At 71.7% G+C, this 56041-nt stretch carries 51 protein-coding genes and 1 riboswitch (1 of these 52 cut by a window edge); of the genes, 16 read left to right on the top strand and 35 right to left on the bottom strand.

Annotation, left to right across the window (positions count from 1 at the left end):
* Positions 1-144: the final stretch of a hypothetical protein gene (locus ACFO6V_RS22760; protein WP_377139821.1), read on the top strand. 624 nt of this gene lie to the left of the window's left edge; the window shows 144 of its 768 coding nt (coding positions 625-768); its start codon lies off the left edge, out of view; its stop codon occupies positions 142-144.
* Positions 145-268: 124 nt separating this feature from the next.
* Here ACFO6V_RS22760 and ACFO6V_RS22755 read toward each other — a convergent pair whose 3' ends face one another.
* The 5 genes from ACFO6V_RS22755 to dnaK all read right to left on the bottom strand — a co-directional run bounded on the left by ACFO6V_RS22755 (position 269) and on the right by dnaK (position 4937).
* Positions 269-589: a DUF1540 domain-containing protein gene (locus ACFO6V_RS22755; RefSeq protein ID WP_377139819.1), complete on the bottom strand. Its 321-nt coding sequence runs from the start codon at positions 587-589 to the stop codon at positions 269-271.
* A 162-nt stretch (positions 590-751) separates the two neighbouring features.
* Positions 752-1204 (bottom strand): heat shock protein transcriptional repressor HspR, encoded by a 453-nt coding sequence (locus tag ACFO6V_RS22750; RefSeq protein ID WP_377139816.1) that lies wholly within the window; start codon positions 1202-1204, stop codon positions 752-754.
* A 91-nt stretch (positions 1205-1295) separates the two neighbouring features.
* Entirely contained in the window at positions 1296-2312 is a 1017-nt protein-coding gene (locus ACFO6V_RS22745) for a DnaJ C-terminal domain-containing protein (protein ID WP_377139813.1), read from the bottom strand.
* A 76-nt stretch (positions 2313-2388) separates the two neighbouring features.
* A complete protein-coding gene (grpE, locus tag ACFO6V_RS22740; RefSeq protein ID WP_377139810.1) occupies positions 2389-3078 on the bottom strand; it encodes a nucleotide exchange factor GrpE in 690 nt (229 codons plus the stop codon).
* On the bottom strand, positions 3075-4937 hold the full coding sequence (gene dnaK, locus ACFO6V_RS22735) for a molecular chaperone DnaK (RefSeq protein WP_377139808.1): 1863 nt from the start codon (positions 4935-4937) through the stop codon (positions 3075-3077). Before dnaK ends, grpE begins: the two co-directional genes overlap by 4 nt.
* A gap of 206 nt (positions 4938-5143) precedes the next feature.
* Here dnaK and ACFO6V_RS22730 point away from each other — a divergent pair, with 206 nt between their 5' ends.
* Both ACFO6V_RS22730 and ACFO6V_RS22725 read left to right on the top strand, forming a co-directional pair.
* Entirely contained in the window at positions 5144-5689 is a 546-nt protein-coding gene (locus tag ACFO6V_RS22730) for a GNAT family N-acetyltransferase (RefSeq protein ID WP_377139805.1), read from the top strand.
* Between the two features lie 192 nt (positions 5690-5881).
* A complete protein-coding gene (locus tag ACFO6V_RS22725; protein ID WP_026366117.1) occupies positions 5882-6154 on the top strand; it encodes a hypothetical protein in 273 nt (90 codons plus the stop codon).
* 1 nt (position 6155) lies between these two features.
* On the opposite strand, the gene ACFO6V_RS22720 is transcribed toward ACFO6V_RS22725, so the two are convergent.
* The 10 genes from ACFO6V_RS22720 to ACFO6V_RS22675 all read right to left on the bottom strand — a co-directional run bounded on the left by ACFO6V_RS22720 (position 6156) and on the right by ACFO6V_RS22675 (position 21736).
* Positions 6156-7304 (bottom strand): dipeptidase, encoded by a 1149-nt coding sequence (locus ACFO6V_RS22720; protein ID WP_377139802.1) that lies wholly within the window; start codon positions 7302-7304, stop codon positions 6156-6158.
* Between the two features lie 32 nt (positions 7305-7336).
* Entirely contained in the window at positions 7337-8824 is a 1488-nt protein-coding gene (locus ACFO6V_RS22715; protein WP_377139799.1) for a hypothetical protein, read from the bottom strand.
* Between the two features lie 234 nt (positions 8825-9058).
* The gene (locus tag ACFO6V_RS22710; RefSeq protein WP_377139796.1) at positions 9059-10513 is read right to left on the bottom strand and encodes a hypothetical protein; all 1455 of its coding nucleotides are present in this window, start codon (positions 10511-10513) and stop codon (positions 9059-9061) included.
* Positions 10514-10683: 170 nt separating this feature from the next.
* Positions 10684-12153 carry a hypothetical protein gene (locus ACFO6V_RS22705; RefSeq protein WP_377139793.1) on the bottom strand — a complete coding sequence of 490 codons (1470 nt, stop codon included), beginning with the start codon at positions 12151-12153 and terminating at the stop codon, positions 10684-10686.
* Between the two features lie 200 nt (positions 12154-12353).
* The gene (locus ACFO6V_RS22700) at positions 12354-15437 is read right to left on the bottom strand and encodes a S8 family serine peptidase (RefSeq protein ID WP_377139791.1); all 3084 of its coding nucleotides are present in this window, start codon (positions 15435-15437) and stop codon (positions 12354-12356) included.
* Positions 15438-15575: 138 nt separating this feature from the next.
* Positions 15576-15932, bottom strand: coding sequence for an RNA-binding S4 domain-containing protein (locus ACFO6V_RS22695; RefSeq protein WP_377139789.1), 357 nt, complete (start codon positions 15930-15932; stop codon positions 15576-15578).
* A 95-nt stretch (positions 15933-16027) separates the two neighbouring features.
* Positions 16028-18481: a beta-xylosidase/alpha-l-arabinosidase gene (locus tag ACFO6V_RS22690; RefSeq protein ID WP_377139786.1), complete on the bottom strand. Its 2454-nt coding sequence runs from the start codon at positions 18479-18481 to the stop codon at positions 16028-16030.
* A 62-nt stretch (positions 18482-18543) separates the two neighbouring features.
* The gene (locus ACFO6V_RS22685) at positions 18544-19419 is read right to left on the bottom strand and encodes a carbohydrate ABC transporter permease (RefSeq protein ID WP_377139783.1); all 876 of its coding nucleotides are present in this window, start codon (positions 19417-19419) and stop codon (positions 18544-18546) included.
* On the bottom strand, positions 19419-20441 hold the full coding sequence (locus ACFO6V_RS22680) for a carbohydrate ABC transporter permease (RefSeq protein ID WP_377139780.1): 1023 nt from the start codon (positions 20439-20441) through the stop codon (positions 19419-19421). The genes ACFO6V_RS22685 and ACFO6V_RS22680 overlap by 1 nt, the downstream gene beginning before the upstream one ends.
* Before the next feature lie 8 nt (positions 20442-20449).
* Positions 20450-21736: an extracellular solute-binding protein gene (locus tag ACFO6V_RS22675; RefSeq protein WP_465264125.1), complete on the bottom strand. Its 1287-nt coding sequence runs from the start codon at positions 21734-21736 to the stop codon at positions 20450-20452.
* 232 nt (positions 21737-21968) lie between these two features.
* Between ACFO6V_RS22675 and ACFO6V_RS22670 the strand changes: the two genes are divergently transcribed.
* Entirely contained in the window at positions 21969-23030 is a 1062-nt protein-coding gene (locus tag ACFO6V_RS22670; RefSeq protein ID WP_377139775.1) for a LacI family DNA-binding transcriptional regulator, read from the top strand.
* A gap of 37 nt (positions 23031-23067) precedes the next feature.
* Positions 23068-24204 carry a GNAT family N-acetyltransferase gene (locus ACFO6V_RS22665; protein WP_377139772.1) on the top strand — a complete coding sequence of 379 codons (1137 nt, stop codon included), beginning with the start codon at positions 23068-23070 and terminating at the stop codon, positions 24202-24204.
* Positions 24205-24266: 62 nt separating this feature from the next.
* Here ACFO6V_RS22665 and ACFO6V_RS22660 read toward each other — a convergent pair whose 3' ends face one another.
* Complete coding sequence (locus ACFO6V_RS22660; protein ID WP_377139769.1) at positions 24267-26729, bottom strand: glycoside hydrolase family 3 C-terminal domain-containing protein; 2463 nt, start codon at positions 26727-26729, stop codon at positions 24267-24269.
* A gap of 63 nt (positions 26730-26792) precedes the next feature.
* Between ACFO6V_RS22660 and ACFO6V_RS22655 the strand changes: the two genes are divergently transcribed.
* Positions 26793-27917 (top strand): GNAT family N-acetyltransferase, encoded by a 1125-nt coding sequence (locus ACFO6V_RS22655; RefSeq protein WP_377139766.1) that lies wholly within the window; start codon positions 26793-26795, stop codon positions 27915-27917.
* Here the strand turns inward: ACFO6V_RS22655 and ACFO6V_RS22650 are convergent, their stop codons facing one another.
* The 7 genes from ACFO6V_RS22650 to ACFO6V_RS22620 all read right to left on the bottom strand — a co-directional run bounded on the left by ACFO6V_RS22650 (position 27918) and on the right by ACFO6V_RS22620 (position 36108).
* Complete coding sequence (locus tag ACFO6V_RS22650) at positions 27918-29411, bottom strand: M81 family metallopeptidase (protein ID WP_377139763.1); 1494 nt, start codon at positions 29409-29411, stop codon at positions 27918-27920.
* A gap of 121 nt (positions 29412-29532) precedes the next feature.
* The gene (locus tag ACFO6V_RS22645) at positions 29533-29973 is read right to left on the bottom strand and encodes a hypothetical protein (RefSeq protein WP_377139761.1); all 441 of its coding nucleotides are present in this window, start codon (positions 29971-29973) and stop codon (positions 29533-29535) included.
* Between the two features lie 138 nt (positions 29974-30111).
* Complete coding sequence (locus tag ACFO6V_RS22640) at positions 30112-30777, bottom strand: response regulator transcription factor (RefSeq protein WP_377139758.1); 666 nt, start codon at positions 30775-30777, stop codon at positions 30112-30114.
* Positions 30774-32345, bottom strand: coding sequence for a sensor histidine kinase (locus tag ACFO6V_RS22635; protein WP_377139755.1), 1572 nt, complete (start codon positions 32343-32345; stop codon positions 30774-30776). Before ACFO6V_RS22635 ends, ACFO6V_RS22640 begins: the two co-directional genes overlap by 4 nt.
* Positions 32255-33508, bottom strand: coding sequence for a phosphotransferase (locus ACFO6V_RS22630; protein ID WP_377139752.1), 1254 nt, complete (start codon positions 33506-33508; stop codon positions 32255-32257). Before ACFO6V_RS22630 ends, ACFO6V_RS22635 begins: the two co-directional genes overlap by 91 nt.
* A 150-nt stretch (positions 33509-33658) precedes the next feature.
* Positions 33659-35347: a glucose-6-phosphate isomerase gene (pgi, locus tag ACFO6V_RS22625; RefSeq protein ID WP_377139749.1), complete on the bottom strand. Its 1689-nt coding sequence runs from the start codon at positions 35345-35347 to the stop codon at positions 33659-33661.
* Positions 35344-36108 (bottom strand): copper homeostasis protein CutC, encoded by a 765-nt coding sequence (locus tag ACFO6V_RS22620; RefSeq protein WP_377139746.1) that lies wholly within the window; start codon positions 36106-36108, stop codon positions 35344-35346. Before ACFO6V_RS22620 ends, pgi begins: the two co-directional genes overlap by 4 nt.
* Before the next feature lie 74 nt (positions 36109-36182).
* Between ACFO6V_RS22620 and ACFO6V_RS22615 the strand changes: the two genes are divergently transcribed.
* The gene (locus ACFO6V_RS22615) at positions 36183-37367 is read left to right on the top strand and encodes a PrsW family intramembrane metalloprotease (RefSeq protein ID WP_377139743.1); all 1185 of its coding nucleotides are present in this window, start codon (positions 36183-36185) and stop codon (positions 37365-37367) included.
* 62 nt (positions 37368-37429) lie between these two features.
* Here ACFO6V_RS22615 and ACFO6V_RS22610 read toward each other — a convergent pair whose 3' ends face one another.
* Positions 37430-38539 (bottom strand): M20 family metallopeptidase, encoded by a 1110-nt coding sequence (locus ACFO6V_RS22610; protein WP_377139740.1) that lies wholly within the window; start codon positions 38537-38539, stop codon positions 37430-37432.
* 25 nt (positions 38540-38564) lie between these two features.
* On the bottom strand, positions 38565-38918 hold the full coding sequence (locus ACFO6V_RS22605; protein ID WP_377139737.1) for a DoxX family protein: 354 nt from the start codon (positions 38916-38918) through the stop codon (positions 38565-38567).
* Positions 38919-39041: 123 nt separating this feature from the next.
* Here ACFO6V_RS22605 and ACFO6V_RS22600 point away from each other — a divergent pair, with 123 nt between their 5' ends.
* On the top strand, positions 39042-39446 hold the full coding sequence (locus ACFO6V_RS22600) for a winged helix-turn-helix transcriptional regulator (protein ID WP_377139735.1): 405 nt from the start codon (positions 39042-39044) through the stop codon (positions 39444-39446).
* Positions 39447-39524: 78 nt separating this feature from the next.
* Here the strand turns inward: ACFO6V_RS22600 and ACFO6V_RS22595 are convergent, their stop codons facing one another.
* The 5 genes from ACFO6V_RS22595 to ACFO6V_RS22575 all read right to left on the bottom strand — a co-directional run bounded on the left by ACFO6V_RS22595 (position 39525) and on the right by ACFO6V_RS22575 (position 45514).
* Positions 39525-41366, bottom strand: coding sequence for a CocE/NonD family hydrolase (locus ACFO6V_RS22595; protein WP_377139732.1), 1842 nt, complete (start codon positions 41364-41366; stop codon positions 39525-39527).
* An 84-nt stretch (positions 41367-41450) separates the two neighbouring features.
* Positions 41451-41873 carry a DUF6069 family protein gene (locus ACFO6V_RS22590; RefSeq protein ID WP_377139730.1) on the bottom strand — a complete coding sequence of 141 codons (423 nt, stop codon included), beginning with the start codon at positions 41871-41873 and terminating at the stop codon, positions 41451-41453.
* Positions 41874-42021: 148 nt separating this feature from the next.
* A complete protein-coding gene (locus tag ACFO6V_RS22585) occupies positions 42022-42774 on the bottom strand; it encodes an ABC transporter ATP-binding protein (RefSeq protein WP_377139728.1) in 753 nt (250 codons plus the stop codon).
* Positions 42774-44468 (bottom strand): ABC transporter permease, encoded by a 1695-nt coding sequence (locus ACFO6V_RS22580; protein ID WP_377139725.1) that lies wholly within the window; start codon positions 44466-44468, stop codon positions 42774-42776. The genes ACFO6V_RS22585 and ACFO6V_RS22580 overlap by 1 nt, the downstream gene beginning before the upstream one ends.
* Positions 44444-45514 carry a thiamine ABC transporter substrate-binding protein gene (locus ACFO6V_RS22575; protein ID WP_377139722.1) on the bottom strand — a complete coding sequence of 357 codons (1071 nt, stop codon included), beginning with the start codon at positions 45512-45514 and terminating at the stop codon, positions 44444-44446. The genes ACFO6V_RS22580 and ACFO6V_RS22575 overlap by 25 nt, the downstream gene beginning before the upstream one ends.
* Positions 45509-45613: riboswitch (TPP riboswitch) on the bottom strand. (Overlaps the previous gene by 6 nt.)
* Before the next feature lie 37 nt (positions 45614-45650).
* On the opposite strand from ACFO6V_RS22575, the gene ACFO6V_RS22570 reads away from it, so the two are divergent.
* Positions 45651-45932 carry a DUF4235 domain-containing protein gene (locus ACFO6V_RS22570; RefSeq protein WP_116677200.1) on the top strand — a complete coding sequence of 94 codons (282 nt, stop codon included), beginning with the start codon at positions 45651-45653 and terminating at the stop codon, positions 45930-45932.
* A 68-nt stretch (positions 45933-46000) separates the two neighbouring features.
* Here ACFO6V_RS22570 and ACFO6V_RS22565 read toward each other — a convergent pair whose 3' ends face one another.
* Positions 46001-46804 carry a PAS and ANTAR domain-containing protein gene (locus ACFO6V_RS22565; protein ID WP_377139720.1) on the bottom strand — a complete coding sequence of 268 codons (804 nt, stop codon included), beginning with the start codon at positions 46802-46804 and terminating at the stop codon, positions 46001-46003.
* A 182-nt stretch (positions 46805-46986) separates the two neighbouring features.
* On the opposite strand from ACFO6V_RS22565, the gene ACFO6V_RS22560 reads away from it, so the two are divergent.
* The 3 genes from ACFO6V_RS22560 to ACFO6V_RS22550 all read left to right on the top strand — a co-directional run bounded on the left by ACFO6V_RS22560 (position 46987) and on the right by ACFO6V_RS22550 (position 49204).
* On the top strand, positions 46987-48414 hold the full coding sequence (locus ACFO6V_RS22560; protein ID WP_377139718.1) for an FAD-dependent oxidoreductase: 1428 nt from the start codon (positions 46987-46989) through the stop codon (positions 48412-48414).
* Positions 48415-48497: 83 nt separating this feature from the next.
* Positions 48498-48968: a cyclic pyranopterin monophosphate synthase MoaC gene (gene moaC, locus ACFO6V_RS22555; RefSeq protein ID WP_377139716.1), complete on the top strand. Its 471-nt coding sequence runs from the start codon at positions 48498-48500 to the stop codon at positions 48966-48968.
* Complete coding sequence (locus ACFO6V_RS22550) at positions 48965-49204, top strand: MoaD/ThiS family protein (protein ID WP_377139713.1); 240 nt, start codon at positions 48965-48967, stop codon at positions 49202-49204. The genes moaC and ACFO6V_RS22550 overlap by 4 nt, the downstream gene beginning before the upstream one ends.
* Positions 49205-49230: 26 nt before the next feature.
* Here ACFO6V_RS22550 and ACFO6V_RS22545 read toward each other — a convergent pair whose 3' ends face one another.
* The 3 genes from ACFO6V_RS22545 to ACFO6V_RS22535 form a co-directional block, all read right to left on the bottom strand.
* Positions 49231-49728: a MogA/MoaB family molybdenum cofactor biosynthesis protein gene (locus ACFO6V_RS22545; protein ID WP_377139710.1), complete on the bottom strand. Its 498-nt coding sequence runs from the start codon at positions 49726-49728 to the stop codon at positions 49231-49233.
* On the bottom strand, positions 49725-50657 hold the full coding sequence (locus ACFO6V_RS22540; protein WP_377139708.1) for a sulfite exporter TauE/SafE family protein: 933 nt from the start codon (positions 50655-50657) through the stop codon (positions 49725-49727). The genes ACFO6V_RS22545 and ACFO6V_RS22540 overlap by 4 nt, the downstream gene beginning before the upstream one ends.
* 185 nt (positions 50658-50842) lie before the next feature.
* A complete protein-coding gene (locus ACFO6V_RS22535; protein WP_357510062.1) occupies positions 50843-51301 on the bottom strand; it encodes an RrF2 family transcriptional regulator in 459 nt (152 codons plus the stop codon).
* A gap of 111 nt (positions 51302-51412) precedes the next feature.
* Between ACFO6V_RS22535 and ACFO6V_RS22530 the strand changes: the two genes are divergently transcribed.
* Genes ACFO6V_RS22530 through ACFO6V_RS22515 form a run of 4 tightly spaced genes read left to right on the top strand, consistent with a single transcriptional unit; the run spans position 51413 to position 54487 of the window.
* Positions 51413-51823 (top strand): TOBE domain-containing protein, encoded by a 411-nt coding sequence (locus tag ACFO6V_RS22530; RefSeq protein WP_377139705.1) that lies wholly within the window; start codon positions 51413-51415, stop codon positions 51821-51823.
* Positions 51820-52644, top strand: a complete 825-nt coding sequence (modA, locus tag ACFO6V_RS22525) for a molybdate ABC transporter substrate-binding protein (RefSeq protein ID WP_377139702.1) — start codon at positions 51820-51822, stop codon at positions 52642-52644. Before ACFO6V_RS22530 ends, modA begins: the two co-directional genes overlap by 4 nt.
* Complete coding sequence (locus ACFO6V_RS22520) at positions 52641-53408, top strand: ABC transporter permease (RefSeq protein WP_377139700.1); 768 nt, start codon at positions 52641-52643, stop codon at positions 53406-53408. The genes modA and ACFO6V_RS22520 overlap by 4 nt, the downstream gene beginning before the upstream one ends.
* A complete protein-coding gene (locus tag ACFO6V_RS22515) occupies positions 53405-54487 on the top strand; it encodes a sulfate/molybdate ABC transporter ATP-binding protein (RefSeq protein WP_377139697.1) in 1083 nt (360 codons plus the stop codon). Before ACFO6V_RS22520 ends, ACFO6V_RS22515 begins: the two co-directional genes overlap by 4 nt.
* 29 nt (positions 54488-54516) lie before the next feature.
* Here ACFO6V_RS22515 and ACFO6V_RS22510 read toward each other — a convergent pair whose 3' ends face one another.
* Positions 54517-55773: an AGE family epimerase/isomerase gene (locus ACFO6V_RS22510; RefSeq protein WP_377139694.1), complete on the bottom strand. Its 1257-nt coding sequence runs from the start codon at positions 55771-55773 to the stop codon at positions 54517-54519.
* Positions 55774-56041: the final 268 nt, after the last annotated feature.

Raw genomic sequence — 56041 nt, 5'->3', positions numbered from 1 at the left:
CAGTCGCTGCGCCGCGTGGTCGAGCGCAACGCAGAGGTGCTCGGTCTCACCACAGAGGTGCGCAGGCCGACCCGCGTCTGGGTGGAGCGCCTGCCGGGGACGCACGACGACGCGCTGCTCCTCCTGGACCACCTGGCTCGCTGAGCCACCGGACCGCGGACGTCGAACCGCGGACGCCGAACGAAAAGCGAGAGCGCCCGCTCACCGTCGAGCGGGCGCTCTGTCTTGTCACGCTTTGTTCTGTCCCTGCCTCGTTCCGGCGCCGGCGCTACAGAACCGGTCCGCGCTCCTGGAAGGTGAGGCAGTCGGCGTGCCCGGGCTGCTCTGGCCCGGCACCCACGCGGATGGACGCGGCGCCGCACTCCAGGTGGTCGTTGTGCACGCACTCGCCGCGCTGGCAGGCGCCGACGTGCGCGATGACCTTGTCGAGGCCTCCCTTGGTGCTCAGCGGGATGAACGTCGCACAGGAGGCGTCACCTTCGTGACCTGCGATGGTGACCGCGCCGGCGTGGCAGCCGTGGTCGTGGTTGTAGCCGCAGCCGTCGATCGAGCACTCGGCGACCTCGGGCATTTCCATCAGCGTGCTCATGACTCACTCCTCGCTGGTCCGCACTTGAACATCCGGAATAGCTCGATCATATTCCGGAAATGCAGAACGCGTAGAGCAAGGAATGCCTTACCTATCTTTTTCGGCGCATTCTCGATTAACGAAAGAATTGCGTTACCGAAATTGATGGGCGGTCGGTAGTGCTCAGCCCTCGCGCCGGGGCGACGGCCGCCAGAGCACCACTGCTCCCCCGCCGACGCCGCGGTGCTCGAGGTCGATCCGCGTCGCCGCGCTCCGGACCCGCTGGCCACGCTGCACGACGACGACGTCGCCGGCGGCCGGACCCGCAGCGAACACGCGGCCCTCCTCCTGGACCCGCATCAGCAGGTCACCGAGGCGTTCCTCCAGGACCGAGACGTGCTCCTCGAGGGCGAGGATGCGCTTGATCCCGGCCAGGTTGATGCCCTCGACCTGCGCGAGCCGCTGTACCTGCAGAAGACGCGCCACGTCCCGGCGCGAGTAGCGGCGGCCACGTCCGCGAGTGCGCCGGGGTACCACCAGGCCGAGCCGGTCGTACTGGCGCAGCGTCTGCGGGTGCATACCCGCCAGCTCCGCTGCCTTGGAGACGGTGAGCACGGGTGCGTCGTCGTCGAGCATGTGCCCCTCCCTCTCTCGTTCGCTCGGAACTGCGTGCGGGCAGGTTAACCGACCGCGGCGCGGTGGGGACCGTGCCCCACCGCGCTTGCGGTCATTCCATCGCCCGCTCGGCCAACCCGGCGCGCACGTCCTCGCCGTCGCTCTCCGCGGCGAACGTCTCGATCGCCTGCTTGGCCTTCTTGCTGAGTTTCTGCGGCACGACCACCTGGACACTGACGAGCAGGTCACCGTTCGCGGCCGCCGTGTGCACGCCGCGTCCCTTGAGGCGCAGCGACCGTCCCGACGGGGTTCCCGCGGGCACCTTCAGCCGCACGGTAGAGCCGTCGAGGGTCGGCACCTCCAGCGTGGTCCCGAGTGCGGCCTCGGCGAACGTGACGGGCACGGTCATGCGCAGGTCGAGCCCGTCCAGCGTCCAGACAGGATGAGGCGCCACGTGCACCGTGACCACCAGGTCGCCCGCGGGGCCACCGGCGACGCCCGGCTTGCCCTTGCCGCGCAGCCGGATCTTCTTGCCGTCGTTGATCCCTGCCGGAATCCGGGTGGTGATGGTGCGGCCGTTGACGTCCAGCTCGGCGGTAGCGCCCTCCACTGCCGCACGGAACGGCAGCGTGACCTGCGCGACGACGTCGGCCCCCTTGGTCGGCGCGCCGAACCCCGTCGGGCCGGCCGAACCGTAGGCGGACCGGCCCCCGGCGCCGAACATCGATCCGAGGATGTCCTCGAAGCCCGGGGCGGCGCCACCGCCCTGCGAATAGCGGACCCGCGGTCCACCCCGGCCGGCGGGACCCTGCCCACCGCCGAACATGGCACCCATGATGTCCTCGAAGCCGCCCGCGCCGGCACCGCCGGGCCCGGCGGAGAACCGCGCACCACCGGCCATCGCGCGCACCGCGTCGTACTGCCTGCGCTGCTCCGGGTCGGACAGGACCGCGTAGGCCTCGCCGATCTCCTTGAACTTGGTCTCTGCGGCCGCGTTGCCCTGGTTCTGGTCGGGGTGGTGCTGGCGCGCCAGCTTGCGGTAGGCCTTCTTGATGGCCGCGTCGTCGGCGTCCTTGGGTACGCCCAGCACGGCGTAGAAGTCCTTCTCCATCCAGTCCTGACCGGTCATGGCACCTCCTTCCGCGTCGATAGGGGTGGTCGAGCTCGCCGAGACCTCGGTCTCGGCGAGCTCGACCACCGAGAAGTCACTCCGGTCCGACGACGCCCACGCGTGCCGCCCGGACCACCTTCTCGCCGATCTTGTACCCGGGCTCCACCACGAGGTTCACCGTGGAGGCCGTCGCGTCAGCGTCGGTCGAGTGCATGAGCGCCTCGTGCAGGTTGGGGTCGAACTCCTCCCCCACCTTGCCGAACCGCTCGACGCCGAACTTCTGCAGGCTCTGGTCGAGCTTCTCCGCGATCGCCGCCATGGTTCCGCTCAGCTCGCCGTGCTGCTTCGCGCGCTCGACGTCGTCGAGCACGGGCAGCAGGGCGGCCAGCACGTCCTGCACGCCCCGGTTCCGCGCGGCCTCCTGGTCGCGCAGCGCCCGGTTGCGGTAGTTCGTGAAGCTGGCCCGCTCGCGCTGCAGCGCGTCCAGGTGCTCCGCGGCCTCGGCCTTCGCCTTGAGGACCTCGGAGGCCTCGGCGGCCTCGCCGGACGGCTCGAAGTCGAGTCCTTCCAGCGGGTCGACAGACTCGCCCACCGGGGTGGACCCCTCCGCCGAGGCGGGCACGTCCGCCGGCGTGGACTCGTCCGACTGCTCGTCGGACGTGCCCGGCTCGGCCGGACGGCTCTGCTCGCCGGAGTTGTTCACCTTGCGCTTGTCCGTGAAGTGGAAGGGGTGCTCCTCCGAGCCCTCGGGCTCAGGGGTTCCCTGCGGGTTCTCTTCGGTCACTTGCGCTCTTCCTCGTCGTCCACGATCTCGGCGTCGACGACGTCCTCGTCAGCGGCGGACCGGTCGTTCGCCTGCGGTGCGCCGTCGGCGCTCTGCGGCGCCGCCTGCTCGGACGCGTACAGCGCCTCGCCGATCTTCTGCGAGGAGGCGCCGAGCTTCTCGTACGACGTCTTGACGGCCTCGGCGTCCTCACCCTCGAGCGCGGACTTGACCGCGGCGATGTCCGCCTCGACCTCGGTGACGACCTCTGCGGGGAGCTTGTCGCGGTTGTCCGCGATCTGCTTCTCCATGGAGTACGCGAAGGCCTCGGCCTGGTTGCGGGTGTCCGCCTCCTCGCGACGCTTCTTGTCCTCCTCGGCGTGCAGCTCCGCGTCCTTGACCATGCGGTCGATGTCGTCCTTGGGCAGGGCCGAACCGCCGGTGATCTTCATCGACTGCTCCATGCCCGTGCCGCGGTCCTTGGCGGACACGTGCACGATGCCGTTGGCGTCGATGTCGAACGTGACCTCGATCTGCGGCACGCCACGCGGGGCGGGCGCGATACCGGTGAGCTCGAAGACACCCAGCGGCTTGTTGTCGCGCGTGAACTCACGCTCGCCCTGGAACACCTGGATCGCCACGGACGGCTGGTTGTCGTCGGCGGTCGAGAAGACCTCGCTGCGCTTGGTCGGGATGGCCGTGTTGCGCTCGATGAGCTTGGTCATCACGCCACCCTTGGTCTCGATACCGAGGGACAGCGGGGTGACGTCGATCAGGAGGACGTCCTTGCGGTCACCGGTGATGACGCCGGCCTGCAGGGCGGCGCCGACGGCGACGACCTCGTCCGGGTTGACGCCCTTGTTGGGCTCGCGGCCACCGGTGAGCTCCTTGATGACCTCGCTCACGGCGGGCATGCGGGTGGAGCCACCCACGAGCACGACGTGGTCGATGTCCGAGACGGAGATGCCCGCGTCGCGGATCACGGCGTGGAACGGCGCCTTGGTCCGGTCGATGAGGTCCTGCGTCATCTGCTGGAACTGAGCGCGCGTGAGCTTCTCGTCCAGGTGGATGGGGCCGTTCTCGCTCATCGACAGGTACTGCATCGAGATGTTGGTGCTCGTCGAGGACGAGAGCTCCTTCTTGGCCTGCTCAGAAGCCTCGCGGAGCCGCTGCAGCGCGATCTTGTCCTTCGACAGGTCGACGCCGGAGGAGTTCTTCACCTGCTTGATGAGGTACTCCACGACGCGCTGGTCCCAGTCGTCGCCGCCGAGGCGGTTGTCACCCGAGGTGGCGCGCACCTGGATGGTCGAGAAGTCGTCCTCGTCCTTGCCCACCTCGAGCAGGGAGACGTCGAACGTGCCGCCGCCAAGGTCGAAGACGAGGATGAGCTCGTCCTCCTTGCCCTTGTCCAGGCCGTAGGCGAGGGCGGCCGCGGTGGGCTCGTTGACGATGCGCTTGACGTCGAGGCCCGCGATCTGGCCCGCGTCCTTCGTGGCCTGGCGCTCGGCGTCGTTGAAGTACGCCGGGACCGTGATCACGGCCTCCGTGACGGGCTCGCCGAGGTACTCCTCGGCGTCGCGCTTGAGCTTGCCCAGGATGCGGGCCGAGATCTCCTGCGGCGTGTACTTCTTGTCGTCGATGCTCACCGTCCAGTCGGTGCCCATGTGGCGCTTGACCGACGAGATGGTGCGGTCGACGTTGGTGACCGCCTGACGCTTGGCTACCTCACCGACCAGCACCTCGCCGGTCTTGGAGAACGCGACCACCGACGGGGTGGTCCGCGAGCCCTCCGCGTTGGCGATGACGGTGGGCTCTCCACCCTCGAGGACGGTCACCACCGAGTTGGTGGTGCCGAGGTCGATACCTACTGAGCGTGCCATGTGACTGCCTTCCTCCGACAGATTGAGTCTTCTGCACTCAACTTAAGCCGGAGCTCGCGTGGAAGCAAGCCCGCGACCGCAAAGTTGAGTCCACTTCACTCAACCTCGTTCGGAGCCGGAAAGTTCCCGGTGCTGGGCCTCCGTGCGCAGAACCCCGCTGGCCTGCACAGACGTCGCCCCAGAAGACTCAGGATTATCGTGGCGCCATGCCCTTCGAGATCGCCCTGACCGACGACGTCACACTCCGAGAACTGACCAAGGACGACGCAGCGGCGATCGCCGGCGCCTACGGACGCAACCGGGAGCACCTCGCCCCCTGGGACCCCGCCCGCCCCGAGGCGTTCTTCACGGAGGAGTGGCACGAGGAGCACCTCCGGGCGCTGGTGCTGGAGAGCTCCACCGGCCGGGCCCTGTACACGGTGTTCGAGGTGGACGGCGAGATCGTGGGCAGGCTGAACCTCACCGACGTCGTGCGCGGTGCCTTCGAGAACGGGCACGTCGGCTACTGGCTGGACCCCCGGTTCACCGGCCGGGGCCTGATGACGCGCGCCATCGAGGCGCTGGTGGAGCACGCCCGGGACGAGCTGGGCCTGCACCGCCTGCAGGCCGCGACGCTCCCCCACAACGAGGCGTCCCAGGCCGTGCTGACCCGTGCCGGCTTCGAGCGGATCGGCTTCGCGCCGGGGTATCTGAAGATCGCCGGGCAGTGGCAGGACCACGTCCTCTTCCAGCTGCTCCTGCACGCGAACTGACTGCCACGCGGTGCGACACGCCGTCGTCGGCCCTGTTTCGCCCCTGTCAACAGGCGCGACGCCCTGACCTGCGGTACACAAGGGTGCACGACCGAGGCCACAGGGGTGGGGGCAGCGGACGCGTACCCCGCGGGCCTGCCCGCGGGGGTGCCTGATGCCCGGGACCCCGGGCCTCTACGGGGGGAGACCACCATGGCAAGCATCCACGGAAGCTCGTTGTCGATAGCGCTCCTGACAGCCTTGCTCGATCCCGAGGAGGACGGTCTCAGGTCACCGCACGTCCAGGACCTCCTGCAGGAGGCTCTCGAGACCCGCGAGGACGCGCGCGACGTGATCGTCGCGCTGCTCGCCTCGTCCGGCTCGATGCTGCGGCAGATCAGCTACCACAACGAGCAGGAGCCGCTCGAGTCCCTGCAGAAGGTGGCTCTGGGCTTCCAGCGCAAGGTCGTGCAGCTGCCGAGCTGAGTCAGCGCGCGGTCCGCGCCGCCACCGACTCGGCGTCCCGCAGCAGGCGGAGCGCGTTACCGCTGGTCAGCTTGCCAAGGTCGGCATCGGACCAGCCGTTGTCCGCGAGCGCCGAGAGCAGGCGGGGGTAGCCCGTCACGTCCTCCAGCCCTTCGGGGAGGGTGGGGGTCCCGTCGTAGTCGCCGCCGAGTCCCACGTGGTCCACGCCGGCGACCTCGCGGACGTGCTCGACGTGCGCAACGACGTCGGCCAGCGTGGTGCGGGGCTGCGGGTGCCGGGACCGCCACTCGGCGATGAACGGCTCGAAGGCCCCGAGGTCGGTGTTCTTGATGCCCTGGGCCGCTGCTGCCTCCGCGCCGGTCGCCCGCCACTCGGCGACGGCGGGTGACACGAACTGCGGCACGAACGTGACCATGCAGACGCCGCCGTTGGTCGCGAGGGTGGCCAGGACGTCGTCGGGCACGTTGCGGGGGACGTCGCAGACGGCGCGGGCGCTGGAGTGGCTGAACACGACCGGGGCCGAGGTGACTCGCAGGGCGTGGCGCATGGTGCCGGCGGAGGTGTGCGAGAGGTCCACGAGCATGCCGAGGCGGTTCATCTCGCGCACGACGTCCTCGCCGAACGGGGAGAGCCCGCCCAGCACCTCGTCGTCGGTGGCCGAGTCGGCCCAGGGCACGTTGTCGTTGTGCGTGAGGGTCATGTAGCGCACCCCCAGCGCGTGGAGCATACGCAGGACGGCGAGGGACTCGTCGATGGAGTGCCCGCCCTCCGCGCCCATGAGCGAGGCGATCCGACCGTCCGCCCACGCCTGCTCGACGTCGGCGGCGGTCAGGGCGAGCCGGAGCGTGTCCGGGTACCGCTCGACCATGCGGTGCACGCAGTCGATCTGTTCGAGCGTCGCCGTGACCGCTGCCCCGCCCTGGAGCTGGGCGGGCACGTAGACGGACCAGAACTGGGCGCCGACGCCGCCCTCGCGCAGCCGCGGCAGGTCGGTGTGGGTGGTGGTGAGCCGCTGCGCGATGTCTACGGCGGAGAGGTCGTAGGCCGACTGTTCGCGCAGCTCCCACGGGAGGTCGTTGTGACCGTCCCAGACGGGGCGCTTCCCGAGGAGGGCGGCGATGCGGTCGGCGGTGGTCTCGGCCGTTGTCATGGGGCGACGCTACCGCGCGCCCCGGCGACGGGTCAGTCGATCCACTGCCAGCTGCAGCCGGCGGTGGCGAACCCGGACAGGTGCCCGGAGCCGCTCAGGCGGATGCTCGTGGGCTCCGTCACCACGCCGCGGCCGACCACGGCGGGTTCGCCGTAGAAGCCCTCGTAGAGGATGTAGGTGCACGCTTCGCCGGCCACGACCGGACCGGTCGTGGAGTACGTGCCGGGCTCGAGGTGGTCGCCCAGGACGTAGACGCCGTGCGCGGCCGTCGAGTGGCTCGTCCTGACCATCCCCGGGTAGTACTTGATCCAGACGCCGCACTGGTGGTTCGTGTACACGGTGTAGTCGATGGGAAGAACCGTGAACATGCGCTGGCCCGATCCCACGTCCTGGGCGAGCTCGGTCCCGTCACGTCGCAGGCGCGCCCAGGCGCACTCGCTGGCGGGGCCTGCCTGCGCGATGTACGTGGTCGGGACCACGCCGGTCGGCTCCTCCCCCACGTAGATCGGCTCGCCGAGATCGTCGGCCTGCCACCGCACGGCCGATGCCAGCACCTCGGCGGTCGCCGCGCTGCGCCGCACCGCGGTGCCCCAGCCCGCCCGGTAGGCGCGCGCGATCACGGTGATCTTCTTCTTGTAGTCGGTGCCCTTCAGCGTGTACTTCGACGTCGTGGCCCCGGAGAGCGGCCGTCCGTCGGCGTACCACTGGAACGAGAACGACGTCGGCGTGGGCGACCAGGTGCCGCGGATCGCCGTGAGCGTGGAGCCCACGCGCACGGTGCCGGAGATCGCCGGGTTCGGAGACCGCGAGTACGCGCCCCCGACCCGCACCTCCGCGGACGGCGGGACCAGCCTTCCCAGGAACCCGGGCTTCGTCAGGTACATCCGGACCGAGAGGAGGTGGCCTCTCCACTCGGGCCTGACGGTCAGCGTGGTCCGCGTCGCGCCCCGGATGCGCTCCCCGTCGAGCCACCACCGGTACTCGACGGAGTCGGGCTCGGGCACCGCCGTCGGCCGGAAGACGGTCAGCGTGGCACCGGGCGTCGCGACGCCGAGGATCCTCGGGGGCGCTTGGGAGAACCTCCCGTATTCGACGGGCTCCGACGGCCCGCTGGTCCGGCTCACCGAGGTATAGCCCTCCCGGGAACCATCGAGCCGGACGGTGAGCCTCTTGCGGACCTGCGCCGCGGTCGGGGAAAAGACGAACCCGGTCGCGCCGCTGATCGGCACGTCGTCCGCGTACCACTGGTAGGTGAAAGTGGTGCCGGAGGTCCATGTGCCCGCGTGCGCCTTGAGCGTCCCGCCCACCCGGACCCAGTCGGTGTTCGTCGGGTTGATTCTCGGGGTGGACGACTCCAGGGGGACGTCGGAGATCTCACGGGTCGCCGTGGCCGCGGTGGTCGGGCCGCCGCCGTCGGCATTCCCGTCGGGCGCGGCGACGGCGACCGCAGGTGTCACAAGGAGTGTCAGAGCGGCGGCCGAGGCCAGGACTCTGGAGAGGCGTCGTACGCGTGGGTGCATGACTACTCCCGGGGGCTGGTGCGCCCAGGGTGCCCAGGCGCGCTGGGCCTGCATCTGGCAGGACTCTTCTCAAGAAAGTAGCCCTCCCAGCCGCTCAAGTTCCCCGGAATCACCCGGGGTGTTCGGCGTGACACCAGCTGCAGTGGTCACGAGGGCGGCGCTACCGCGCCCCGCGAACGACAGCGCGCCGGGCGCACGGGGTCTCCCCCGCGTGCCCGGCGCTCTGGCGACGGCTCAGCCGATCCGCTTCCAGCTGCAGCCGGCCGTCTCGAAACCGACTGCGGCCGACGGCATCGTGACGGTCGTGGCCTCCGTGATGGTGCCCTGGCCGATCACCGCGTCCTGGCCGTAGAAGCCCTTGTAGAAGGTGTACGCGCACGACGTGCCGGCGACAGCCGGACCGGAGGTGGAGTACACACCGCGCTCGAGGTGATCGCCGAGGGCGTAGACGCCGTTATCGGCCGTCTCGTCGCTCGGTGTCACCATCTCGGGGTAGTACCTGAGCCAGACGCCGCAGCTCTCGCTCGCGAAGGCGGTGTCATCGGTGTCGATCACCTTGAACAAGCGCTGGCCCGATCCGACGCTGGAGCCGAGCACCTCGGTGGCAGACCGGCGCTCCCAGGTGCATTCGGCCGAGCGCGCCTGCGCGATGTAGATCGTCGCGAGCACGCCGTCCGGCCCCACCGGCCGGGCCTGCTCGTCGTCGCCCACCCACCGCCTGGCCGGGGCCAGCACCTCGCTGGTCGCCGCGCTACGCCGCAGCACCGTGCCGTAGCCCGCCCGGTAGGAGCGCACGGTCACGGAGAGCTTCTTGCCGTAGTCCCTGGGCTTCGGCGTGTACGACGAACTCGTGCCCCCGGCGATCCGATGACCGTCCGCGTACCACTGGAACGAGAACGACGTCGGCGTGGGCGACCAGGTGCCGCGCGTGGCCTTGATCGTGGAGCCCACGCGCGGGGTGCCGGAGATCGTCGGGTTCGGGGACCTCGTGTACGCGCCCCCGACCCGCGCAGCCGGGGACGTGACTCTATAGACGGTGTAACCGGCCTTGTCGACCTCCGCGCTGACCGTGATCTCGTGGCCCCTCCAGGCGGACCTCATGGTCAGCTCGCTCCGGTTCGCGCCCCTGATGGAACGCCCGTCGAGCCGCCACCGGTAGTGGACGTTGACGGTCGAGGGAACGGACGCGGGCCCGACCGCGGTCAGCGTGGCGCCGGGCGTCGCGCTGCCGACGATCACCGGCAGCCCCACGGAGATGAGCCCCGGATAGATGAGGGTCGAGCTCGCGCTGGTCCGGCTCACCGGGGTGTAGCCCTCCCGGGAGCCGTCGAGCCGGACAGTGAGCCTCGTCCCACGGTGCTCCCAGGTCGGCACGAAGGTGAAGCCCGTCGCGCCGCTGATCGCCTCGCCGTCCGCGAACCACTGATAGGTGAACTGGGTACCCGACGTCCACGAGCCCGCAAGTGCTCGCAGGGTGGAACCCACCCGGAGGGGGAGGGCGGTGCCGCTGATCGTCGGTATCGACGACTCCAGGGGGACGTCGGCGGTCTCCGCGCTGGTCACGGTGGTCGGGATGCCGCCGCCGGCATTCCCGTCGGGCGCGGCGACGGCGACCGCGGGTGTCACGAGGAGGGTCAGAGCGGCGGCCGAGGCCAGGGCTCTGGAGAGACGTCGTACGAGCGGATGCATGGCTACTCCCGGGGCTGGAGCGCCCAGAATGCCCAGGCGCGCTGGGCCCTGCATTTGGCAGGACTCTTGTCAAGACCGTAGACCGCGCCGTCGATCGAAGTCGCCGAAAGTCCGAGGAGATCACCCGGCGTGCCGGGCGCGGGGCCTCCCCCGCACGCCCGGGCGCCGGCTCAGCCGATGCGCTTCCAGCTGCAGTCGCGCGTCTCGAAACCGACTGCGGAGTCCGGCATCGTGATGGTCGTGGCCGCCCTCACGGTGCCTCCACCGATCTCCGCCCTGGAGCCGTAGAAGCCCCTGTAGAAGGTGTACGAGCACGAGTCCTCGCCGGCAGCGGCCGGACCGAGGGTGGAGTACACACCGCGCTCGAGGTGGTCGCCGAGGACATAGATGCCGTCCGTGGCAGTCTCGTCGCTGGTCCTGACCATCCCGGGGTAGTACTTGATCCAGACGCCGCAGCCCATGGTCGCCCCGACCAGGACATCGGTGTCGAACACCTCGACCACACGCTGGCCGATGCCTTCGCCGGCGGCGACCGGGTCGGTGCTCAGGTCGGTGGAGGCGTAGCGCTCCCAGTAGCAGCTGGTGGGGCCCGCCTGCGCGACGTAGATCGCCGGTGCCACGCCGCCCGGCCCCACCGGCAAGTAGGCCGTCCCGTCGTCCCTCCACCGCACGGCCGACGCCAGCACCTCGCTGGTCGGCGCGCTGCGCCGCAGCACCGTGCCGTAGCCCGCCCGGTAGGAGCGCGCGGACACGGTGATCTCCTTCTTGTAGTCGGTGGCCTGCAGCGTGTACTTCGACGCGGTGGCTCCCGAGATCGCCCGGCCGTCCGCGTACCACTGGAAGGAGAACGACGACGGCGTGGGCGACCAGGTACCGCGCGTCGCCGTGAGCGTGGACCCCACGCGCACTGCCCCGGAGATCACCGGCCTCGGGGTCCTCGTGTACGCGCCCCCGACCCGCGCACCCACGGACGTGACGGTCTCGACGGCGTACCCGGCCTTGTCAACGGTCGCGCTGACCGTGATGACGTGGCCGCTCCAGGCGGACCTCATGGTCAGCTCGCTCCGGTTCGCGCCCCTGATGGAACGCCCGTCCAGCCGCCACCTGTAGGAGACGGAGTCGGGCGCCGGCACGGCCGGCGGCCGGGCGACGGTCAGCGTTGCGCCGGGTGCCGCGTTGCCGACGATCACCGGCAGCCCCTGGGAGATGTACCCCACGTTCACGTGGGACGTGGTCGCGCTGGTTCGGCTCGCCGGGATGAAGCCCTCCCGGATGCCGTCGAGCCGGACAGAGAGCCCCATGCCGAGCTGCGCCGCGGTCGGCGTGAAGGTGGACCCCGTCGCGCCGCTGATCGCCGCGCCGTCCGCGAACCACTGATACGTGAAGGTGGTGCCGGACGTCCACGAGCCCGCGAGCGCCCGGAGCGTCGAGCCCACGCGGAGGGTGCCGTCGATCGTCGGTGTCGATGCCTCCAGGGGGAGGTCGGCGACCGCGGACGTCTCCGCGCCCGTCGCGGTGGCCGGGCGGCCGTCGGCGTTGCCGGTGCCTGGCGCGGCCACGGTGGCTGCGGGCGTCACAAGGAGCGTCAGAGCGGCGGCAGAGGCCAGGACTCTGGAGAGACGTCGTACGCGTGGGTGCATGACTACTCCCGGGCTGGTGCGCCCAGGATGCCCAGACGCGCTGGGCCTGCGTTCCGCAGACTCTTGTCAGAACGTAGCCTTCCCAGCCGCTCGAAGTCGCCGAATGCCCGAGATTCACCCGGTGACACCCGGGGTCGGAAAAGGGGAGCCGCGCCGAGACGGACTCGGCGCGGCTCCCCAGACCCTGGGTGACCGTTCGGTCAGCCGATGCGCTTCCAGCTGCAGCCGGCCGTCCCGAAACCGGCCGCGGACGACGGCATGGTGATGGTGTGGGCCGACGACACCTCACCGCGGCTCAGGACGCCTTCGGCGCCCTCGAAGCCCTTGTAGAAGGTGTAGCGGCACGAGGTCCCGGCGTTCGTCGGCCCCGTCGTGGAGTACACGCCGCGCTCGAGGTGGTCACCGAGGGCGTAGACGCCGTTCGCGGCCGTCGAGGCGCCCGTCCTGACCATCCCGGGGTAGTACTTGATCCAGGTGCCGCAGCTCTCGCTCGCGAAGACGCTGTCATCGGTGCCCACCACCCTGAACAGGCGCTGGCCCGATCCGAGGTTGTAGGCGAGCACCTCGGTGGCTGACTGGCGCGCCGTCTCGCAGACGGCCGAGCCGGCCTGCGCGATGTAGGTCGTCGGAGCTATGTCGCCCGTACCCACCGGCAGCGCCCAGTCGTCGTCGCCCACCCACCGCACGGCCGACGCCAGCACCTCGCCGGTCGCCGCACTGCGCCGCAGCACCGTGCCGTAGCCCGCCCGGTAGGAGCGCGCGGACACGGTGATCTTCTTGCCGTAGTCGGCGCCCGTCAGCGTGTACGACGAGCTCGTGGCCCCGGCGATCCGCCGGCCGTCCGCGTACCACTGGAACGAGAACGACGTCGGCGTGGGCGACCAGGTGCCGCGCGCGACCTTGAGCGTGGAGCCCACGCGCGTGGTGCCGGAGATCGTCGGGTTCGGGGACCTCGTATAGGCGCCCCCGACCCGCGCAGCCGCGGACGTGACGGTCTTGACGACGTACCCGGACTTCGCAACGGACGCGCTGACCGTGATGTCGTGGCCCCTCCACTCGGACCTCATGGTCAGCGTGCTCCGCGTCGCGCCCCTGATGGAACGCCCGTCGAGCCGCCACCGGTAGGAGACGGAGACGTCAGAGGGAACGGCTGCGGGCCGGGAGACGGCCAGCGTGGCACCGGGCGCGGCGGGGCCGACGATCACCGGCAGGTCCTGGGAGATGACCCCCACGGCGACGGGAGCCGTGGCACCGCTGAGCCGGCTGGCCGCGGTGTACCCGGCGCGGGAACCGAAGATCCGGACCGTGAGCCTCTTGCCGCGCTGTGCGGCGGCGGGCGTGAAGGTGAACCCGGTCGCGCCGCTGATGACGGCCTCGTCGGCGTACCACCGGTAGGTGAACCGGGTACCCGGCGTCCACGAGCCGGCGAGCGCTCGCAGCGTGGAGCCCACGCGGACGGTGCCGTCGATCTTCGGCGTCGACGCGGTCAGGGTGCCGATGGTGATCTCGGGCGTCTCGACGCTGGTCGTGGAGGTCGGCGTGGAGCCGGCGGCCGAGCCGGTGACGGTGACCGACAGCTCGGCACCGAGGTCGGCGTCGTCCGGGGTGTAGGTCGACTTGGTCGCTCCCCCGATCATGTCGCCGTCCCGGCGCCACTGGTAGGTGAACGCCGCGACAGGGCTCCAGGGAGCGACCGAGGCGGTAAGAGGCGCGCCCACCCGGTACTCGCCCGAGATGGTCGGCACGGTCGTCGTGAACGTCGACTCCTGCGCCAGCTCGTAGGCCGCCAGGACGTCGAGCTTGCCCTCGCCCCAGACGTTGTTGTCGTCGGTGGTGCCGCCGCACTCCGTGTCGTTCACGTCGTGCGCCGTCCCGTCCAGGATGGCGCGGGTCGCCTGCACGTTGCCGAGCAGCTCCGGCTCGGCGTCCCACAGCAGCGCCACAGCGCCCGCGACGTGCGGGGCGGCCATCGACGTGCCGTCCCAGAAGGCCGAGCTCCTCCCCGGCAGGGTCGACAGGACGTAGACACCCGGTGCCGCGATGTCCGGCTTGACCGTGCCGCTCTGCCCGGGGCCGCGCGAGGAGAAGTCGGCGATCGCCCCGCTCTGGGCGTACGCGCCCACCGCGTAGTTGACCGTCCGAGAGGCCGGGGAGCCCGCCGCCGCACAGCCGAGCCCACCCGCGTTCCCGTTGGAGAAAGTCGAGAAGATGCCGGCTGCCTCCCAGGCCGTGACGATGTCCTCCATGAACGGGTCCGTCGAGAAGTCGGCACCCCACGAGTTGTTCACCACGTGCGGACGCTTCGTCGTGTCCGGGACCGGGTTGGCCGCACCCTGGTCGTAGGGGGCCAGGATCCACTCGCCGGAGGCGATCAGAGCCGCATCCGTCAGCCCACCGCCGGCGCTCATGGCACCGGCGGCGATCCACTCGGCATCTGGTGCGACGCCGACGGCGCGGTCCATGCCCGCATCGGTCCGCACGGTGCCGCCGACCATGGTGCCCATGGTGTGCGTGCCGTGGCCGTTCCCGTCATGGGGGCCCTGTCGCCCGTCGGCCGAGAAGTAGTTGAAGGCGTCGGGATCAGCCGCGCCCGCGCCACGGTACTGCCCGGACAGTGCGGGGTGGCTGCCGTCGACTCCGGTGTCGATGTTGGCGACCACTATGCCCTCGCCCGTGAAGCCCTCGCGCCACAGGTCGTCAGCGTTGATCGCCGCGATACCCCACGTGGGTCCGGCCGCGGCTGCGGCCGCGGTCTCGTTCGCGGAGTCCGTCGTCTCCACCGGCTTCGGCGCCTCGTAGCTCGTCCTCGGACGCACCTCCAGCACCTCCACGTCCGCCGCCAGGTCGGTCGCCAGGTCCAGCGAGCCGTCCTCGACGAGGATCGCGTTGGTGGCCCAGTGGGAGGTGTACTTGGTTCCGGCCGCCTCCAGCTCCGCTATCGCGTCCTTCTGGGACGTCTCAGCGGCCGCGAGGAGCGTCTTGTAGACGTAGTCGCCGCGCTCGGACCAGCTCGTGATGCCCTCGGCCGCCGACAGGTCGGGCTTCTCGGCGAACCGCAGCCAGAAGTCGGTGGTCTCGTCGGAGGCAGAGGCAAAGGCCCGGTTGGCCCCGGCGGTGAACTTGTCGGCCGGGTCGACGGCGCGGGGCGCCGTCTGGGGGCCTGCCGGGCCGACCGGCCGTGGGCTGGGTTCGGGCGCGGCGACCGCCGCGCTCGGTACTGCCAGGAGTGCCAGGACAGTGGCCGTAGCCAGAGTCCTGGTACGACGTCGCGTGCGAGGGTGCATGGGTTCTCCAGGCTGGGGTGCGCCGGGATACCGGGCGCAACTGGACCTGCGCGGGGCAGGGGTGTGCCGTGAAGATACCGTCCGAGATCGGGCGAAAACGGCGAAAAACCCAGAACTCACCCGGGTGATTTCCGCCGGTCAGATCCGGCCGCGCAGCCTGTCGATATCGCGCCGCTCGCGCTTGGTGGGCCGCCCAGCGCCGCGGTCGCGCAGCCCGACGGCCTCCCGCTCGACGCGTGTCGGCAGGGCCGGGCTGTGATCCAGGTACGCCTTGGCCGCTATCGGGGCGCCCACCCGCTTGAGCAGCAGCTCCACGACCTCGACGTCCCGGTCCCGGAGCGGGTCGCGCCACGTCACGCGGTCGCCGACAGCGACGGACGCCGACGCCTTCGCGACCTTGTCGTTGATCCGGACCCGGCCGCTACGGCACAGGTCGGCCGCGACCGACCGGCTCTTGGTCAGCCGCACCGCCCACAGCCACACATCGATGCGCATCGACCCATCCTCCCACCGCCCCACCCGTTGAGTGCTGGGTATTTGTGCACTTTCGGGTCCGAGACCCACAAATACCCAGCACTCAACGGAAGCGGTCAGGTTGTGGCTCGGACCCAGCGAGGGTCCGTGGGGGTTACCTCGTGGAGGGTGCCCGTGATCGTGAGCTGCTTGCGGGTCGTCGGCGGGGTGGCGGCGCCGTCCGGGGTCGGGGCGTCGTCCGGCAGGTCGTTCGGCTCGTCCAGGTCGGCGATGCCCTCGGCCACCACTCTGACAACGCTGTCGGCCGCATGCGCACCCACCCACACCTCGACGTCGCCTGGTTCGACGACCCGCGTCATGCTGCGGTCGGTGAACGCGAAGCGAGTCGTCGGCACGTCGAACGTGACGGTGATGGTCTCCCCCGGCTCGAGCGTGACGCGGTGGTAGCCGAGCAGCTGCGCCGTCGGCCGCGCGACGGAGCCCAGCACGTCACGCCCGTACAGCTGCACGACGTCGGACCCCGCCACCCCACCGGTGTTCGTGACCGTCACGACGGCGCTGAACGTGCCGCCCGCTGCCACCACCCGGTCCACGGAGACCAGCTCACGCGCGAACGTCGTGTAAGACAGGCCGAACCCGAAGGAGCGCGGCGGTGTCGAGTCGGTGGACGTCACCTCGGACGCGCCGCCGAGGATCGGGTGCAGGTACGAGTAGGGCTGCGCACCGCTGGACCGCGGGAGCGACACGGGCAGGCGCCCCGACGGGTTCACGCGGCCGGAGATGACGCCGGCGAGCGCGCTGCCGCCCTCTTCCCCGGGGAAGAACGCCTGGAGCACCGCCCCGGGCTTCCTGGCACCGGCCTCGCCGGGGCCCTGAGCGCCGTCGAGCGCCCAGCCCACCGCGTACGGGCGGCCGGTGATCAGGACCATGACGACGGGCTTGCCCGCGGCGAGCACCGCCTCGACGAGCTCGCGCTGCACGCCGGGCAGGTCCAGCGACTCGCTGTCGTTGCCCTCGCCCACCGTGCCCCGGCCGAACAGTCCTGCCTGGTCGCCCACGACGACCACGGCGACGTCGGCGGCCTCCGCGGCGGCGACTGCCTCCGCGAAGCCCGACGTGTCGTCGCCCTCGACCTCGCAGCCCTGGGCGAACGTGAGCTCGGGCGCGGGCAGGCCCGCGCGGTCGAACTCGACGGCCAGCGCGTCGGCCACCGACGGGATCTCGAACCCCGCCGGGACGCCGGGGAAGTGCGCGAGCACGTGGTTCGCGAACGAGTAGCAGCCCATGAGCGCCTCGGGGCGGGCCGCGTTCGGCCCGATCACCGCCACGCGGGCGGGCTTGTCGTGCCACGAGCCGAGCGGCAGCACGCCGTCGTTCGAGAGCAGCACCACCGACTCCTCGGCGAGCCGCCTGGCCACGTCGCGGTGCGCCGGCGAGTCCAGGTCGACGGCGGCGGGCGGGGCGTCCTCGTACACGTCCGGCTCGAGGAGGCCTAGCTCCTCCTTCTGCTTCAGCGCGCGCAGCACCGCCCGGTCCACTATCTCGACCGGCACCGTCCCGTCCGTGACGAGCGCGGCGAGCGGTTCGAGGTACGCGTCACCGGACGGCAGCTCGACGTCGACGCCCGCCTCCAGCGCGGCCGCGGCGGCCGCACCCCGGTCGGCGGCGATGGCGTGCATGACGGTCAGGAACGCGACGCCGAAGTAGTCGGCGACCACGACGCCGTCGAACCCCCACCGCTCGCGGAGCAGACCCGTCAGGTACTCGCCCGACGAGTGCATGGGCACGCCGTCGACATCGTTGTACGACGCCATCACGCTTCGCACCCCGCCGTCGAGCACAGCCATCTCGAAGGGCGGGAGGTAGATGTCGGCGATCTCGCGCGGGCCGGCGCTCACCGGGGCGTGGTTGCGCCCGGCCTTGGAGCCGGAGTAGGCGACGAAGTGCTTGAGCGTGGCGTGCACGCCCGCGCCCTGCAGCCCGCGGACGTACGAGGTGCCGACCGTCCCCACGAGGTAGGGGTCCTCGCCGATGCACTCGTCGACCCGTCCCCACCGGGGGTCGCGGACGACGTCGAGCACCGGCGCCAGCCCCTGGTGGATGCCGAGCTCCCGCATGGACTCCCCGATGAGCCGGCCCATCTCGGCCACGAGCTCCGGGTCGAACGACGCGCCCCACGCGAGCGGCGTCGGGAAGGTGGCCGCCTGCCAGGCCGCCAGGCCCGTGAGGCACTCCTCGTGCACCAGCGCCGGGATGCCCAGGCGCGTCTCGCGCTTGAGCCTCCGCTGCTCGCCCCACAGCCACGCCGCCCGCTCGACCGGGTCGACCGGCCGCGTGCCGTACACGCGGGTGTAGTGGCCCAGGCCGTTCTTCGTGGTCTCCTGGAGCGAGCTGGAGCCCTGGCCGCCGGCCATCTCGCCCTGCATCGGTGCCACGACGTTGCCGCCCTGGTCCAGCCAGTACCCGACCAGCTGGGCCAGCTTCTCCTCGAGTGTCATCTGTGCGTGCAGCTCGCGCACCCGCTCCGACACCTCGGGCATCGCCCGAAGCGCCACCGGCAGCTCCGTCATAAGAATCCTTTCTTGAACTGCTTGTACGACCCTGCGTAGGACGCGGCCCGGCCGCGCCGGGGTCAGCCCTTGACGGCTCCGGTGAGGCCACCGACGATGCGCCGCTCGAACAGCGAGAAGAAGATCAGCGCGGGGATCATCGACAGCGACGTGAACGCGAGCACCCGTGCGGTGTCGACCGAGTACTGGGACGCGAACGCCTGGACACCCAGCGGCAGCGTGTACGACAGCTCGTCGTTCAGGATGAACAGCGGCAGCATGTACGAGTTCCAGGACGCGACGAACGCCAGGATGCCGACCGTGACGACGCCCGGCAGCGACAGCGGCACGACCATCCGGAAGAAGAACCCGATGCGGCTCGCGCCGTCGATCGAGGCTGCCTCCTCGATCTCCTTCGGGATGGCCCGCAGGAACGGCACCAGGATGATGATCGTGGTCGGGAGCGCGAACGCGATCTGCGGCAGGACGATGCCGCCGATGGTGTTCATCAGGCCCAGGTCGCGGATCAGGATGTACAGCGGGGTGATCGCGACCGTCATGGGGAACATGAGCCCGGCCGCGAACAGCGAGTACATGGCCCCGTTGAGCTTGAAGTCGTACCGCGCCAGCACGAAGCTCACCATGAGCCCGAGCGCGACCACGCCGACAGTTGTCAGGATGCCCGCGACCGCGGAGTTGGCCACCTGGCGCCAGAACACCTCGCTCACCAGCACGCTGATGTAGTTCTCGATGACCCACGGGTTGGGCAGGCCGGACGGGTCGACGGTGATCTGCGCGTTCGTCCGGAACCCGCCCACGATGATGAAGAGCACTGGGCCTATGCAGATGCCGACGAAGAGGAAGGCGATGACATAGGTCATCGGGCTGCCCCACGCGACCTTCGGGAGCCGGCGGAGCTTCTGCGGGGCCTTCGTGGGAGCTTCGAGGAGCGTCGCCATCACTTCTTCCCTTCCGTGAGCGCGCCCTCGGTGTCCCGGCGCAGCACGTAGCGCTGGTAGACCAGCGCGATGACGAGCGAGATCAGGAACAGCACGACGGCTACGGCGTTGCCGTAGCCGAAGTTCCCGGCCAGGCGCCCGTTCAGGACCATGTAGGTCGCCATCGTCGAGGTGCCCGCGGTCGCGGAGATGTACTGGCCCCAGATGATGTAGACGAGGTCGAACAGCTGGAGCGAGCCGATGATCGACAGGAACGCCCAGATGCGGAGCGTCGGGCCGAGCAGCGGCAGCGTGATGGTCCGCTGGATCTGCCAGTACGAGGCGCCGTCGATCGCGGCCGCCTCGGAGAGCTCCTCGGGGATGCTCTGCAGGCCCGCGAGGAACAGGATCACGGCGAAGCCGATGTACTTCCAGCTGATGATGAGCATCAGCGACCAGATGGCGATGTCGGGATCCGACAGCCAGTCGACGGCGAGGAAGCCGAGGCCCATCTTCTCGAGCATGTCGTTGACCGCACCGGAGGTCTGGAGCATCAGGCTCCAGCCCGTACCCACGATGACCTCGGAGATCACGTACGGCACGAAGATGAGGACCCGGATGATCGAGCGCCCGCGGATCTTCTGGTTCAGCAGGAGCGCGAGCGCGACGGCGGCCGGGCCCTGCATGATCAGGGACAGCACGACGATGTAGCCGTTGTGCAGGAGCGCCTCGTGGAAGGCGGAGTCCTTGAAGATGATCAGGTAGTTGTCGAGCCCGACGAACTCCGTCGGCGGCCCGTACCCCTTCCAGCTGAAGAACCCGTAGTAGGCCGCCAGGAAGACGGGGAAGATGACGAACGCCAGGAACACGACGATGGCAGGGCCCGAGAGCAGGGTGATCTCGAGCGTCTTGCGCCAGTCGGTCCTCCTGCCTCGCCGCGGCCTACGGGCCGGGGACGACGTCGGAACGCCGCCCCCGGCCACCGTGGGTCCCTCAGGCGAGGCCGTCCGGGTTGCTGAGTTCTCGCCCAGGGAGTGAGTCATGTGGCTCGTTACTCCATTGCGGCCGCGGCGTTCACGGCGTCGACGATGGACTGCGGGGTACCGTCGCCGGCCAGCATCTCCACGACGCCGGCGTTGAGCGCGTTGCCCACGTTCTGGCCGTAGAGCGTGTCGAGCCAGACCGAGACGTACGGGGCCTCGTTGTAGGCCGCGAGGACGGACTGCAGCGCCGGGTCGGTCACGACGCCCTGCGCCTCCTTGCTGGCGGGCAGCGTCACGAAGGCCTCGGCGTAGGCCTCCTGGTGCTCCTTCTGCATGAAGAAGTTCAGGAAGTCGGCGCACTCCGGGGGAGCCTCGACGAAGCAGGAGTAGCCGTCGACGCCGCCCATGAACGCGGCGGGGTCACCCTCGCCGCTCTCCGTGGCGGGGAACGGGAACCAGCCGAGGTCCTTCAGCGGCTTCTCGTCGGGGGTGAGTCCGGCGATCACGCCCGGGTTCCACGCCCCCATGAGCTCCATCGCCGCCTTGTGGTTCGCGATCAGGCCGGCGGACGAGCCGGCACCCTGCTGCGCCGTCGCGGTGAGGTAGCCGTCCTGGAACGGCTCGGTCTCGCTGAGGGCCTGCAGGTCCTCGCCGGCCGCCAGCCAGCACGGGTCGTCGAAGCTGCGGGACGCGGCGGCGGCCTCGAGGGTCTCCTGCGAGCACTCGCGCAGCGCGAAGAAGTAGAACCAGTGCGCGGCGGGCCACGCGTCCTTGGCGCCGAGCGCGATCGGTGCGATGTCGGCGGCCTTGAGGTCGGCCACCGCGTCGTTCAGCTCGTCGACGGTCGCGGGCGGCTCGGTGATGCCGGCCTCGCCGAAGAGGTCCTGGCTGTAGAAGATGCCGCCCGGGAGGACCGCCGTCGGCATGCCGTAGACCTTGCCGTCCACGGTGAAGGCGTCGAAGCCGGCGCCGACGTTGGTCGTCGTCGCCTCGTCGATCGTGTCGGTGAGATCCATGATCTGCCCGGCCTCGACGACGTCGGCCAGCTTGCCGCCGCCGCGCGCCATGAAGATGTCCGGCGCGTCGCCGGAGTTCAGGGCGGTCTGCAGCTTGCCGTCCATGTCCTCGTTCTGGATGGACTGGACGTCGATCGTCACACCGGGGTTGGCCGCCTCGAAGGCGGCGACCGTGTCTTCCCAGTAGGCCTTGCCGGGCCCGGTGGTGGAGTTGTGCCAGAAGGTCATCGAGACGTCACCGTCACCCGACCCTCCGTCGCTGCCGCCGGAACAGCCTGCGGCCAGCAGGGCAACCGTGGCGCCCAGGGCAAGAGTGCCCGCAGCCCGCGTCTTCCTCATCATTGTGGAACCCCTTGTAGTCGTCATCGACGGTCGGCAGGAGCCTGCCGGTGACGGACGACAGGTCCGTCAGTCAGGAGACTGGCAGCCCGGCAACGGTTTCGTCAAACGGTTTCGATATCGATTTCGAAACGGATCGGTAAACCAGACACACCTCGTTGCCCGGGGTACTCTCGCTTCCGTGCACAGTGGGACAGGCTCACCCGGGTCCACTGCCGGACCGGGTGACAGCGTGACGAGCGGTTCCGAGACCCCGGATCCCTTCGCCAACCAGGAGCGTGCGACCGGCCGCGCCACCATCACCGACGTCGCGCGTGTCGCCGGCGTATCGGTCGCCACCGTCTCCAAGGTCGTCAACGGCCGGTACGGTGTCGCCGCGGCCACCGCCGAGCGGGTGCTCGGCGTCGTCGCCGACCTCGGGTACGAGTCGTCCCTCGTCGCGCGCAGCCTGCGCCGCCGTCAGACCAACGTCATCGGCGTACTGGTGGCCGAGTTCGAACCGTTCAGCACGGAGCTCCTCAAGGGCATCTCCGCCGCGATGGACGGGACCGGTTACGAGCTGCTCGCCTACTGCGGCGACGCCGGGCACTCGGACCACGTGGGGTGGGAGCGCCGCTCGCTGTCCCGCCTGGCCGGCACCCTGATCGACGGCGTGGTGATCGTCACGCCCACCCTGGCCCTGCCGGTGCACGAGGGCGTGCCCATCGTCGCCATCGACCCGCACACCGGCCCCACCGGGCCGGCCACCGTGGACTCGGACAACCTGGGCGGCGCGCGCACCGCCACCGAGCACCTCATCTCGCTCGGCCACACGCGCATCGGCTACCTGGGCGGACGTTCCGACCTGGAGTCGGCCCGCCTGCGCGAGCTCGGCTTCTTCGAGGCGATGGAGGCCGCGGGCCTCAAGCCGGACCCGAGCCTCGTGCTCGAGGGCGGCTACCGCCCGGACCGGTCCGACCGCCCGACGCACGACCTGCTCGAACGCCCCGATCGGCCGACTGCCGTCTTCGCCGCCAACGACCTGTCGGCGATCCACGTCATCCAGGTGGCGCAGGAGCTGGGGCTGCGCGTGCCCGAGGACCTGTCGGTCATCGGTTTCGACAACATCCCCGAGGCCGCCGCGTCCAGCCCGCCGCTGACGACCATCGCGCAGTCCCTGCACGAGATGGGCGCCGAGGCGCTCCACATGGTCATCGCGATGCTCGAGTCGGGCACTACCGCGGGCAAGCACACCCGCCTGCCCACGCGGCTGGTCGAGCGCGCGAGCACGGCTCCCCCGCCCGCATCGAAATAACCTCGCCGACGGCGGCGGGCCGGGGCACCCTGGTGGAATGACCTCCCCCACCGGCCGCACGCCGGCACAGACGCCGTGGCACGTCCTCGAGGTGGCGCCCGTACCGTCCGTCGACCATCCCGACGCCTGGGCGTACCACGGGATCGCCGCGGTCGAGCGGGCCGCGGAGATCGCGAGCCGCGGGTACGACGACCTCGCCCGCCCGGCGCGGCAGACCATCAGCGGCATGCAGCATCAGGAGTACGCGCGCAAGCAGCGGTTCGTCGCGGTCCTGGACCGGCCCGACGGCGGGGCGCCCACCGCCGACGACGTGGTCGGCTTCGGGTTCGTGGCGATGACGCTCAAGCACAACACGCACACCGCCGACGTCCATGTGGGGGTCCACCCGGACCACCGGCGGCAGGGCATCGGCAGGGCCCTCGCGGCACGGGTCGAGGAGGCAGCCGCCGACGCGGGGCGGACGACGTTCTTCGTCTGGGCGGCGGCGCCGCGCGAGGCCGCCGCCGACGAGGAAGCGGTGGTGCCGGCCACCGGCGTCGGGCGCATACCCGCCGACGTCCCCGGCGTGCGGTTCGCGCTCGGCCGCGGGTACACGATCGAGCAGGTGGAGCGCATGTCACGGCTCGACCTGCCGGTGGATCCCGGCGAGCTGGCGACGTTCGAGGCGGAGGCGCGCGCCAAGGCGGGCGACGACTACCGGACGCACACGTGGGAGGGCATCCCCGAGGAGTGGCACGCGGGATATGCCCAGCTCATGACCCGGATGTCGACGGACGTGCCGCAGGGCGAGCTCGACTTCGGCGAGGAGACGTGGGACGCCGAACGCGTGCGCGTGTACCTCGAGGAGCGCGCGTCCAGCGGCCAGCGCCTGCTGACCACTCTCGTGGAGCACGTCCCGTCGGGCGAGGTCGTGGCGGGTACGTCGTTCCTCCTGCAGGACGCCAAGCCGGCGTTCGTGTTCCAGGAGGAGACGATCGCGCTGAAGACCCACCGCGGGCACCGGCTCGGGATGCTCGTCAAGGCGGTCAACCTGCGCGAGCTGACCGCGCGCTACCCGCAGATCGAGCGGGTGCACACCTTCAACGCGGAGGAGAACGCGCACATGCTGGCCATCAACGTGGCCCTGGGCTTCCGCCCCTCGGGCGCGGAGGCGGCCCTCCAGAAGCGCGTCTGACCCCTCGTTGAGTGCTGGGTATTTGTGGCTCTACAGACCGGAAGACCACAGATAGCCAGCACTCAACGGTGCCTGCGGAAGCGGCCCGCCAGGGTGAGGAGGCGGCCCGCCGTGCGGGTGACCATGCCGCCCGTTCCGTTCGCGACGTCCAGCAGCTGCCGTACCTGCTTGTGCGTGACGCCCGAGCCCGGCTGATAGGGCAGCCGGTCCAGGGGCATCGCGCTCGTCATGATCATGACGTCGTCGGACAGGCCCGCGCCCTGGAGCATCCCCGTGACCGTCGGGCCGATGACGGGGTGGGCCATCGCCTCGCCCAGCGAGGATGCGGCGGTCAGCGGCGGGACGACGCCGTCCGACGGCACCTTGGCGTCAGCCGTGGCACGGACATCGCGGCTCGATGCGCCCACCTCCACCCGGTAGGTTCCGCCCTCGATCCGCCACCGGTCGGCCTGGACGTCCCAGTACGCGAGGTCGTCCCGGGCCACCGAGAGCTCCACCTCCTGCGACTCCCCCGGCGCGAGATCGACCACGGCGAACGCGGCCAGCGAACGCGGGGCACGCGGGACCGGCGAGCCGGGAAGGGACACGTAGCACTGCACCACCTCGCGGCCCGCGACGCCGCCGGTGTTGGTGACGGTCACGCGCACGGTGAGCCCGACGTCGTCGGTCGAGCCCCTTCCGCTGGTCGAGCCCGTCGAGACCTCCAGCCCCGAGTACCCGAACGTCGTGTACGAGAGCCCGTGCCCGAACGGGAACTGCACGTCCAGGTCGCGCGCGTCGTACCAGCGGTAGCCCACGTAGATGCCCTCGCCGTAGGTGACGCGCAGGCCCGTGCCCGGAAAGCTCGTCCAGGCCGGGGTGTCCTCGATGCGCAGCGGGACGGTCTCGGCCAGCCGTCCGGACGGGTTGACGCGTCCGTACAGCACGTCGGCCAGGGCCCCGCCGCCCGCCTGCCCCAGCAGCCAGCCCTCCACTATCGCGGGCACGCGGTCCGCAAACCCGGACAGCCGCACCACCGAACCGTTGGACAGCACGACCACCACGCGCGGATTGACCTCCAGCACCCGGTCGAGCAGCTCGAGCTGGACGGCGGGCAGCTCGATGTCCGCGCGGTCGCGGCCCTCCGCCTCGGCCGACTGCGGCAGGCCCGCGAAGAACAGCACCACACCCGCGGAGCGGGCCGCGGCCACGGCGTCAGCGGCGAGTTCGTTCCCGCCAGTCTGTCGAAGTAGAGCGCGTGTCCGAGACCACAGGGGGCGAGCCTCGCGGTCTTGGACACGCGCTCTACTTCGACTGACCAGCGAGGGGTCGGTCAGCGCGTAGCCCGGCGCGAAGACGACGTCAGGCGCTGCGTCCTGGATCGCCGCGAGGGCGTCGTCGAGCTGGGTCGGGACGATCTGCGACGATCCCGAACCCTGGTAGCGCGGTGTGCGGGCGAGCTCGCCGATCACCGCGACGCGCGTCTGTGGCGCGAGCGGCAGCAGGCCGCCGTCGTTCTTGAGCAGCACCACCGCGCGGCTCGCCGCCTCCCGGGCCAGGGCGTGGTGAAAGGCGTCGTGCCAGGCCTCGGGGTCGTGGCCACGCTCGGCGAGCGGCGGCGCACCGCCGTCCGCCGTCTTCTCGCGCGCGGCCTGCGCCGCGAGCGCCAGCGCGACGACCCGGGCGGCCGACCGGTCGACGTCGGCGAGATCGAGGGTGCCGGACCTCACCGCCGCGACGAGCTCCCTGACCCGGCCCTCTCCGGCGGCGGGCATCTCCAGGTCCAGGCCCGCGCGGACGCCGGCGACGCGGTCGTGGACGGCGCCCCAGTCGGACATGACGAGGCCCTCGAAACCCCATTCGCCGCGCAGGATGTCGGTGGTGATGCGGCGGTCCTCGCCGGTGTGGGTGCCGTTGATGCGGTTGTACGACGACATGAGCGTCGCGGGCCGGGCCTTGGTGACCACGCGCTGGAAGCCACGCAGGTAGATCTCGCGGAGGGTGCGCTCGTCCATGTCGGCGGAGACGCGCATGCGCTCCGTCTCCTGGTTGTTTGCGGCGAAGTGCTTGAGGCTCGTGGCGACGCCGCCCTCCTGGATGCCGGTGACGAGGGCCGCGCCGATCTCGCCCGCGAGCAGCGGGTCCTCGGACACGTACTCGAAGTTGCGCCCGCACAGGGGGCTGCGCTTGATGTTGATGCCGGGACCGAGCACGACGTCGATGCCGCGCTGCTTCGCCTCTGCCGCCACTGCCTCGCCCACACGCCGGACCAGGTCGACGTCGAACGTGCTGCCCAGCGCGACCGCCGGCGGAAAGCACGTGGCGGGGACGGCGCCCTCGATGTCGCCGACGTCGGGGGCGAGCCTGCGCACGCCGTGCGGGCCGTCCGCGAAGAAGGCCGGCGGGACTCCGGGGGCCTCGGCGGTGGTCCAGAACGAGGCGCCGGACAGGAGCCGCGCCTTCTGCTCGATGCTGAGCTTCCTGACGATCGCCGCGGGTGCAGCTGCGGTGGCGACTGCGGTGCGGGCCTGCGGCTTCTTCGGCATGCGGTCACGCTACCCGGATCAAAAAGCCGTGCGTCCTGGCACCGCCGGGAGCACCCTGGGCACATGACCTCAACCTCTGCGGTACCCGCCCCGTCGACGTCGACGTGGCGGCTGATGACCCCGCCCCACCCGTCCTCGATCGAGGACCCGGAGGCATGGGCCTACCGGAGCATCGCCGAGCTGGATGCCGCCGTGGGCGCGGCGGATCTCGGTAGCGCCGACGAAGCCCAGACACCGCTCGGGATCCTGGTGGCGATGAACAACCAGGACTACCGGCGCAGGCTGCGCCACGTCGCGGTGGTGGACGCACCCGACGGGCCGCGGGTGGTGGGCAGCGCGCTCCTGAACCTGTTCGTCCGGTCGAACCCGGAGCTGGCCATCGGCTTCGTCGTGGTGCACCCGGAGTTCCGGCGGCAGGGAATCGGTACGGCCCTGGCCGACTGGATGCGCAGCACCGCGCGTGCGGAGGGCCGGACGTCGGTCCTGGCCCCCGTCGACTTCGGGCCCGAGGAGACCTCCGGCGACTTCCTGGCGCCCGCGTCCGGTTCCGGCCGGGTCTCGGCCGACCTCCCGGGCGTCCGCCTGGCCCAGAAGCTCGGGCTGGGCCTGGAGCTGGTGGAGCGCCGGTCCCGGATCGACCTGCCGGTTGCTCCCGAGACGGTCGCGCAGTTCGAGGCCGAGTCCCGTGCCGCCGCAGGAGACGCGTACCGCGTCCACACCTGGACGGCGCCGACGCCGGAGGAGTGGATAGTGCAGTACGCCGCTCTCCAGCAGGCCCTGACCGACGACGAGCCCCGTGGCGGCCTGGACCTCGAGTCCGACGTCTGGGACCTGGAGCGCATCAGGGGCGAGGAGGCGGCGATCGCCGCCAAGGGTGACCAGTACGTGGTGACCGCCGCTGAGCACGTGGCCACGGGCGAGCTCGTCGCGATGACGATGCTGCAGTGGAACGACGAGAAGCCCGACCACACCGACCAGCAGGCCACCGTGGTGCTGGGCGCGCACCGTGGGCACCGGCTCGGCATGCTCGTCAAGGCCGTGAACCTGCGGGAGCACGCGCGGCTGCGGCCCGGCGCCCAGCGCATCTACACCTGGAACAACGAGGAGAACCCGCACATGCTCGCGATCAACATCGCGCTGGGCTTCGTGCCGGCGGGCGGCTGCGCGGAGTTCCAGGGTCCGCTGTAGTCACAGCAGCTTCGGGGTCAGGTCCGGGCCGTCCCCGAACGCCTCCGGTGGGGCGAACGGGTGGACCGGGCCGCCCAGGTTCGTGTGCCGCAGGCGGAGCAGGTCCTGGTCCACCCCGCCCGGGGTGAGCATGAGCATCCAGTCGTCGGCCATGTCGTACAGCTCGGTCTCCAGGTTGCCGATCTTCACGACGACGACGTCGGTCCCGCGCGGGTCCAGGCCGATCGCCGTGAAGTCGGACTCCAGGTGATAGGGCCTGCGCCGCTCGGTGAGGATCACCTTGAGCCCGCCTGCCGCGACCACGCAGACGGTGCCCGCCACGGGGTCGCCCTCGTGGACGTGCTCGACCACGCCGCGCAGCGTCACCGGCCCGGCCGGCCCGGCGTCGACCCGGGCGCCGGCCGTCACCTCGACGACGGCGCCCACCCCGGCGTCGGCCACCGCGCGGGCGGCCTCGGGGTCGGGCAGGGACGCGTAGATGGCGCTGCGGCCGCCCGCCTCCGGCGGGATCGCGAATATGGGCTCCGCGAGGAGCCGGGCGAGGGTCCAGGTGACGTCGCCGGCGCCGCCGGCCATGGGGTTGTCTCCAGAGTCCGACAGGACGAAGGGTCGCGCGTCGCTCGCCAGCACCGCCTTCAGGCACTCCTCGTAGGTGCCCGCGGGCGCGACGAGCCCGAACTCGCCGCGGGCGTCCCAGTACCTGCGGGCCAGCCGCTCCGCCTCGCGCGCGATGAGCGCGTCGTCGTCCCCCATGACGACGACGGCTGCCCGGCAGCGCGGCTCGTCCGCCCAGGCGTACCCGACCCAGACGGAGGCGTCGAGGACACCCTCGAGCGCGCCGACCCGTGCGACGTCCTCGTAGATGCCCCGCGCCGGCTCGACCCGGGTGCTCGTCCGCTCCCCCGGCAGCAGCACCGGGACCTGCACCCAGGCCTTCCGCGGCCGGCCCGCCCCGTCGATCCGGCGCAGCAGGTTCGTGGCCGCGCGCTCGCGCGCCTCGTCGTCGTCCTCGTGCGGCGTCATGCGATGGCAGGCGATCATGTCGACCGTCTCGGCGAGCTCCCGCGACACGTTGCCGTGCAGGTCCGTCGAGGCGGAGACCAGGCAGTCCGGCCCGACGGCGGCGCGCACCGTCCGGGCGAGGTCCGCCTCCGCATCCGTGTACCCGAGCACCGCCATGGCGCCGTGGATGTCGAGCAGCACGCCGTCGAACGGGCCCTGCGCCTCCAGCGCCAGGCCGATCTCGGCGCGGACGGTCTCGTAGACGTCGGTGAGGACCGCGCCGCCCGGGAGCGCCCCGGCCCGCAGCACCCCCACCCATTCCGCCTCCCGGCGCAGCGGCGCGCCGTCCCGCAGGAACGGGTACCGCCGGACGAGCTCGTTGCCACGCAGCAGGGTGAACGCCTCCCAGCCCGAGCGGTGCGGGGAGAACGTGCTGGACTCGATGGCCATACCGCAGATCGCGATCCGCGGCCGATGGTTGGTACGGGTCACGCGCGCAGTGTAAGCGGGACGCGTTACGACTTAGTGCTTATTTCACGCCAAAAGGCCAGGTGTCGGCAGCTGAGCCGCCGACACCTGGCCCTTACCGTTCGCGGGGTGCGCCGCGCTGGCGTCAGTTGTCGTCCCGGTCGTCCGCGTCGTCGTCCGCGTCGTTCGGGGTGTTGTCGTCCTGGTCGTCGACGTAGTTCGCGTCGTTCGGCGAGTCCGCCGACTGCGCGGAGCCCGCGGTGTCGTGCGCCGACTCGTTCGGGGAGTCCGCCGACTCGGGCGAGGGGTCGTAGTTCGCGTCACCGGGCGAGTCCGCCGACTGCGCGGAGCCCGCGGTGTCGCGTGCCGACTCGTTCGGCGAGTCCGCCGACTCAGGGGAGGGGTCGGCCGTCGTGCTGCCCGCGCCGCTGTCGGGCTGCGGTGCGCTGGCCAGGGTGACGGACTCGGAGGACTCGGCCCGGGGGGCCGGGTCGTTCAGCGCCGCTGCCGTCGTCGCGCCGGCGACGCCGAGCACGGCTGCTGCTCCGACGACGGCCCAGCGCTTCTTCATGGTCGAGGGGTTCATCTCTGTGACCTCCGGTCTCGCGGCGCCCCGTTCGGGTGCCTCCTGATAGATAGTCTGCGTCGCCAGGATGAGGCGATGAGGAGACCTGCATGAGACGCCTCTCATGTCCGGGAAGGCGCCCCGGTCGGTGGCCGGGCGTCAGCCCTTGAACCGGTAGCCCGCCCCGCGCACCGTCTCGATGCGGTCCGCACCCAGCTTCTTGCGCAGGTAGCGCACGTAGACGTCGACCACGTTGGACCCCGGGTCGAAGTCGTAGCCCCAGACCCGCGACAGCAGCTGCTCGCGGGACATGACCTGGCCCGGATGCTGCAGGAACACCTCGGCGAGCGCGAACTCCCGTGCCGAGAGCTCCACCTCACGCCCCGCCACGGTGGCGGTTCGCGTGCGCAGGTCCAGTCCGACGTCGCCGTGCTCGAGGCGGTCCGACGCCGCCGCCTCCCCGTTCGTGCGCCGCAGCCGCAGCTTGATCCGGGCGAGCAGCTCGTCGAACCCGAACGGCTTGGACATGTAGTCGTCCGCCCCGCCCTCCAGGCCCGCCACCCGGTCGGAGAGCGAGTCCCGCGCGGTCAGGATCACCACCGGCAGCGTGGAGCCGACGTCGCGCAGGCGCTGCAGCACCGTGAAACCGTCCAGCACGGGCAGCCCGATGTCCAGCACCATCAGGTCGTAGCCGCCGAACATCGCGTGGGCCAGCGCCGACGCGCCGTCGGACACCACGGTGGGCTGGAACCCGTGCGCCTTGAGCCCCTTGCGCACGAACTGCGCGATGCGCTCCTCGTCCTCCGCGATCAGGATCTGGTTCAACGTGCCTCCTCCTCGGTCGCCGCGCTCCTGGTACCTGCCTGCGTGGCCGACGACGCCGCGCCGTCGGCCGGCCAGGTCATCACGAAGCGTGCCCCGCCTCCGTCCGACCGTTCGACCACCACGTCCCCACCGTGTCCCTGGGCGATGGCCCGCACGATGGCGAGGCCGAGACCCGAACCCGACGCCCCGCCCGTCGTGCTGCCCCGCGCGAACCTGTCGAAGATGCGATCCGCCTCCTCGGGTGGCACGCCGGGGCCGGTGTCGCGCACCCAGAGCCGTACCTGACGGCCCGCGGGCCCGTCGAGCACCTGCGTGCCGATGCCTACCTCGTCGTCCGGACCGCTGAACTTCACCGCGTTGTCCGCGAGCTGCAGCACGGCCTGGGTGAGGCGGTGCACGTCGGCGACCACCTCGGCGTCGGCCCGGGCATCCACCACCCAGCGGCGCGCACCCAGCGCGCGGGCCTTGTCGTGCACGTCATCGGTGAAGCGGCCCAGGTCCAGGGAGGCGGTGGACACGAAGTCGGCCCGCTCCGCCTTGGCGAGCAGGACCAGCTCCTCGACGATCTGGCCCATCCGGGACGTCTCGTCGAGGAGGAGGTCCCGGGTCTCGCGCACGTCCGCCGGATCGTCCGGGTCGAGCACCTCCAGGTGGCCGCGCAGGACGGTCAGCGGGGTGCGGAGCTCGTGCCCGGCGTCGTCCAGGAACTGGCGCTGCGTCTCGATGGCCGTGGACAGCCGGTCGAGCATCGTGTTGAACGCGCCCGCGAGCTCGCCGAGATCGTCCTCGGTGGCCACGGGAACTCGCTGGGAGAGATCGGTCTCGGTGACCCGGGTGGCGGTCGAGCTCAGCTGCCGCAGCGGGCGCAGCAGGCGGCTCACCACCAGCCACGCGAACAGCCCCAGCAGCACCAGCGCCACGCAGCAGACGATCGCGTAGGTGCGCATCACGGCGTTCTCCGCCTCGAGTGCCTCGTCCAGCGCGGAGGCCATGACGTACGCGCCTACCTCCTGGCGGTCAGGCACCGTCACCGGGACGACGACGAACCACACCCGGCCGATCTCCGTGTCGATCTCGCGCTGGACCGTCGTGCTCGACTGCGGCGTGAGACCGTCGACGACCTCCTGGACCACCGCGTTGTCCGCGACCACCCTTCCGATCCCCGGAGGGTTGGTCTGCTGGTGCTTGCCGTCCAGGTAGGCCGCGAAAATCTCGTAGTTACCCGGAACGTTCTGCTCCATGGCGACGCTCATGAGGCGGCCCGCCCCGCGGAACTTCTCGCCCGTCTCCGGGTCAGCGCCATACTCCGCGAGGTTCTTCAGCTCATCGATCTCCTGGTCGAAGTCCTTGGAGATGCCCTCCATGATCTGCTGGGTCTGGATGGCGTGGGTCAGCACGCCCGTCGCGAGCAGCCCGATGGCGGTCACGGCGACCACCGTCGTCACGACCTTGGCCCGTACCGTCGGCCGGCGCAGGCTCATGCGCGGCCCACGCCGGACGACGCGAGCCTGGACCCGTCGAGCCAGGAGGCCACGACGTCCAGGCGGCGCGACGTCGCCGCCTGCCATCCGCGCTCCTGCACGCGGTGCGGCCCCGTGGCCAGCGAGAGCAGCACCCCGGCGACACGCGCGGCGAGGTCGCTCCGGTCGGCGCCCCGGCCACCCGGGGCCGCCACGAACCCGGCAGCGTAGTCCGCGGCGAGCTTGCGCATCCGGGCCGCGTGCGTGACCTGCGCGGGATCCTTCCCGTGCACGAGGGACAGCACGTCCAGGTGTGCGACGAGGCAGGCGAGGTCGTCGGCGCGGTGGCCAGGGCCTGCGGAGTCGACGTCGAGCAGGCCGGTGATCCGGCCGTCCGTGAGCATGATCTGGGCCTCGTAGAGGTCGCCGTGCGTCGGGTCCGCGCCGGTCCCACGCTCCGCGAGGCGCGCCCGGACGGCGCCTGCCAGGTCGGCGGCCCGGCCCGCTTCCGAGGGCAGCGCCGCGCCGATGACGCCCGCGTAGTGCTCGGCCGAGTCGCTCCATGCGGGGCGCCGCGGCAGGTCGCGCACCTCGGCGGGCAGCCGGTCGAGCAGGTCCAGCACCTCGAGCGGGGACGGGATACGCCCACCGTCCCGCACGGCGGCGCGCATCTCGGTGCCGTGCAGCGGGGACAGCACGAGGAGGCCGTCGTCCGACCAGCCGAGGGGGCGCGGGACCGGCAGGCCGGCCCGCGACAGGAGCTCGTGCCGCCGGTGCAGGTCGGCAACCTTGCGGGGGCGCAGCACCTTGAGGAACACCCGGGACGACGCGGCAGTCGCCTCGATCACCGCACGCCGTGTCGGGCGGTAGGCCCGGACCTTGAGCACGGGGTCCGCACGGGCCTCCGGGCTGACGCCGAAGCCGGCCAGAAGCTCCTCGACGGCGGACGTGTTGAAGGCACGGGGCAGGGCGGGCAGGGCCGGGTCGCCGGGGAAACGCCACACGGCGACGGTCGCGTCGCCGTCGGACAGCGTGACCACGCCCGGCTGGCGGCCGTCGCGGGAGCGGCCGACGCTCGCGCCGAGCGTCTCGGACCGCTCGACGCCGTCCCAGCGCACCGTCGCCCGGTAGGCGACGGTGGTCGTCGAGCCGGGGCGATGGTCCACCTGGCGCACCCGCCAGTCCACGAGCTCGCCTCCGGCCGTGGCCACGGCCGCATCGAGGAGGCCCGCGGCGGCGTCACCGGTCAGCAGGTCGAGGTGCGTATTCACCCGGCAATCCTCGCAGCCGTCACCCACAGAAGCCCGCTACCAGGCATTAGAAACCTCTAACCCCACCCGTTCCGCGAAGTAGAGCGCCTGTCCGGGTCTCCCCGGTGTCGCCAGGGAACCTCGGACAGGCGCTCTACTTCGCGGTGCGGGTCAGGCGCGGAGCTCGCGGTACTTCGCGATGAGGGCCGCCGTGGACGGGTCCTGTGCCGCGAGGGCCGCCTCGTCGCCCGCGACCGCCGGGGCGATCTCCAGGGCGAGCTTCTTGCCGAGCTCGACGCCCCACTGGTCGAACGAGTCGATGCCCCAGACGACGCCCTGCACGAAGGTGATGTGCTCGTACAGCGCGACGAGCTGGCCCAGCACTGCGGGGGTCAGCGCGGGGGCGAGGATCGACGTCGTCGGCCGGTTGCCGCTGAACACCTTGGCAGTGACCAGGTCCTCGGCGACGCCCTCGGCGCGCACCTCGTCGGCCGTCTTGCCGAACGCGAGCGCCTTGGTCTGCGCGAAGAAGTTCGCGAGGAACAGGCCGTGCACGTCGGCCTCGCCGTCGCGCAGGGGGTAGGCGGGGTTCGCGACGGCGATGAAGTCCGCCGGGATGGTCCGCGTGCCCTGGTGGATGAGCTGGTAGAACGCGTGCTGCCCGTTGGTGCCGGGCTCGCCCCAGAACACCTCGCCGGTGTCGGACGTGACGGGCGTGCCGTCCCAGCGGACCGACTTGCCGTTGGACTCCATGGTGAGCTGCTGCAGGTAGGCCGGGAACCGGTGCAGCTGCTGCGCGTACGGCAGGACGGCGTGCGTGTGCGCGTCGCGGAAGTTGACGTACCAGACGTTGAGCAGCCCCATCAGGACCGGCACGTTGTGCTCGAGCGGCGCGGTCCGGAAGTGCTCGTCCATCGCGTGGAAGCCGCCCAGTAACTCGGCGAAGGCGTCAGGCCCGATGGCGACGGCGAGCGACGTGCCGATCGCCGAGTCGACGGAGTAGCGCCCGCCCACCCAGTCCCAGAACCCGAAGGCGTTCTCGGGGTCGATCCCGAACGCCGCGACCTTGTCCAGTGCGGTGGAGACGGCCACGAAGTGCTTCGCGACGGCGTCGGAGCGGCCGTCCTCGGAGTCCTCGATGGCGCCGGCCGCGACCAGCGAGCGCCACAGCCAGTCGCGCGCGAGGCGCGCGTTGGTGAGGGTCTCCAGCGTGCCGAAGGTCTTGGACGCGACGATGAACAGCGTGGTCGTCGGGTCGAGGTCCGCGGTCTTCTGCGCGACGTCGGTGGGGTCGATGTTCGAGACGAACCGGACATCCAGGCCGTCCTGGACGTAGGGCTCCAGGGCCTCGTACGCCATGACCGGGCCGAGGTCGGAGCCCCCGATGCCGATGTTCACGATCGTCCGGACGGGCTCGCCCGTGACGCCGGTCCACTCGCCGGAGCGGACCTTCTCGGCGAACGCGTAGACCTTGGCCAGCTCGTCGGCCACGTCGGCGGTGATGTCCTGACCGTCCACGGTCAGCGGCTCGTCCGACGGGCGGCGTAGCGCCGTGTGCAGCACCGCGCGGTCCTCGGTGACGTTGATGTGCTCGCCCGCGAACATCGCGTCGCGGCGTTCGGTGAGCCGCACCTCGTCCGCCAGGGCGACGAGCGTGGCGAGCACCTCGTCCGTCAGCAGGTTCTTCGACAGGTCGACGTGCAGGTCAGCGGCCTGGTAGCTCAGGCGCTGGGCGCGGTCCGGGTCCGCGGCGAACCAGCCGCGCAGGTCCGGCCGGAGGTTCTTGGAGAGCTCGGTGAGCGAGCCCCAGGCGTTGGTGGTGGTGGCGTCGACAGGCCCACGGGCCGGCTCTGAGGTCATGAGACAACCGTAGTCCGGAGCGCCTCGGCCGCAGCCTCGGCGAGTGTCTGATCCGTCACCTCGTAGCCCGCCTCGTCCCCGCCGCCCGGGCCCGAGGCGTCGACCACCGTGCGCTTCGCCGAGAGGTGCACGGCGTCCACGCCGATGCGGAGCAGCGCCGGGATGTCCGCCGCCGTCACGCCGCCGCCCGCCATGATCTCGATGCCCAGCTCGGCGCTGTGCTCGACCAGGGCGGCCAGCCGGTCCAGCCCTTCGCCCGCGCGGGCCGCGCCGCCGGAGGTCAGCACCCGCGCGACGCCCAGCTCGGCCAGCGTGTCGAGCGCGGCGATCGGGTCCCCGATCACGTCGAGCGCGCGGTGGAACGTCACCTCGGCGTCCTCGGCCGCGGCGACCAGGTCGCGCATCCGCCGGACGTCCACGGTGCCGGACGGCGTCAGGGCGCCCACCACCACGCCGTCGGCGCCCTGGTCGGTCGCCAGGGTGACGTCCCGCAGCATCAGGTCGATCTCGGCGGCCGAGTACACGAAGCCGCCCGGGCGGGGGCGCACCAGGACGTGCACCTCGAGGATCGGGGAGCTGTCGGACGACGGGACCACCGCCGCGGCGTCGACCACCGCCTCGATGAGCGCGGCGCTCGGCGTCATGCCGCCGGTGGCGCCGAGTGCGGAGCAGAGCTCGACGCGCCGGGCGCCGACGCCGGCAGCGATCACCGCCCCGGCCGGATCCTGGACAGCGAGCTCGAGAGCGACACGTTGGGGCACGGCGCCAGCGTAGCCGGGCCCCGGGCCGGTCTGTCGCCCGCCACGTCTGCCGCCGAGTCGGTAGGGTCCCTGGCATGGCTATCGATCCCAGTGCGATCCTCACGGGTCGAGCCCCCGGGCGTGCCCCGATCGGAGTGATCCTGGGGATCGTCTTCGCGTCGGTGTGCCTCATCGTCATCCTCGCGTTCGACGCGATCACGGGCGGCGCGTCGTTCGTCGTCGGGCTGTCGCTCGCGGTGCTCCCCGTCGCCGTCTGGCTGCCGCTGGTGCTCGCGCTGGACCGGCTGGAGCCGGAGCCGCCGAACGCCCTGATCTTCGCGTTCCTCTGGGGCGCGGGGGTCGCGGCGCTGTTCGCGAGCATCCTGAACACGCTCGGGCTGTCGCTGCTCACCGAGACCGAGCTCACCGGCGAGGAGGAGGGCTGGTACATCGTCGCGACGTTCGGCGCACCGGTGGTCGAGGAGCTGCTGAAGGGCGCGGTCCTGTTCGGCATGCTCTGGTGGCGGCGCCAGGAGCTGAACGGGCCCACCGACGGCGTCATCTACGCCGCGATGGTGGGCCTCGGCTTCGCGGCGACGGAGAACATCCAGTACTTCATCGACGCCGTCGAGGTGGACCAGCTCGGGTACGTGTTCGTGCTGCGGGCCATCGTCTCGCCGCTGCTGCACCCGCTGTGCACCGCGATGACCGGCATCGGCGTGGCGGTCGCCGCGCTGGCCGGGCCCGGGAAGCTGCGCCGGCGGGCTCCGCTGTACGGGCTGCTGGGCGCCATCGCCCTGCACAGCCTGTGGAACGGCTCCACGAAGTTCGGGATCGGCGGCCTGGCCTTCGCCTACCTGGTCGGCTTCGCGGTACTGATCGGCCTGATCGTGATCCTGGCGCGGGACCGCCGCCGGATCGTCCAGCTCATCGGCCACTACCTGCCGCTGTACGGCCCGGTCGGCATCGTCACGCACGACGACCTGCGGATGCTCTCGACGCTGCCCGGCCGCCGGGCGGCCCGGGCCTGGGCCCGGGCCGCGGGCGGCCGCCCCGCCGAGCGCGCGATGACCGACTACCAGCAGGCCGCGACCGAGCTCGCCCTGCTGCACCAGCGCGCCGGGGCGCAGCGGGATCTCGACCCGCACGGGCTGGAGCAGCAGCGGCAGTACCTGGTGTGGGTCATGCAGCAGGCCCGAGCCGCATTCCTGGCGAGACAACCCCGCCCCCCAGCACCCACATGGGGCACCACAGGCTTCGGCCCCCCGACCCGCCCCTGACCCCTCGTTGAGTGCTGGATATTCGCCCCTTCAAGGCCGAAAAAAGGGCGAATACCCAGCACTCAACGGTCACCGGGTGGGAGCAGGTCCAGCAGCAGGGCGCGCAGGAGGGCCGTGCGGTCGGGGATCCGGTCCGTCAGGACGTGCTCGTCGTCGGCGTGGGCGCCGCCGCCCACCGCGCCGAGGCCGTCGAGCGTGGGGGTGCCGACGCCGGCGGTGAAGTTGCCGTCCGACGCCCCGCCCACCGCCACGCCGGTGAGCGGCGGCAGCCCGGCCTCCGCGGCGACCCGGGACGCGCGGGCGAAGAGCGCGGCGGACAGCGCACCCTCCAGCGGCGGCCGGTTGATGCCGCCCTCGATCTCGAGCGCGGCGTCGGGCAGCACCGGCATCAGGGCGCGCATCGCGGAGTCGACCCGCTCCTGCTCGGCGACCGTCCGGGCGCGGACGTCCACCGCGAACGATGCCTCGGCCGGGACCGTGTTGCCCGTGGTGCCGGAGGCAGCGACCGTGGGCGTCACGGTGGTGCCGAGCGCCGGGTCGCCGAGCGCGGCGACCGCCAGCACCTGGTGCGCCAGCTCGACCGACGCGTTGACGCCCTTCTCGGGCTCCAGGCCCGCGTGCGCGGCCCTGCCCTTCACCAGCACGCGGTAGATGGAGGTGCCCTTGCGCTCGAGCTTGAGGGCGCCGCCGTCGGCCGAGGCCTCCAGCACGAGGGCGGCGTCCGCCCCACGGGCCTCGTCCTGGATGAGCGTCCGGGACGACGGCGAGCCGATCTCCTCGTCGCCGGTCACCAGGAGGGTGACCCCGGTCCGGTCGTCGAGGGACCCCAGCACGTGCAGCGCCATGGCCAGGCCGGTCTTCATGTCGAAGCTGCCGGGTCCGCGCAGCACGCCGTCGGAGATCCCGAACGGGTGCGTCAGCAGGGTGCCGATCGGCCACACCGTGTCGTGGTGCGCCAGCACCAGCACGCGCGTCGGACCGCCGAGCCGCCACCGCAGGTGGATGCCGAGCCGCTCAGGCTCGACACCCAGCCGCTCGGTGCCGAGCCGGGCGACCAGGTCGGCGGACCGGGCCAGCGCGTCCGGGTCCGACGACGGCGACTCGCACTCGACCAGGGTCCGGAGGTCGGCGATCAGGGCTTCGGCGTCGGGGGCGGGGGCGGGAGAAGTCATGCCCGCACGGTAGCCGCCACCCGGGTCAGAGCGAGAGCAGGCGCAGCACGAGAGCCGCCGCCGAGAGCAGCATCAGGCCGGCCGTCGGGCCGACTCCCGGCCAGTCCTTCGCGCGGACGTGCGTGATGACCGCGCCCAGGAAGTACAGGACGAAGCACGCGGTGGCAGCGATGCCGATCGGCGCCCACCAGATCCCGACGGCGGTGCCGACTGCACCGGCGACCAGCAGCGTGCCGAGCACCGGGACGAGCTTCCCGGGCACACCGAGCTTGGTGGTGAGCGGCTCGACCACCTGCGGGTTGCCCGTCAGCTTGCCGTAGCCGCTGAACGCGGTGGCCAGGGCGAGCAGGGCAGAGACGACTACAGACGCAACGAACACGGGTCCTCCGAGGACGACGGCCGGGGTACCCGGCGAGAGCAGGCGCCCAGCCGGACGCCTCCCGAATCGTCCGGCACCCACCGCGACTTGCCAAGAACCGGGTTAGCAACTCACTATGAGTAAGTGACTTCCGAAGCGTCCGCTCCTCGCTCCCTGTCTCTGGCCCCCTTGCCCGACTCCGGCACACCGAACATGGCCGACGAGGAGGCGTGCACCGTCTTCCAGCGCACGCTCGAGCTCGCCGGCAGGCGCTGGTCGGGAGCCATCCTCTACGCGGGCGTCGCGGGCGCGCGGCGCTTCGTCGAGTACCGCCGCTACGTCCGCGGCATCTCCGACCGGCTCCTGACCCAGCGCCTGCGCGAGCTGGAGCGGCAGGGGTTCATCGAACGCGAGGTCGTGCCGACGATGCCCGTGCAGATCCGCTACACGCCGACCCCTGCGGGGGCAGAGCTGGTGGGTGCCCTGCTCCCCCTCGGCGAGTGGGGACGCAAGCACTTCGACGTGGTGGAGGCGAGCTCGGAGGTCTGACGCCGGCACGGCGCAGGCCGGGCGCCACGACGAGGTGGCGCCCGGCCCGGGCGGTTTCAGGCTGAGATGCCGATCAGCTCAGGAGTGCGAGACGCCGAGGTGGAAGCTGCCCCTCCCCACGCCGGTCAGCGTCGTCGTGTTCCCGGCGAGGTATTCCTCAAGGTACGGCGCGGGCTCACCCAGGGTGGCGACGTCGTCGGCCGGGTCCTGCAGGTCGAGCGACAGCCGTGCGCCGGTCACGGAGATCCGGTTGCCGGACGGCTCGGGCAGCCAGTCCCAGGAGCTGGAGCTGATCGTCCCGATCTGCACGCCGAGCTGGTGCCCTTCGGCGAGAGTCCAGTCGGCCGACTTCAGGTCGAACGCCACGCGCCCGCGCCGCTCGATGAGCGCCACGTTCTCGTCGAACATGGTCGCCGTCCCGTCGGGCGCGACGTCCCACAGCCGCACCAGCACGTCCCCGACCGCACCGGCGTTCAGCGTGATCGACGGCGTGCCGGTGATCCGTACCGCCGACTCGACCGGCGCCGACCACGTCCAGTAGGACGATGGGACGGCACCCGCGGCGCGGCTCTCCGGCGCGAGCGAAGGGGCGAGCGAGGGTGCGAGCGACGGCGCGTTCTCCATGTCCCATCCGTCGGCCTGGTCCGCCGTCGGCCCCGCGGACCGCGCCGGCTGTGGCCCGCCGTCGTCCACGTAGGCGCCCTTGCGCAGCCGCACCCGGGTCGAGCTGTCGGCCTCGGGCCACGTGTCCTGCGCACGCCAGGCACCGGTGCTGTCCTGGATCGCGTACGCCGGGTCCTCGACGCCCGGCTCGACGCCCTTGAGGAACTCGTCGTAGAACCGCATCACCTCGTCGAAGAAGCCCTCGCGCCCCATGGCGAGGCGCCCGCCGGAAACGACGTCGTTGCCTCGCACGTGATCCCACGGGCCGAGCCAGCCGCGCTCGACACCCTTGTGGTTGTCGAGGAAGACCTCCATGTCCTCGGGCTTGGTGTTGGGCTCGATGAAGCCCTGGGTCACGAACAGCGGGGTGTCCGTGCCGGCGGCGTCGTCGGCCAGGTTCCGAGCGTCCCAGTACTCCGACCCGAGGTCGGGCTCGTTGCCGTTCGCCAGGTTGTCCGACAGGCACTCCGGGTGCTGGTCCTCGTAGCGGGCGTTCGCTGCGTAGTGCTCGTCTTCGCCGTCCATGGGCGGCATCGCGGCGATGCTGTTGTACGCCTCAGGCGTGTAGGTCACATGGGGCCGCGCGACCTCGTTGCTCCACAGGTAGTTGTACATGTTCCACAGCGGCTCCTGGGCGACCACCGCCTTGAGCGGCTCCAGGCCCAGGTTGTTGCCCGCGAGCCCGGTGACGGCGTCGTACGACTTGCCGTACATGCCGACGTCGCCCGTGGACCACTCCTGGCTCGCCGACCACTCGATCGCCGCGCCGATGTCAGCCTGCTCGCCCGGCCCCACGAAGTCGAGGCAGCCGGTGCTGCCGCCGTAGCCACGGATGTCCACCATGACGAAGGTGTACTCGTTCGCCATGAGGTCGGCGCCGTCGATGAAGTCCCGGAACCGCGCGGAAGGGCCGACGACGTCCCACTCCTCCGGCCCCGTCTGCCCGGCGTGCGAGAAGTACGGCCCGATCGACAGGATGACCGGCGTCCGCTCGTTCGGGCCCAGGTGTGCGGGCCGCAGGATGTCGGCATGCAGCTCGGCGCCGTCCGACGACGGAAAGTACGCCTGGGTCCACGCCGCGCCCTCCGGCACGCGCTCGTTCTCGTCGTGGGTGACGGGGTCGCCCGCGGCGGCCGTCGTGCCGGCGACGGCCCCGGCCGGACCTGCGACCGCTGCGGGCACACTCCCGGCAAGTATGAGCGTGGCCGCTGCGGCGACCGCGGGCGCAGTCCTGCTGAGTCTCGTACGAAGTCTCATCGAGGCGTCCTCCCTGGGGCCCAGGTCTGAAATGCCTGGGTTCACCTGAGAGGTTAGAGAATATTCACCCGCAATGCCCCGAATTTAGGCGAGAGCTGATCCGGACGTAACGCCTCGCCTCGCAGTACGTAGGCCCAGCGCGATGACCACGCCCACCGCCACGTGCATGCTCACCAGGATCGCGACCGCCCCTGGCGTGGTCCCGGCGAGCGCACCCACCATGGACGCCAGCAGCACGACGCCGCACAGCACGAACCACACGACCTCACCGCCGCCGCGCACCAGACGCCCGATCAGCACGCGCACGCCCCAGCCGGCAAAGCCCGCCGCGAGCGCGACGACCGCCGCCGCCACGACCGAGATTGCTTGCGCGTCCGTGCCGAGCTGCGCCTCGAGGTTCACGCCGGTCGCCGCTCCGATGAGCCACACCGCCACGGCGACAACTGCCGCGGCGAGCGGCACCGCCCAGGCGGGCCACGGGCTGCTGGTTGCTGAGTTCTCGGTCATGAGATTCCTCCGCTCCTCGGCACGTCCGTCGTGCCTGAGCGCACCCTCTCGAAGTCCGGGCACGGCGGCGTCAGCCTGTGGTACCGCGTCGTATGGCCCTCAGGCGGGTGCGCCTCACCGGTGACCCGGGTAGGACGGCGGAAACGGCTCAGCCGCGCAGGCCCAGGAACTCCGCCACGCGGTCCGACGCCGGTGCGGCCCGCAGCTCGCCCGGGGCGGCGACCTGCAGCAGCCGGCCCCGGTCCATGACGCCGATCCGGTCGGCGACGGCGGCCGCCTCGGCGTGGTCGTGCGTCACGAACACCGCCGTCGTACCGGTCTCGACCAGCGCCGAGCGCACCTCGCCCGCGAGCCGTTCCCGGAGCTGCCGGTCGAGCGCGGAGAGCGGCTCGTCCAGCAGGAGCAGGCGGGGCCGCGGGGCCAGGGCCCGCGCGAGGGCCACCCGCTGCTGCTCCCCGCCGGACAGCGTGGGCACTGCCCGCTGCTCGTAGCCGGCGAGCCCCACGAGGTCGAGCAGCGCGGACACCCGCTCGTCCCGTTCCGCCCGGGTCAGGCCCTGGGTCTCCAGCCCGTAGGCGACGTTCCGCCGTACGTCCCGGTGCGGGAAGAGCTGGCCCTCCTGGAACATGAGCCCGAACCGGCGCTTGTGGACCGGCACCCCGGCGAGGTCCTCGTCGTCGTACCGGACGCTGCCGCCGGCCAGGGGCTCGAGCCCGGCCACGGCGCGCAGCAGCGACGACTTGCCGCAGCCGCTCGGGCCGAGCAGCGCGACCACCTCACCGGGCGCGACGGTCAGCGACACCCCGTCGACCGCGGTCACCCCGGCCGAGTCCCCACCGCGGGTCGAGCCTGTCGAGACCCCGTACCGCACGGTGACGTCCCGGATCTCCAGCCCAGCCATCAGAACTCCCCTCCGGCGCGCTCGTCGCGCAACCGCTCGGCCACCATCATCACCGTCGCGGTGAGCACGGCGAGCACCACCGACGCCGCGAGCGCCATCCCGTAGTTCTCGGCGCCGGGCCGCCCGATGAGGCGGTAGATCACGACGGGCAGGGTGGAGCCGTCGGGCCGCGCGAGGAACGACGTCGCGCCGAACTCGCCGAGCGACACCGCGAAGGCGAACCCCGTGGCCAGCCCGACCGAGCGCAGGGCGATCGGCAGGTCCACCGTCCGCAGGACGCGGCCGGGCCCGGAACCAAGCACCGCGGCCACCTCACGCAGCCGGGGGTCGATGGCCCGGAGCACCGGCAGCACCGTGCGCACGACGAGGGGGACGGCGACCACCGCCTGCGCCACGGGGACGAGCAGCCCGGAGGTCCGCAGGTCCACGCCGAGCACCGGCTGGTCCATGGTGATGAGGAAGCCGAACCCGACGGTCACGGCGGACACCCCGAGCGGGAGCATGAACAGCCCGTCGAGCGCCCCGACGGCACGGCGTGCGCCGGCCGACCGCGGGCGCCGGGACACCACGAGCGCCACGAGACCGCCGACCACCAGGGCGATCACCGTCGCGGCCAGTGCGGTCCGCAGCGATGTCGCGGTGGCCTCCCACACGGTCACGACCAGCGCGTTGCGCTCACCGGTGGTTCCGAGCGCCACGTAGTTCCCGGGCCCCCAGGAGCCGTCGGGCTCGCGGAAGCTGCGGGTCACCAGGCCGGCCAGCGGCAGCACCATGAGCCCGCCGACGATCGTCGCGCCCACCAGCGCCATCGTCATGTCCTTGGGCGACCGCCAGGACAGCCGCCTGGCGGAGCCGTGCGCGGACACGAGGCGCAGCGCGGCCTCGCGACGCCGGCGGGCCCGTGCGGACATCGCGAGGGCGCCCGAGATGACCACGAGCTGCAGGATCGAGAGCACCGACGCCGAGCGCAGGTCCAGGAACTGGGTGGTCCGCGTCCAGATCTCGGTCTCGATGGTGCCGTACCGCACGCCGCCGAGGACCAGCACCACCCCGAACGCGGTGGCGCAGAACAGGAACACCACCGAGGCCGCGGACGCGACGGCGGGTCCCAGCGAGGGCAGCGTCACGGTGCGGAAGACCCGCACGGGCCCCGCCCCGAGCGATGCGGCGGCCTGCTCGGTCCTGGGGTCGAGCCGCTCCCAGAGCCCGCCGACGGTCCGCACGACCACCGACACGTTGAAGAAGACGAGGGCGACGACGATCCCGGCCAGCGACTCCTCAAGCCCGAGGAAGCCGAGCGCGCCGCCGGGCGCGAACAGGGTGCGGAACGCGACGCCGACGACGACGGCGGGCAGCACGAACGGCACCGTCACGAGCCCGCGCACCAGTACCCGGCCCGGGAACGACCGGCGGTAGAGCAGGTACGCGAGCGGCAGGCCGAGCAGCACCGAGAAGGCGGTGCCGAGCACTGCCTGCGTCAGCGTCAGCCACACCAGCCGCCACGTGCGCGGGCTGGACAGCACCTCCGCGAAACCGGTGAGGTCGAGCACGCCGTCGGGCACGAAACCGCGGACCACCAGCGCGGCCACGGGCCAGGCGAAGAAGACGGCGAGGAAAGCGAGGGGGACGGCGACCGCCGTCCCCCAGAGCAGCGGCGCGGGCCGCAGGCTCAGCCGACTACGGTCTCTGTCCACCGCTCTATCCACTCGTCGCGGTGCTCGCTCACCTCGGCGGGATCCACCTCGAACGGCTCCTCGGCCTGGGGCGCGAACTTCTCCCAGTCGGCGGGCAGCTTCGTGGCGGGGTCGGCCGGGTACATGTACATCGACTCGGGCAGCGCGGCCTGCGCGGCCTCGCCGAGCAGGAAGTCGACGAACGCCTGAGCGCCCTCCGGGTTGTCCGACCCGGCAAGCACTCCCGCGTACTCGACCTGCCGGAAGCACGTCTCGAGCAGCGCGCTGGTGGTCGACTCCGAGCCGTCCTCGCTGACGGTGAACGCCGGCGACGTCGCGTACGACAGGACGAGCGGGCGCTCGCCGCCCTCACCCGCGCCCGAGAAGTCCACGTAGTAGGCGTCCTCCCACGAGTCTGCGACCTTGACGCCGTTGTCGACCAGGGACGCCCAGTAGTCCTCGAACCCGTCCTCGCCGAACGCCCCGACGGTCGCCAGCAGGAAGGCGAGCCCGGGCGACGACGTCGCGGGGTTGCTCACCACGAGCAGGTCCCGGTACTGCGGGTCGGCCAGGTCCTCGAGCGTCTTCGGCACCTCGAGGTCCGACTTCTCGAACCAGGCCTCGTCCGCGTTCACGCAGACGTCGCCCTGGTCGACCGGGGTGAGCGCCCCGCCCAGCTGCTCGACGCCGTCGGGCAGGTCCGCCGGGGTGTACTCCTCGACGACCCCCGCCTCGAGCGCGCGGGACGCGAAGGTGTTGTCGATGCCGAAGACGGCGTCGCCGAGCGGGGCGTCCTTGGTCAGCACCAGCTGGTTCACCAGGGTTCCGGCGTCGCCCGCCGCGCTGACCTCGACGGTCAGACCGGACTCCTCCTCGAACCGCTCGACGACCTTCTCGTCGAGCGCCCAGGAGTCGTGGGTCACGAGGGTCACGGTGCCCGGCGCCGCCGGGTCGGCCCCGCCGGACTCGGAGCCGCCGCATCCGGCGAGCAGGAGCGCCACGGAGAGCGCTCCGGCGGCCGGAACAACGTGGATGGTGCCCGCGTGAGCACCGGAAAGACGCAACATCGTGCCTCGACTTCCTCCGCCGGTCTTACCCGGATCAGGTTCAAGGGTCTGCGGTGTTCCGCACTCTCAGCGCCGTGTGGCGCTCCCCTGTCGTGTCCGGCCAGCCTACTGGCTGGTCGGACGCTACGGTGTAGAAATGGCCAAGATCGAGACGGAACAGACACTCGCCGAGAAGGTCGGCACTCTTGCCCTGACGCTCGCAGCCGGCTGGGTCGCGCAGAAGGCGGTCAGCATGATCTGGAAGGGCGTGACCGGCAACGACGCGCCCAGCAAGGCGGACGACCCGGAGCTCGACCTGGTGCAGGCCACGGTGTTCGCAGCGGTCGCCGCAGGCACCGCGGTGTTCGCGAAGCGCATGGCGGCGAAGGGCGCGTCGACGGCGGCGCTGCGCCTCGCCGCCCGCCGCGCGGCGCGCTGAACCGCCGGATGCCCGGCCCGGGGATCCCCGGGCCGGGCACCCGATCGCAGGCTCAGCCGATCGCAGGCTCAGCCGGACGTGCCCGCCGGCACCTTGCGCGGTCGCCGGGTGAGCAGGGGGTCGTGCCCGCGTGGCCGCCCCACCGGCTCGACGCCGTCCAGCGCGCGCGTGAGGGCTTCCTGCGTGATGCCCCTCCGCTCGCCGACGGCCCGCTCGCCGTCGACCCGTAGCCTGGCCATCACCTGGTCGGCGGCCAGGCGCAGCGGGACGTCCACCCGCCCGGCGGCTTCGTGCAGCAGGTGACCCGCAGTCACCTCGCTCACCCGACGTACCGCCATGATGACGCCCTTGGCCTGCTCGATCACCGCCTGGCTGACGAAGGCCCGGGTCACGACCGCCTCGGACTTGCGCGCCAGCGCCTCCTTCTGAGCCGGCGTGACGTCGATGACGTACCCGACCAGCTCCGGCGACCGGTCGGGGCCGCTGCGCCGGCCCTGGCCGATGACGACCACCGAGCGTGTGCGGCCCTTGCGGTCCACTATCCGGTGCGCGCACGCGAACGGCCGGCCCGTCCGCAGGGCCTCGGCGGCCGCCCGCACCACCCGGGCGCGATCGTCGGGATGCTTGCGGGAACGGAGCGCCTCGAGGCCTGGCTGGACCTCGTGCCGTTTCCACCCGTGCATCGTGTACACCTCGTCGGACCACCACCAGGTCCCCGACATGATGTCGACGCGGTAGCTGCCGACGAGAAGGTTGGTCCCCAGACCGAGAGCATGCGCCAGGTCACCCACCGAGAAGCTCGGTGACGGTTCAGCCGTGTCGCCGCCGGCGCCGTCCACGATGCTGAGCCTGGGCTGCAGAGAAGGGGGCATCTTGAACCTCCCAGATCCGAGATGGACCTGGAGCCGCTTCATGACTCCGCCAACTCGATTGTAGGAGCGAGGCACTGCGAGTGCCAGGCCCCCGTGTCAGCCTGGACGAGCCGGCCCGAGGGCCGGCGCAGGGACCGACCAGCACTGATCGAGCAGCACGGATCGAGCAGCGGAGGTGCACCGTGAGCGAGACCCCCTACGACGCGACGACGGACCTGGAAGACACCGGCAGCGGCGCACCGGGGGTCATGGCTCCCGGTCCGCTCCGCACCGACGTCGTGGTAGTCGGAGCCGGTCTCACCGGTGTCGTCACCGCCCAGCTCCTCGCAGACGGCGGCGCAGACGTTGTGGTGCTCGATGCCTGCGGCGCACGCGCGACCACCACCGCCCGCTCGACCGGCAAGCTCTCGGTGCTGCAGGGCACCCGGCTCGCCCGGATCGCCGCCCGGCACGGCGACGAGGTGGTGCGCCACTACCTCGCGGCCAACTTCGCCGGCCTGGGCTGGCTGCGCCGCACCCTCGAGGACCTGAACGTGCCCGTCGAGAACCGGGACGACCTGACCGTGGCGGCCACCCCCGAGCAGGTAGCCGACGTCGACGCGGTGCTCGCGACCTGCGCCCGCCAGGGACTCACCGCACAGTGGGAGGAGGACCCGCCGTACCCCGCGCGGTCCTACGGCGCGGTACGCCTGCCGGGCCAGGCGCAGGTGGACCCGCTGCGCATGCTCTCGGCGCTGCGGGCCCGCCTGCGCGCCCGCGGCGTGCCGGTGTACGACGGCGTCCGGGTCCACCAGGTGCGCCGGCGCCGGTCCGGCGTCGTCCTGCGCACCAGCCGCGGCGCCGTCCTCGCCGACCGTGTGGTGCTGGCGACCGGCACACCGCCCGGGCGGCTCGGCGGGCTCTTCCTCCGGCTGGAGGCCGGCCGCAGCCTGCTCACCACGTGGGAGATCACCGACCAGGCCGCACTGCCGCCCGGGTTCGACGAGACCATGTCGATCACCGCCGGGTCACCCACGCGATCGCTCCGCACGGCCGGCGGGCTGCTCATGGTGGGCGGCGAGGGCTACCCCGTCGGCAGGGAACGGGACCCGGCCCGGCGGCTGGCCGCGCTGGAGGAATGGACAAGGGTCCACCTCCCCGTGGACCAGCCCCGGCACACGTGGGCAGCCCAGGACTACACCAGCGACACCGGCCTGCCGCTCGTCGGGCCGGTGGTGCCCGGCGACGACCGCGTGCTCGTGGCGACCGGCTACGCCAAGTGGGGCCTCGCGAACGGCGCGGCGGCCGGGCTGGCGCTCGCCGGACGCATCCTCGGCGACCCCGTCGAGTGGGGTCGCACCTTCGAGCCATGGTCCCGCAGGCCCACGCCGAGGGCGAGCACCGCCGCCACGTTCGCCGTCCAGACCAAGGGCTGGGCGCAAGCGGCCACCCGCCCCACCGGACAGCGGCCCGGTGCCCCGTGCGTGTCCCGGATCTGCCCGCACATGGGCGCCGTCGTGCGCTGGAACGAGCAGGAGCAGTCCTGGGACTGCCCCGCGCACGGCTCGCGGTTCGAGCCCGACGGCACGCTGATCGAAGGCCCCGCCACCGAGGACCTGTCGCGGCGCTGAACCGCGCGGAGACCGCCCGAGCGGTGGCCCTCATGAGGATCCTGCTGTGCACGTGCACCGTTTCGACGTGACACCCTGGTCCCGTGAGCTTCACGCACCTTGACGACCGCGGCCAGGCCCGCATGGTCGATGTCACCGCCAAGCAGCCGACGATCCGCTCCGCCACCGCGACGGGCACCGTCCGCTGCGGTCCCGACGTCGTGCGGGCGCTGCGCGACGGCGCCGTCCCCAAGGGGGACGTGCTGGCCGTGGCCCGCATCGCCGGGATAGCGGCCGCGAAGAGGACACCGGAGCTGCTCCCGCTCGCGCACGTGATCGGCGTGCACGGCGCCGCGGTGGACCTCGAGGTGACCGACGACGGCGTCACGATCACGGCGACCGTCCGCACGGCCGACCGTACGGGGGTGGAGATGGAGGCGCTCACCGCTGTCGCGGTCGCGGGCCTCGCCGTCGTCGACATGGTCAAGGGCCTGGACAAGTCCGTCTCGCTCGCGGACGTGCGCCTCGAGCGCAAGACGGGCGGCAAGTCGGGCGACTGGGTGCGTCCGGAATGATCACAGTCCGCTATTTCGCCGGCGCCCGGGAGGCCGCCGGCGTCGCTACCGAACAGCTCGGCGGCCCGACGTCGGTGGCCGCCCTCCGCGCTGCCCTCACGGCAGCGCACCCGCGCCTGACGGACGTGCTGCCGAAGTGCGCCCTGCTGGTGGCGGGCGCCCGCACGACGTCCGACGACGCCCAGATCCCGGACGACGCGACGATAGACGTCCTGCCGCCCTTCGCGGGCGGCTGACCCCGGTCAGGCGGGCCCCGCTCGGGTCAGTGGTCGCCGCCGACGAGCTGCGAGCGGACGTGCGGCCAGAGCGTGAGCACCACCTGCAGCCCGTCCCGCACTCCACCGGACGACCCGGGCAGGTTCACCACCAGCGCGCGGTCCCCGTCGGCGGTGCCGGCGATCCCTGCCAGCCCTCTGGAGAGCGCGGCGGTAGGCACGCCCGCCGCGATGCCCTGCTGGCGGACGGCCTCCGCGATCCCCGGGATCTCGTGGTCGATGACCTCGCGCGTGCCCTCGGGGGTGAGGTCCCGCGGGGCGATCCCCGTGCCGCCGGTGGTGATGACGAGCCGCGCGCCGTCGTCGAGCACGGCGCGCAGCGCGTCCCGGACCGACTCGACGCCGTCGGGCACCAGGTGCTGGTGCACGTCGGTGAGCCCCGCCTGCTCCAGGAGCGACACCGCCGTCGGGCCGGACCGGTCCTCGGCCTCGCCGCGTGCACAACGGTCGGAGACGGTGATCACCGCTACCCGGTCGGACGTCATACCGACACGCTATCGGCCTCCGGCTCGTGGGGCTTTGCCGTCTCGGCGGCCTCGACCGTCTCGGCGGCCTTGTCGCGACGGTAGGCGCGCACCGACCAGGCGACGGCGGCGGCCCAGGCCACCCAGATCACCACGTAGACGGTGTTCATCAGGGCGGGGCCCGCGGCGATCCAGTCGCTGTTGAGCAGCGTGCGCGAGTTGGTGAGGATGATGACGCCGCCGACGAGCGAACCGAGGACGCGCGGGGGCACGAGGCGCACCAGCCAGGCGGCGATCGGCGCGGCGATCAGTCCACCGATGAGCAGGGCCAGCACCCAGGTGTAGTCGATCCCTTCACCGCTGAGGCCGACGAAGAAGCCGATGCTGGCCGCGATGGCCACGAAGAACTCGCTGGTGTCGATCGAGCCGATCACCTTGCGGGGCTCCATGCGGCCGCTCGCGAGGATCGCGGGGGTGCCGACGGGACCCCAGCCGCCACCGCCGGTGGCGTCCATGAAGCCGGCCACGAGGCCGAGCGGCGTGAGGAAGCGCCGGCGCAGCGGCTTGTTCGAGCGCGCGGGGAGCCCCTGCACGGTGAACCGGAGCAGGACGTAGATGCCGAGCGCCAGCAGGATCAGCGACATCACCGGCTTGGCGATCTCGGTGGAGAGCGACGACAGGAAGGTGGCGCCGGCGAACGCGCCGATGGCGCCCGGGATACCGATGCGGGCGACAACCTTCCAGTCCACGTTGCCGAAGCGCCAGTGCGAGGCGCCGGAGGCGAGCGTGGTGCCGATCTCGGCGAGGTGCACGGTGGCCGACGCCGCGGCGGGGTTGGTGCCGATCGCGAGCAGCAGGGTCGTGGAGGTCACGCCGTAGGCCATGCCCAGACTGCCGTCCACCAGCTGCGCGCCGAGGCCGACGAGCGCCAGCAGGATCAGGGTTCTCATGGTCGTGACCTTCCAGGTCCGGGGAATACGGCGGAGGCCGCACCACTGCGGCCCGCGCCAGAGTAACCACCTAATCCGGTCGGAAACAACGTCCATCTCACAGGTCGGATAAGTGCGCATGATGAAGCAGGGTGAAAGCTCTGGGATTCGTCAGAATTCGGCCAGGAACCGGACGTCAGCAGGGCTCAGGAGTTGGCCCACGCCGACTCGCCCTGCGTGAGGGCGCGGATGTCGTCCGGCAGCGTGCCGTCCACGAGGTCGGCGAGCGATACTGCCTCCAGCACGGCGCGGACGTTGGCCCGCAGCGCCACCCATACGTGGAGCAGCGGTGCGGCCGGGCCCTGGAACTCCAGGTCGGACGGCCGGGTGCCGCGGACGAAGACCAGCGGACCGTCCACGGCCCGCACCACGTCGGCGACGGTGATCGAGTCGGCCGAGCGCGCCAGCCGGTACCCACCGCCGGCTCCGCGGTGGCTCGTGACGAGCCCGTCGCGACGCAGGTCGCTCAGGATGCCCTCCAGGAAGCGGTGGGGAATGTCCTGCGCCCGGGCCAGAGCCTCGGCGCGGACGGGTCCGTCGTGGTCGGCCGCCGCCAGCTCGGCGGCTGCCCGGACGGCATAGTCGGCTCGTGCGGAGATCCTCATGCACCCCATTCTCTCCTGTCCCCCTGGGCACGGTGCGCCGACTTTCGGGATTCCGCAGACCAGGAGAAATCTCCGGAAGAAGCCCGCACACTCGGTGATAGCGTCGGCCGTATGCCGCACATGAGGATTCGGGAGGCCGCCGCTTACCTCGGCGTCAGCGACGACACCGTGCGCCGCTGGATCGACCGCGGGCTGCTCAGCGCCCGCACGGACGACTCCGGGCGCAAGGTCGTCGACGGTTACGAGGTAGCGATGGTCGCGCGTGAGCACGCCTCGCCACCCGGCCTGCCGCCGGGTCGGCGCAGCTCCGCGCGCAACCGCTTCGTCGGCCTGGTCACCGCCATCCAGGCGGACACCGTCATGGCGCAGGTCGAGCTGCAGTGCGGGCCGTTCCGCGTCGTCTCGCTGATGAGCAGCGAGGCCGTGCGCGACCTCGGGCTGGAGCCGGGTTCGGCGGCGGTAGCCGTCATCAAGTCGACGAACGTCGTGATCGAGACCGAGGACCGGAAGGGTTCCGCATGAAGTTCCGCACGGCGTTCCGGATGAGCAGCTGCACGCCCCGGCGCCGGCTGACGGCAGGCACGCTGACCATGGGGCTCCTCGCGGCGGGCACGCTGTCGGCCTGCAGCGGATCCCCCCGGGCCGACGGCGGGTACGACGCGCTGTCCGACCGGACGCTCACCGTCTACGCGGCAGCGTCGCTGACCAGCACGTTCGAGCAGATCGCCGCGGACTTCGAGGCGGCGCACGACGGGGTCACCGTGGAGCTGTCCTTCGCCGGCTCCTCGGACCTGGTCGCCCAGATCCAGCAGGGAGCCCCGGCGGACGTGTTCGCGTCGGCAGACACCGCGAACATGGACAAGCTCGCCGCGGACGACCTGCTGGCAGGGACACCTGCCGACTTCGCGGCGAACACCCTGATGATCGCGGTACCGCCGGGCAATCCCGCGGGTGTCGCGTCGCTCGCGGACCTGGCCGCCGACGACCTGAACCTGGTCGTCTGCGCGCCGGAGGCGCCGTGCGGCGCGGCGACCGGACGGGTCGAACAGGCGGGCGGCGTCGCGTTCTCTCCCGTCAGCGAGGAGCAGAGCGTCACCGACGTCCTGAACAAGGTGATCACCGGCGAGGCCGACGCCGGCCTCGTCTACGTCACGGACGTGCGCGCCGCCGGCGACCAGGTCGAGGGCATCGAGTTCCCCGAGTCGGACGACGTCGTCAACGTGTACCCCGTCTCCGCCCTCGAGGGCAGCGCGCAGCCGGAGCTCGCCGAGAAGTTCGTCGAGGCCGTGCTGAGCCCCGACGGGCAGCAGGTGCTGTCCGACGCCGGCTTCGCGGCGCCATGATCCCCCGGTGGGTCGCCGGGGTCGCGGCGGTGGGTGCGCTCCTGGTGGTGCTCCCCCTCGCGGCACTGGCGTCCCGCGTGGACTGGCCGAACTTCTGGACCCTGATCAGCAGCGAGTCGTCGGTGGCGGCGCTGCTCCTGAGCCTGCGCACCTCGGCCGTGAGCACGCTGCTGTGCCTGGTGGTAGGGATGCCGCTGGCGCTGGTGCTGGCCCGCGCCCGCTTCCCGGGAATCAACCTGCTGCGTTCGCTGGTGCTGGTGCCGCTCGTCCTGCCGCCGGTGGTGGGCGGGATCGCGCTCCTGTACACCTTCGGACGCCGCGGACTGCTCGGCGAGTCGCTCGAGGTGGCGGGTATCCAGATCGCGTTCTCCACCACGGCAGTCGTGCTGGCGCAGACCTTCGTGGCCCTGCCGTTCCTCGTGATCAGTCTGGAGGGCGCCCTGCGTACGGCGGGCACCCGGTACGACGTCGTCGCCGCGACCCTGGGCGCCCGGCCCACCACCGTCCTGTTCCGGGTGACGCTGCCGCTGGTCTGGCCCGGCCTGCTGTCCGGCACTGTGCTGTCCTTCGCACGCTGCCTGGGCGAGTTCGGCGCGACCATCACGTTCGCCGGCAGCCTGCAGGGCGTCACGCGGACGCTGCCGCTGGAGATCTACCTGCAGCGGGAGACCGACCCGGACGCGGCGGTCGCGCTGTCCCTCGTCCTCGTCGCGGTCGCCGTGCTCGTCATCGGCTTCACCCGCCGCAGCCGGAGCGCCCTGTGAGCCTTGCCCTCTCCGCACATCTCCCGGACCGCGACGTCCAGCTCGACCTCGAGGTCGCCGACGGAGAGACCGTCGCCCTGCTCGGTCCCAACGGCGCCGGCAAGTCCACTCTCCTGGCGGTCGCGGCCGGCCTGCTGCGCCCGCACGACGGCCGGGTCACGCTGGGCGCCCGCACGCTCACCCACGTCGAGGCCGGCCGCACCCGCACCTGGGTGCCCCCGCACGCACGGCAGGTGGCCCTGCTGGCACAGGACCCCCTGCTGTTCCCGCACCTCTCGGTACGGCAGAACATCGCGTTCGGTCCCCGGGCCCGCGGCGCTTCCCAGCTGTCGGCCGGCGCGGAGGCCGACCGCTGGCTGGACCGGATCGGCCTGGCCGATCTGGGTGAGCGGCGCCCGTCGGCGATCTCGGGCGGACAGGCGCAACGGGTCGCGGTAGCCCGGGCCCTTGCGACCGAACCCCGGCTCCTGCTGCTCGACGAGCCCATGGCCGCCCTCGACGTCGACGTCACGCCGGCGTTGCGGCACCTGCTGCGCGAGGTTCTCAGCGAGCAGACCGTCGTCATCGCCACGCACGACGTCCTGGACGCACTCCTGCTCGCCGACCGAGTGGTGGTGCTCGACGGCGGCCGCGTCGTCGAGCAGGGGCCTACCCGCGAGGTGCTCTCCCGGCCGCGCAGCGCGTTCGCCGCCCGGATCGCCGGCCTGAACATCGTGGCGGGCACCTGGTCCGACGAGGACGGCGGGATCCGCGCGGCGACCGGCGTCGTCGTCCACGGCCTGCCGCACGACGACGGCGGGGGCGCCGACCGGGTACTGCCCACGGCCGGGACCCCGATGATCGCGGCGTTCCGCCCGACAGCCGTCTCGGTCTTCCCTGCCCGCGCGACAGGCTCCCCCCGCAACTCCTGGCCGGTCACGGTCACCACCCTCGAACCGCACGGTGATCTCGTGCGGGTCCGCGCCGGGAACCTCAGCGCGGACATCACTCCTCAGGCGGTGGCCGACCTCGCACTCGCGCCGGGCGACTCGGTCTGGCTCTCGGTCAAGGCGACCGAGGTCGACCTGTACCCGGCCTGACGACCCGCGCCCGGCCGCGGGCTGTGGGATCAGGCCAGGATCTGGCCGGCCCGCTGCGCGGAGGCCGCGAACGAGCCGGTCAGCGGCAGCTCCGGCAGGATCACGGCCTGGGCTGCGTGATAGACGTCGGGCTTGCCGATCCACGTGCGGCCCGACGGCTGGTTCTCCGTGTCGAGCTCGTGGTGCCAGGAGCCGTGCTCGACGTCGACGAGGTTCTCGCGGATCCAGGCCCACCACTCGGCCTCGAGCTCCGCATACCGCTCCTCGCCGGTGACCCGCCCCAGCACCTGCGCGGTCGCGACCGCCTCGGCCGCTACCCAGTGGAAACGCCGCGCCTCCACCGGCGTGCCCGACCAATCGGTGGTGTAGACGAAGCCGCCGCCCTCGGGGTCCCATCCGTCGGCGACTGCTCGCTCGAACAGCGCGACGGCGGCCTGAGTCCGTCGCCCGGACGTGCCCGCCTCGGCATCGATCTGCAGCAGCAGCCGGGCCCACTCGAGTCCGTGACCGGGAGTCGCACCGTACGGCTTGAAGGGGTCTTGGGGCCGGTCCGCGTTGTACTCGAGAAGCGGGTTCCACGCTGCGTCGAAGTGCTCAGGGATCCGCCAGTCGTTCGACTCCGCCCAGCTCACCACGCGATCGCCGATGGCCGCCGCGCGGTCCAGCCACAAACCGTCTCCGGTCGCGGCATGCGCTGCCAGCAGCGCCTCGACGGCGTGCATGTTCGCGTTCACACCACGGTAGTCCGCGGTCTCGGACCAGTCGCGTGACCGCTCGTCGAGGTGCAGCTCCTGCTCCGGCTCCCAGAACCGCGCGTCCAGCACAGCAAGCGCCTTGGTAAGCAGGTCCGACGCTCCCGCTATGCCGGCGATCTTGCCGGACGACGCGGCGAGCACCACGAACGCGTGCGCGTACGCCTGCTTCGTGCCGACTACCTCGTCGCCCTCACCCCGAGCCGCAAGCCAGCCACCGAACTCCGCGTCGCCCAGAACGTCCTGGAGACCGCTGATGGCCCGCGCGGCGTACTCGCCAGCACCACTGACCCCGAGCAGGTGTCCCAACGCGAAGACGTGCGCCATGCGCGATGTGATCCACGTTTCCACAGGGTGTGAACTGTCAGGCCGCCCGTGATCGTCGAGCCAACAGGCGGCCCCGTCCTCACGAACCGACGCCTCAGCGAAACGCAGCAGCGAGACGAAGTGGCCCCTGCGCCACGCCGACTCACTCGTGCTCGAGGGCTGGTTGCTGGTCGAGTCCGCGCCGGTGCGGGATATGTCTGCGTTCACATGGCCACGATAGCCGCGGTCGATGTATCTCCGGCAATTTTGCCCAGAGCGCGGTCGGCCGGAGTACCCAACCGCAACTGTGCTGGTCGGCGCTCTGCTCTGCTGGCGCTCTACTCTGCCCGGATAGCCGTGCGTTCGCTGTGAGATCTCGGCTGAAACACTGCCCGGGAATGCAGGAAGGGGGTGGAGCGAGCACGATCCCGAAGGATTCGTGCTGCTCCACCCCCTTGCTGGGAATGGTTGTCCGGCGGCGTCCTACTCTCCCACC

This window comes from Promicromonospora alba (genome assembly GCF_042654905.1).
GTDB lineage: Bacteria > Actinomycetota > Actinomycetes > Actinomycetales > Cellulomonadaceae > Promicromonospora > Promicromonospora alba.
The sequence above is the reverse complement of the archived record's forward strand: the minus strand, read 5'-3'. Positions and strand labels throughout refer to the sequence as shown.

What these genes read in the sequence shown, in the direction of transcription:
- ACFO6V_RS22755 (WP_377139819.1), bottom strand. Translation starts at nt 589, where the DNA reads ATGAGCACGCTGATGGAAATGCCCGAGGTCGCCGAGTGCTCGATCGAC.
- ACFO6V_RS22750 (WP_377139816.1), bottom strand. Translation starts at nt 1,204, where the DNA reads ATGCTCGACGACGACGCACCCGTGCTCACCGTCTCCAAGGCAGCGGAG.
- ACFO6V_RS22745 (WP_377139813.1), bottom strand. Translation starts at nt 2,312, where the DNA reads ATGACCGGTCAGGACTGGATGGAGAAGGACTTCTACGCCGTGCTGGGC.
- dnaK (WP_377139808.1), bottom strand. Translation starts at nt 4,937, where the DNA reads ATGGCACGCTCAGTAGGTATCGACCTCGGCACCACCAACTCGGTGGTG.
- ACFO6V_RS22730 (WP_377139805.1), top strand. Translation starts at nt 5,144, where the DNA reads ATGCCCTTCGAGATCGCCCTGACCGACGACGTCACACTCCGAGAACTG.
- ACFO6V_RS22725 (WP_026366117.1), top strand. Translation starts at nt 5,882, where the DNA reads ATGGCAAGCATCCACGGAAGCTCGTTGTCGATAGCGCTCCTGACAGCC.
- ACFO6V_RS22720 (WP_377139802.1), bottom strand. Translation starts at nt 7,304, where the DNA reads ATGACAACGGCCGAGACCACCGCCGACCGCATCGCCGCCCTCCTCGGG.
- ACFO6V_RS22715 (WP_377139799.1), bottom strand. Translation starts at nt 8,824, where the DNA reads ATGCACCCACGCGTACGACGCCTCTCCAGAGTCCTGGCCTCGGCCGCC.
- ACFO6V_RS22710 (WP_377139796.1), bottom strand. Translation starts at nt 10,513, where the DNA reads ATGCATCCGCTCGTACGACGTCTCTCCAGAGCCCTGGCCTCGGCCGCC.
- ACFO6V_RS22705 (WP_377139793.1), bottom strand. Translation starts at nt 12,153, where the DNA reads ATGCACCCACGCGTACGACGTCTCTCCAGAGTCCTGGCCTCTGCCGCC.
- ACFO6V_RS22700 (WP_377139791.1), bottom strand. Translation starts at nt 15,437, where the DNA reads ATGCACCCTCGCACGCGACGTCGTACCAGGACTCTGGCTACGGCCACT.
- ACFO6V_RS22695 (WP_377139789.1), bottom strand. Translation starts at nt 15,932, where the DNA reads ATGCGCATCGATGTGTGGCTGTGGGCGGTGCGGCTGACCAAGAGCCGG.
- ACFO6V_RS22690 (WP_377139786.1), bottom strand. Translation starts at nt 18,481, where the DNA reads ATGACGGAGCTGCCGGTGGCGCTTCGGGCGATGCCCGAGGTGTCGGAG.
- ACFO6V_RS22685 (WP_377139783.1), bottom strand. Translation starts at nt 19,419, where the DNA reads ATGGCGACGCTCCTCGAAGCTCCCACGAAGGCCCCGCAGAAGCTCCGC.
- ACFO6V_RS22680 (WP_377139780.1), bottom strand. Translation starts at nt 20,441, where the DNA reads ATGACTCACTCCCTGGGCGAGAACTCAGCAACCCGGACGGCCTCGCCT.
- ACFO6V_RS22675 (WP_465264125.1), bottom strand. Translation starts at nt 21,736, where the DNA reads ATGAGGAAGACGCGGGCTGCGGGCACTCTTGCCCTGGGCGCCACGGTT.
- ACFO6V_RS22665 (WP_377139772.1), top strand. Translation starts at nt 23,068, where the DNA reads ATGACCTCCCCCACCGGCCGCACGCCGGCACAGACGCCGTGGCACGTC.
- ACFO6V_RS22660 (WP_377139769.1), bottom strand. Translation starts at nt 26,729, where the DNA reads ATGCCGAAGAAGCCGCAGGCCCGCACCGCAGTCGCCACCGCAGCTGCA.
- ACFO6V_RS22655 (WP_377139766.1), top strand. Translation starts at nt 26,793, where the DNA reads ATGACCTCAACCTCTGCGGTACCCGCCCCGTCGACGTCGACGTGGCGG.
- ACFO6V_RS22645 (WP_377139761.1), bottom strand. Translation starts at nt 29,973, where the DNA reads ATGAACCCCTCGACCATGAAGAAGCGCTGGGCCGTCGTCGGAGCAGCA.
- ACFO6V_RS22635 (WP_377139755.1), bottom strand. Translation starts at nt 32,345, where the DNA reads ATGGCAGGCGGCGACGTCGCGCCGCCTGGACGTCGTGGCCTCCTGGCT.
- pgi (WP_377139749.1), bottom strand. Translation starts at nt 35,347, where the DNA reads ATGACCTCAGAGCCGGCCCGTGGGCCTGTCGACGCCACCACCACCAAC.
- ACFO6V_RS22615 (WP_377139743.1), top strand. Translation starts at nt 36,183, where the DNA reads ATGGCTATCGATCCCAGTGCGATCCTCACGGGTCGAGCCCCCGGGCGT.
- ACFO6V_RS22610 (WP_377139740.1), bottom strand. Translation starts at nt 38,539, where the DNA reads ATGACTTCTCCCGCCCCCGCCCCCGACGCCGAAGCCCTGATCGCCGAC.
- ACFO6V_RS22595 (WP_377139732.1), bottom strand. Translation starts at nt 41,366, where the DNA reads ATGAGACTTCGTACGAGACTCAGCAGGACTGCGCCCGCGGTCGCCGCA.
- ACFO6V_RS22590 (WP_377139730.1), bottom strand. Translation starts at nt 41,873, where the DNA reads ATGACCGAGAACTCAGCAACCAGCAGCCCGTGGCCCGCCTGGGCGGTG.
- ACFO6V_RS22585 (WP_377139728.1), bottom strand. Translation starts at nt 42,774, where the DNA reads ATGGCTGGGCTGGAGATCCGGGACGTCACCGTGCGGTACGGGGTCTCG.
- ACFO6V_RS22575 (WP_377139722.1), bottom strand. Translation starts at nt 45,514, where the DNA reads ATGTTGCGTCTTTCCGGTGCTCACGCGGGCACCATCCACGTTGTTCCG.
- ACFO6V_RS22570 (WP_116677200.1), top strand. Translation starts at nt 45,651, where the DNA reads ATGGCCAAGATCGAGACGGAACAGACACTCGCCGAGAAGGTCGGCACT.
- ACFO6V_RS22565 (WP_377139720.1), bottom strand. Translation starts at nt 46,804, where the DNA reads ATGCCCCCTTCTCTGCAGCCCAGGCTCAGCATCGTGGACGGCGCCGGC.
- ACFO6V_RS22550 (WP_377139713.1), top strand. Translation starts at nt 48,965, where the DNA reads ATGATCACAGTCCGCTATTTCGCCGGCGCCCGGGAGGCCGCCGGCGTC.
- ACFO6V_RS22545 (WP_377139710.1), bottom strand. Translation starts at nt 49,728, where the DNA reads ATGACGTCCGACCGGGTAGCGGTGATCACCGTCTCCGACCGTTGTGCA.
- ACFO6V_RS22540 (WP_377139708.1), bottom strand. Translation starts at nt 50,657, where the DNA reads ATGAGAACCCTGATCCTGCTGGCGCTCGTCGGCCTCGGCGCGCAGCTG.
- ACFO6V_RS22535 (WP_357510062.1), bottom strand. Translation starts at nt 51,301, where the DNA reads ATGAGGATCTCCGCACGAGCCGACTATGCCGTCCGGGCAGCCGCCGAG.
- ACFO6V_RS22530 (WP_377139705.1), top strand. Translation starts at nt 51,413, where the DNA reads ATGCCGCACATGAGGATTCGGGAGGCCGCCGCTTACCTCGGCGTCAGC.
- modA (WP_377139702.1), top strand. Translation starts at nt 51,820, where the DNA reads ATGAAGTTCCGCACGGCGTTCCGGATGAGCAGCTGCACGCCCCGGCGC.
- ACFO6V_RS22520 (WP_377139700.1), top strand. Translation starts at nt 52,641, where the DNA reads ATGATCCCCCGGTGGGTCGCCGGGGTCGCGGCGGTGGGTGCGCTCCTG.